A 57,671-nucleotide genomic window follows, 5' to 3' on the forward strand; every position below is an offset into this window, starting at 1 on the left:
CATCGCCTTCACCATGGGCGGCGAGACCCAGGCAACGCCCGGTATGCGGCTTGCCGACCTCGAGGTGCGGCGGCTCGACGGCGGGAAAGTCGATCCGACGCTCGCCGTTCTCCACGGTGTTCTCTTCTGGGCCTCGACCGCGATACTGACGCCGGCCGTCGTGCTGGTAGGCCTCTTCACACGTCGCAAGCAGCTCTTGCACGACGTCCTTCTCGGCACAGTCGTCTCCCGTAGACGCTGAAAAGAAACGATACGGGAAAGCCGTTCCTCCGTCGACCGCTTGAAGAGAACGGCTTTCCCCACGAAGCACTAACCAGCATCTGACTCCCGCCTTGCGTTGAGGCACCGCGCCCCCGATAACCGGAGGGTAAGGCAAGCAGCGCGGGTGGTCATGGATTCCCTCCATATTTGGGTGACATACGGGCTGATCGCCCTTAGCGTGATCGGCTACGCCATGGAGCGCTGGCCCATCGAGGCCGTCGCGGCAGCTTCGCTCAGCCTGTTTCTCGTCTTCTTTGCCGCATTTCCCTATGTGGCTCCGGATGGCAGCCGGCTGACCAGCGGCGACCTCCTGTCCGGCTTCGCCAATCCCGCGCTCATCACGGTCATGTGCCTGCTCATCGTCGGTCAGGGCCTGTTCGCCACCGATGCGATGGCCCATCCGGCGCACTTTCTGACAAAGGTTGGCGGGGCAGCCGGGCGATCAACGGTTCTGATCGTGCTAGCCGCAGCAGCGATCCTCTCGGCCTTTCTCAATAACACGCCGGTCGTTGTGATCTTCATTCCGATTCTAACGGTGATAGCGACCCAGCGCGCAGTTCCGGCAGCACACGTTTTTCTGCCGCTCTCCTATCTTTCGATCCTCGGCGGCATGACGACACTGATCGGTTCCTCGACCAATCTCCTGGTCGCGGGTGTTGCCCAGCGTTCCGGCATACAGATCGATTTCTTCGACATCACGATACCGGGTCTATGTCTTGCGCTTGTCGGCGGCTTTTATGTGCTGAAGATTATGCCGCGCCTCCTGACACCGCGAGAGACCGGCGACGGCCGTCCGATCGACGCGGGCGGCAAGCAGTTTCTCGGCGAGATCGACATCGACCTCGACCATCCCTACGTCGGCCTTACAGCGCGAGCCGGCCTGTTTCCCGGACTGAAGGAGCTGACGCCGCGCATGATTCTCAGGGGATCGGAAACGATCCTGCCGCCCTTCGACGACGTGACCCTGGCGCCGGGTGACCGCCTGATCGTCACGGCATCGCGCAAGGCGTTCTCCCGGGCGCTGTCGAAAGGCAATCTCGCCGTCCGCACGATCGATCCGACCTCCGGTGCCCAGAACCTCGAGCGCACCCGCAAGATCGGGCCGGACATGGTGATGGCGGAGGCTGTGGTTGCGCCCGGGTCGCGCTATGCCGGCCGAACCATGCAGTATTCCGGCCTCAGAACCCAGTTCGGAATCACCCTCTTCGGCTTGCAGCGCAAGAATCGGATGGCGCGCTCCGCGCTGTCGGATATCAGGCTCGAACCCGGCGATACGCTTCTTCTGTGCGGCCGTCAGTCGTCGATCAACGACCTTCGCGGCAATCACGACCTCTTACTGCTGGAATACTCCACCCAGTCGGTCCCGCAGTCTTCGAAGGCGGGCGTTGCCGGTGCGATCTTCTTTGCGATCGTTGCCATGTCTGCGGCCGGCGTCATGCCCATCGAAGTTCTTTCCTTCGCAGGCGCCGTCATGATGATGGTGACCGGCTGCCTCACGGTTGGGGAAGCGGCGCGATCCGTCGACCGATCGATCTTCATGCTGGTCGGTGCCTCGATCGCGGCCGCGACGGCACTGGAGGCTACCGGCGGAGCGCAGCTTCTCGCCGACGGCATGGTTTCGGCCCTTGCCGGCGCCCCAACCCTGGTGGTTCTCTCAGGGCTTTTCCTCGTCGTTGCGATCCTGACGAATTTTCTGTCGAACAATGCGACCGCCGTTCTCTTCACGCCGGTAGCGCTCGACATCGCGACCAACCTCGGCGCTTCGCCGATGGCATTCCTTGCCTGCGTCATCTTCGCAGCCAATGCGTCCTTTGCGACGCCGATCGGTTATCAGACCAATCTTCTTGTCATGGGGCCGGGTCGTTATCGCTTCATAGACTTCGTCAAAGCCGGCCTTCCCCTCGTCGTTCTGATATGGTTATGCTTCACCCTCGTCGCGCCCTTTTACTACGAGCTCTGAAGAGCGGTGATCAGTCTTGACGGTCCACCATCCGCAATCGCCGCAATTTTTTCTAACCTCACCCTCTCCATGCCCGTACTTGCCGGGCCGGGCGGAGCGGAAGGTTTTCACCCATCTCACCGGTGAGCGCGCCCCTGGTCTCCTCGACCTTCTGAGCCAGGGTGGTTTCCGCCGCAGCCAGAACATCGCCTATCGGCCGGCCTGCGAGCGGTGTCGGGCTTGCATCTCCGTGCGGATCATCACGGACGAGTTCCAGCCGTCTAAGAGCTTTCGCCGCATCCTGAAGCGGAACGAGGATCTCGTATCCTTCGAGCGCAAGGCGGAACCGACGAGCGAGCAATACTCGCTCTTCCGAAGCTATATCGACGACCGGCACCTGACCGGCGGCATGAGCGAGATGAGCGTTCTCGACTACGCCATGATGGTGGAGGACAGCCAGGTCGACACGCGGGTTATCGAATATCGCCGCCGCGTTCCGGGGGCCATCGGTGCCGAGGCCGAGAACGGCGAGCTCCTCGCGGTTGCCTTGAGCGACGTCATGGCCGACGGGCTCTCGATGGTCTACTCCTTCTTCGAGCCGGACGCCGCGGAGCGCAGCCTCGGTACCTATATGATCCTCGATCACATCCAGCGGGCCTTCGGAATGGGGTTGCCATACCTCTATCTGGGCTATTGGGTAGAGGGCTCGCCGAAGATGAACTACAAGATCCGCTTTCAGCCTCAGGAGCATCTGATGCCCAAGGGCTGGGAACGCTATCGCGGCTAGACATGCTCTTCCACACAGATCAACATTGCGGTGCCGGCGGCGCCGGTTCGGCTGAAGCTTTATGAGCGCTCCAGACAGTCCGGGCTCGCACCAAAAGAGCCTGCCGGGCGATCTCGGTGATTCGAGCCGCATCGGTCTGATGATCGTTGCGATCGGCGGTCTCATTCTCTCCTTCGATATCCCGTTGATCCGGCTATCGGAAAGCACCTACTGGTCGGTACTCCTGCTGCGCGGCTTCCTCATCAGCGGGGCGGCAATCGCCTACTGGGCATTCCGCCGCTTCGCGCTGCGGCACTCGACGAAGCTGATCGACGGCTGGAAGGGACTTCTCGTCACCTGCCTCTATGCTATCGGCGTGACGAGTTTTCTCGTCGCTGTCTTCAATACGACGGCCGCAAACACGGTTTTCATTCTCGCCTTCAATCCGGTCTTCGCGGCACTCTTCGGCTGGCTGATCGTCGGCGAGAAGCCGTCGCGGGTGACTCTGACGGTCATTCCTGCGACCATTCTCGGCGTCGGCCTCATCATGGGCTCAGGCTTTCAGAGCGACAACTGGATCGGCGATCTCGCTGCGCTCAACGCCGCCTTCTTCATCGCCATGGGTCTCGTCGTCTCGCGCCATTCGCGGCGGGACATGCGCTACGCCTCGGCGCTTGGTTCGATCGTCCCGGCGCTCGTGGCGATTCCCTTCGTCATGGGCGAAGGCTTCCAGTCCGAAGCGCCTCTCTGGCTTGTCCTCAACGGGGCCGTAGTCGTGCCGATAGCCCTCATCTGCCTCGCGGCCGGACCGATGTTCATCGCCGCACCCTTGGCCGCGCTCGGCTATCTCCTCGAAACGGTCTTCGCGCCCGTCTGGGTCTGGATGATCTTCGGCGAGGAGCCGACAAGCCTCGCCCTACTCGGCGGCGCGCTTATACTCGGCGCCCTCACCGTGCAGGCCGCCGACGAACTCCGGCGCGACAGCCGGCGGACGCGCGCCAGGAAGGCTTGCCTGCAACGATAGCGATGATGTCGCCAAGCCGGAACGGCATCACCGGCTTCGATGTCAGCGGCCCGCCGAACGAAAGATCGGAACGCGCGGCGCAGCAGACTCGTCGTAAAGCCCGATCAGTCGCGGATCGTCGGTCAGTTCGAGGAACTGTCGCTCGGGGCGGAAACCGAATCGCCGGTAGAACCGCATCGCGCGAGGATGATCGTTCGTGTTCGTATGCAGCCAGAGACGCTCGATTGGCTGGTCGAAGGCAAACGCGATCACCTGCTCCATCATGAAGCGCGCGGCGCCCTTGCCGATGTGATCTGGCATGACGCCGAAATAGACGATCTCGCATGATCCGGGCGTCGCGAGGTCGAGTTCCGCGAAACCCGCATCGTGCCCGTCGATCGACAGGACGAAGATGGCGGTCCTCCTGGATGAGATCGACGCAGCTATCTCTGCCTCTGGCAGGAGAAGCCGCGCATACCAGAGATGATCTCGCCCGACCGCACGGAACAACGAGAGATAGCGCTCAAGATCGAGATCCGGCACACGTTCGAATTGCCAACCGGGCAGCCCCTCGATTGGAGCGGGCGGCTGCCGGTCTTCAGCTCGCATCGCCATCACAGTGGCGATTGCGGCGAGCTTGCCGGGCGGGATTTCGGTGTTGCCGTCGGGAAGAGACAAGACGAGCCTTTAGCGAAAGGAACGGGGGCTTCTGGTCAGAAGCCGCTGTCCCCGGATAATCCGGTTTTACATCGACGAACAAGAGCCGCCCCTTTGCCGCAAGGACGGCTTCCCTGAAAAGCTCGCTCGCCCGTTCAGCTCGCCTTGATCGGATCGCGGCGGAGATAGACAAATTCCTGGCCGCCGCCCTGATTGAGAAGCGGGGCGAGGTTCAAAGGCTCGTAGATCGTGCTCGAACGCCGGTTGGAACTGTCGTCGTAAATGATCCCAACTTCTCGGCTCCAGCGCTTGATCAACGAGGGGTGGATCGATTCCCGGATGGTTCTGAGAGCAGTGCCTGTCTTATCGTCTTCGGGATAGACGACATCGGCCAGGAAAGGCGGATTGAAATGCTGCTCGCAGATGCGTCGGAGCGAGGGCGTCCAGCGGTCGGTATAGGAATAGGTGAAGCGCGATTCGTGCTGCGGCGACAGATGATCAAGCGTCGCCGGTGCCGGCAGAAGTCCCGCGATCTCATCGCTATCCAGATCGAGCCCACAATCCATCGCGCGGTCCGCCATCCACAGAAGCGGGATATCGGACAGGCTCCGCTGTTCGTAGCCACCGCCGACGTCGGAGTGAACGCCCGGGAACCAGACCTGATCGATCTGGCAGCCCTCGGGTTCTTCCGGCCCATCGGCCGGCCAGCTCGGATCACGCGTCCAGAGCGTCGGGACGAATTCGTCGCGGCACTCGTCGACGGCCAGCGCGTGGAAGGCATTCTTCACGATCGTCGAGGGATGGGTGTCGTGAAAGGTATGGTTCTGATCGATCTGGATGCCGAGAACGGTGGCGGGTATGCCGAGCTGTCCCACCGTATCCCACACGCCAAGAAACTGGATAGCCGGCCGATGGTGGCAATCCGCGCCGGACTTCTCGCAAAACGTCTCTGAGTCGCTGCGTTCCTTGTCCTCGGCGTAATAGCGCCAGGCCTCATTGAGCTTGTTCAGATATTGGCGCTTGAGGAGGCCGGAATATGAGATCAGGCCCACCAGACTGCGCGCCGCGAACGCGCCGCGGGAAAAGCCGAAAATATAGATTTCGTCCGCGGGAATCCTTTCGCCATCGACCTCACGCTCGGGCTGATAGTTCTGCGCGATGAACTGGTAGGCCGCCCGGATATTGTCTTCGACGCCGATTCCAAAGGCGCCTCCCAGCAGGCGTTGCGCCTTGGTGCCCGTCGTACCGACGCCACGCTGGTAAAGGACGATCTGCTGACGGTCTCCGCTGAGACCTTTCACAGCGCGGGCGATCCGCTCGACATTCGTCGCCTCCGCCCCGCTGTCGTCCGCGTTGTTCCATGTACCATCGAAACAAACGACAAGACGCTTCTGCAAACCCTTATGTGTGTGCATAATATAACCCGATATCGAAAAGCTGAATGTGAAGTGACGCCGACCGCGCAGCGTCACGAAGGCTATAAGAAGACAGACATGAAGTTAAATTTTCGAATACGTCATCTATCGAACAAAAGCCGCCGGCAACGCAGATAGGGCGCCCCTATCATCCGGCGAACTTGTTCGTCTTTGGAAATCCTTTTGGGACAAGCCGGCCAGCTTGGGCGCGGTCGCCCTTCCACTCCATCAGCTCTTGGTCGCTGCGCAGGAAGGCTCGGCCTGCGCTGTCGCTCCAGGTCAGTCCCTCAGCCAGCTTGAAGATCTTGGCGTCGGAGACGCCGCCATCTTTGTAGCGCTGTAGACGAACGCCCTTTCCACGGGCCATCTGAGGCACCTGGGAGAGTGGGAAGACGAGCAGTTTACGGTTCTCGCCGACGATCGCGACCATGTCACCCTCGCCAACCTCGCGTGCGAGCTCGACGGCCGATCCCTTGCCGACATTCATCAGCTGCTTGCCCTTGCGGGTGCCGGAAATCATGTCGCCTTCGGTCGCAACGAAACCGGTTCCCTCGCTGGAGACCATCAACCGCTTGCGGTCCGGCTCGGCAGTGAAGGCAGCGGCGATATCGTCCTTGTCGTCGAGATCGAAAGCGAGGCGGATCGGATCGCCCTGCCCTCGCCCGCCGGGCAGCTTGTCGGCCTGCATGGTGAAGACACGGCCATGCTTGGAGACGAAGAGGAGCTTGTCCGTCGTCATCGCATGGAAGGCGATGTTCAACCCATCGCCCTCGCGGAATGTGAGATTGGAAAAGTCCGCGAGATGGCCCTTCATCCCGCGCAGGAAGCCCTTGTTCGACAGGACGATCGTCACAGGCTCCTTCTCTATAAGGGCGGTGGTGATATCGCCGATATCGTGATCCGGAGCGTCGGCAAACCGAGTTCGCCGCTTGCCGAGCTTGGTCTTCTTGGAGAAGGTCTCGCGCACCGCGCGCACCTCGTCTGCGACAGCGGACCACTGCTTTTCGGTCGAACCGAGCAGCGCTTCCTTCTCGGCCTTTTCCTCGGTCAGCTGATCGAATTCACGCCGCAGCTCGAATTCTTCGAGCTTGCGCAGTGAGCGCAGGCGCATGTTGAGGACGGCTTCTGCCTGCACTTCGCTCAAGGTGAAGAAGCGCATCAGCTCCTGTTTCGGCTCGTCCTCCTCGCGAATGATGCGGATCACATCGTCGATGTTGAGGAAGACGATGAGATAGCCGGAGAGGATCTCCAAGCGCCGCTCGATCTGGGCCAACCGATGGCGGGCGCGCCGCTCCAGAACCTCGCGCTGATGGGCGAGCCACTCCGAGAGCACCTCTTTCAGCGAAAGCACCTTCGGTACTTTGCCGCCGGAAAGGACGTTCATGTTGAGCGGAATGCGCGATTCGAGATCGGTCAGCCGGAACAGCGACTCCATCAGGATCTCGGGATCGACGGTCTTCGACTTCGGCTCGAGAACGATGCGAATGTCTTCGGCGGACTCGTCGCGGATGTCGGCCAGAAGCGGCAACTTCCGGGCCTGCAGCAGTTCGGCGATCTTCTCGATCAGCCGTGACTTCTGCACCTGATAGGGAATTTCGTGGACCACGACGGACCATTGACCGCGCGTTGTGTCCTCGCGCTCCCAGCGCGCCCGAACGCGGAACGAGCCGCGGCCTGTCTCGTAGGCCTGGCGGATGGTCGCGCGGTTGTCGACGATGACACCGCCCGTCGGGAAATCCGGCCCCTCGATCGAGCGCAGGAGCTGATCGACGGTCGTTTCCGGATTTTCGATGATCTTCAGCGCCGCGTCGCAGAGCTCGGCGGCGTTGTGCGGCGGAATGTTCGTCGCCATGCCGACGGCGATGCCGGACGAGCCATTGGCGAGAAGGTTCGGGAAGGCGCCCGGCAGGACGACAGGCTCTTCGTCCTCCTCGTTATAGGTCGGGCGAAAATCGACCGCGTTCTCGTCTATGCCGCGCAGAAGGAGCGTCGCGACCTCGGTCATCCGGGCTTCGGTGTAGCGCATGGCAGCGGCGCTATCGCCGTCCACATTGCCGAAATTGCCCTGCCCGTCGACCAGCGGATAGCGGACCGAGAAATCCTGAGCGAGACGCACGAGCGCGTCATAGATCGCCGCATCGCCATGGGGGTGGAAGCGGCCCATCACGTCGCCGACGATGCGCGCGCACTTTTTATAGGCCTGCCCGGGATCAAGCCGCAGGACGCGCATGGCATGGACGATGCGCCGATGAACCGGCTTCAGCCCATCGCGGACGTCCGGCAGCGCCCGGCCCATAATGGTCGACAGGGCATAGGCGAGATAACGCTCTTCGAGCGCCTCGCGGAGATCGACTGGCTGAATCTCGCCGCCGCCTGAGGGTGGATCGACTGGCTTTCCCATAACTTTTGTTGTGAACGATCAGCCCCCGCCGAACAAGGGCGGCAAGGCATCACAGTCTGCCTAACAAGGGCGGTTTGAAAGTTTTCCCCATTCGTATCGGACTGGAAATGATTCCGCGTCGTCACCACCCTTTCGATTTCCATCAACCGCTCTAACATGGGCGGAGGGGTTTACAGCGGTTCATCGCGAAGCAACCGCTACAGGAAAAGGTATTGATCGATGCGTAGGATTTCCGCAGGACTCTCGGCCGCGGGGCTCGCCACATTGCTCGGAACCGGCACGGCACTTGCAGCCGATGCCGACGCTTTCGCCGAACGGCTCAAAGAGGCAATGTCCACCCAGGGCATCCCCATGTCCTACACCAGTGCCGCGTCGGAAGGCGATAACGTCGTTCTCAGCGGCGTGGTCTTCGGTACGGGCGAGGACGAAACCGATGTCGGCGACCTGACCTTCGAGAATGTCAGCGGATCGACAGAAGAAGGCTGGACCGCAGAGCGCCTTCCGATCGAGGACATCGAAGGGACGGACGAGAACGACACGACCGGCAAGACCGCGAATTACGCCGTCCGCGAGATGAGCATCGAGAACATCCAGATTGCCGGTACCTCTGCCTCTGCGGACCAGCCGGCGATTCTTCAGGCCTCTCCGCTCTTCTTCGACCGTGCGACCCTCGGATCGGTGAATGTAACGGTCGAAGGCGACGATGCCTTCACGCTCGAAGACGCCGTGCTGACGAACGCGATCGAGGACGATGGCGGATATTCGGGCGGTTTCGAGATCGCGAACTTCACCGCCTACGTCCCCGAAGAGTCGGAGGACGGCTCCGCCGAAACCGTGCGCTCGCTCGGTTACGAGGAGCTTTCGGGCTCGGCGAACGGCGAAATGTCCTGGAACCTGACCAGCGGCCGTCTGGCGATGGACGATCTCACCTTCGACGTCGAGGATGCTGGCAGCTTCAACATGTCCTTCGGCATCGGCGGTTATACCCAGGAGCTGGTTCAGTCTCTCCAGGAGATGAGCAAGCAGATGGAGCAGAATCCCGAAAGCGGCCAGAACGCCGGAATGGCGATGATGGGCGTTCTAGCCCAGCTGCAGATCCAGGGCATCTCGCTCTCCTTCGAGGACGATTCGCTGACCGAACGCCTTCTCGAATACTATGCCAAGCAGATGAATTCGACGCCACAGGACGTGATCGATCTCTCCGTACAGGTCGTTCAGGGCAATATCGCCCAGATCGGCGATGCAAATTTCCAGACCCAGGTTACGGACGCGATCCGCTCCTTCCTGGAAGACCCGGATTCCATCCGCGTTGCCAGCGAGCCGGCCCAGCCGATACCGGTGATGCAGCTCGTAGGCGCTGCGATGGGTGCACCGCAGTCCATCCCGAACGTTCTGAAGCTTCAGGTGCAGGCGAACGAAAGTGGGAGTTCCGAAAGCTCGCAGTAATCGAGACAACCAAGCCGGTCCGTCAGGGCCGGCTTTTTTCTTTCCCGCATCGGGTCCAGGGAGCCGATCGCCCATGACAGACGAAGCGCCGCTCATCCTGACCCTGCGCTTCGACGATGAAAGCTTCGATCGCTTTCAGAAGCTCAGGCAGGAGCACTTTCCGCCGTCCAGAAATCTCATTCCGGCGCATCTGACGCTGTTTCACCATCTGCCGGGCGACGAGCTGGAAATGGTGGCCGGACATCTCGACAAGACCATCAAGGAATGGCGGCCGATCAAGTGCCGTGTCTCCGGCTTGCGCTTTCTCGGAAAAGGCGTCGCCTACGAGGTCAACAGTCCGCAAGTGGAGCGGCTGCGCGCTGATCTCGCGGGGCATTTCTACGATCATCTGACAGCGCAGGATCGGCAGCGGATCAAGCCGCACATCACCATCCAGAACAAGGCCGAAGCCTCTGTCGCCCGCAAGCTCTATGACGAGCTCGACAGCGCGTTCGAGCCGTTCAACTTCGATGCAACAGGGCTTCTTCTCTGGTTCTACCGGGGTGGCCCCTGGGAGTCAGCCGGCGAATTCCTGTTCTGCCACGAAGGCCCGGAAATCGACAGCGAGATCGAAGCATGAGAGAGGGAACGAGACCGGCTTGAAGGTGCCGGTCTCGCGAGACGCTTATTCCTTCGCCTTCGGCGCCATGCGAAGACCAAGCTCTCTCAACTGAGCCGGGCTCGCTTCAGCCGGAGCACCCATTAACAGGTCGAAGGCCTGCTGGTTCATCGGGAAGAGAGCGATCTCGCGCAGGTTCCGCGCACCGCAGAGCAGCATGACGATGCGGTCGATGCCGGCCGCCATGCCACCATGGGGCGGTGCGCCATACTGGAAGGCCCGATAAAGCCCGCCGAACCGTTCCTCGACCGTCGCCTGATCATAGCCGGCCAGCTCGAAGGCCTTGACCATCGTCTCAGGCACCGAGTTACGGATACCGCCCGAAGCGATCTCGAAGCCGTTGCAGACGATGTCGTACTGGAACGCCTTGATCGACAGCGGCTCCTCGTTTTGGAGCGCATCCATGCCGCCCTGGGGCATGGAGAACGGATTGTGCGCGAAGTCGATCTTCTTCTCGTCTTCGTCGTATTCGTAGAAGGGGAAGTCGATGATCCAGGCGAGCTCGTAGCGGTCGCGGTCGACGAGGTTCAGCTCTTCGCCGACGCGCGTACGCGCCGAGCCGGCGAATGCCATGAACTTCTCTGGCCGGCCGGCGACGAAGAAGCACGCATCGCCCGCTTCGAGGCCGAGCCCTGTCCGAACCGCCTCGGTGCGTTCCGGACCGATGTTCTTGGCGAGCGGACCAGCGCCCGAAATCTCGCCGCCCTCTTCACGCCAGAAGATATAGCCGAGCCCCGGCTGCCCTTCGCCCTGCGCCCAGGAGTTCATCCGGTCGCAGAAGGCGCGCGAGCCGCCGGTCTTCGCCGGGATCGCCCAGACCTCGACCTTCTCGTCGTTCGCGATCATGTTCGCGAAGACCTTGAAGCCGGAACCGGCGAAATGCTCGGTCACCGCGCTCATCTCGATCGGGTTGCGAAGGTCCGGCTTGTCGGAGCCATATTTCCGCATGGACTCGGCATAGGGAATGCGCCGGAAGGTCTCCGATACGGGCTTGCCGTCGGCGAACGTCTTGAAGACGTCACGGATCACCGGCTCCATGGTCTGGAAGATGTCTTCCTGCTCGACGAAGCTCATCTCGACGTCGAGCTGATAGAATTCGCCATAGAAGCGGTCGGCGCGCGGGTCCTCATCACGGAAGCAGGGCGCGATCTGGAAATACCGGTCGAAGCCGGAGATCATCAGAAGCTGCTTGTACTGCTGCGGAGCCTGCGGCAGCGCATAGAACATGCCGTTATGAAGACGCGAGGGCACCAGGAAGTCGCGCGCGCCCTCCGGCGAGGAGGCCGTGAGGATCGGCGTCTGAAACTCGGTGAAGGCTGCGTCCTGCATCAGGGAGCGGATCTTCGCGATGATCTGCGTACGCCGCATGATGTTCTTGTGCAGCGTCTCGCGGCGCAGATCGAGGAAGCGGTATTTGAGGCGGATGTCCTCCGGGTAGTCCGGCTCGCCGAACACAGGCAGCGGCAGTTCCTTGGCCTGCGACAGCACCTCGATTTCGCGGGCGAAGACCTCGATTTCGCCGGTCGGCAGTTTCGCGTTCACGGTCTCGGCCGAACGCGCCTTCACCTCGCCGTCGATGCGCACGACCCATTCGCCGCGAACCGTCTCGGCCGTGCTGAAGGCTGGCGAGTCCGGATCGACCACCACCTGCGTCAGGCCATAATGGTCGCGCAGATCGATGAACAGCAGCCCGCCATGGTCGCGGATGCGGTGAGCCCAACCGGACAGACGGACGGTGTCGCCGACATTGGCGCTGCGCAGGTCGGCGCAGGAGTGGCTGCGATAGCGGTGCATGGAGGATTCGCTCTCTCAGATGTCTTGTGATCCGCGCTGACGGGCCGTGCCCCGGCGCTCGGTGACGGCGCGGAACGGGCGGCGGATCGGATTGGAAAATCGCGCCGGACAAGCGCATTTGTCGTCGACGATGTCAAGTTTTCCATGGCAAAGGCGAAGGATGCGCTTTTGTATCGGCGCGCGCCGTTCTAAGACCGGACACATGGAACCGATCAAGACGACCGAAGCCCTGACGCAAGCCTGCGACGCCCTTTCGCGATCGCAGTTTGTCACCGTGGATACCGAATTCATTCGCGAGACCACCTTCTGGCCCGAACTCTGCCTCATCCAGATGGCCTCGGACGATACAGAGGTGCTGGTCGATCCGTTGGCCAAGGGTTTGTCGCTCGATCCGTTCTTCAAGCTGATGGCCGACGAGAATGTCGTGAAGGTGTTTCACGCCGCGCGGCAGGACCTCGAGATTGTCTACAAGCTCGGCAACGTGATCCCGAAGCCGCTGTTCGACACGCAGATCGCCGCGATGGTCTGCGGCTTCGGCGAGTCGATCGCCTACGATCAACTGGTTGCCCGCCTCACCGAGGGGCGGATCGACAAGACCTCCCGTTTCACCGACTGGCGCAATCGCCCGCTCTCGGACAAGCAGCTGACTTACGCACTGGCGGACGTGACTCATCTGCGTGACGTCTACAAGGCGCTGAAGAAGCAGTTGGAAAAATCTGGCCGTCATTCCTGGCTGGACGAGGAGATGGCGATTCTCGCCGATCCGCAGACATACGACCTCCACCCGGACGATGCCTGGCGGCGCATGAAGATGCGGGTGAAGAAGCCGATCGAACTCCAGATCCTGAAAGAAGTCGCGGCCTGGCGCGAGCGTGAGGCGCGTTCCAACGACAAGCCGCGCGGCCGCATTCTGAAGGATGACGCAATCTACGAGATCGCGCAGCAGAAGCCGGCGAGCGAGGCCGATCTCGGCCGCCTGCGCGCGCTTCCGAAAGGATTCGAGCGATCGAGCGCCGCGCGCGGCATTCTCGAAGCGATCGAACGGGCCAAGGCCGTTCCGAAGGACGATCTTCCGACGGTTCCGAGACCGGCCGCCCTCCCCGAAGGCACCCAGGCGGCCGTCGAATTTTTGCGGGTTCTTTTGAAGATCGTCGTCGAGGAAGAAGGTGTCGCGGCCAAGCTGATCGCCAATTCGGACGATCTGGAAAAGATTGCAGTCCACGGCGAGGACGCCGATATCGCCGCGCTCACCGGTTGGCGTCGGGAAATATTCGGCGTACGCGCGCTGAATCTCCTCGAAGGTGAAAGCGCGCTGGTCTATCGGAACCGGAAGGTCGAGATCGTTTCCCTATAGGAAGCTCGCATCAGGCTTCCACAGGCGCGATTAATAAGGTAGCGTTATCTTGGGGCTTACTCGCTGAGGGTAATGCATCATGACCGACGACCAACGCCAGAAGGTGATCGAAGGGCTGCAAGCGGAACTGCGAACAGTCTTCGTCGCCTTGATTTTCGCGTGCGTATACACCTACATAACGGTGTGGACGATCCGCGACGAAGATTTCTTCACAGGATACCGGACGATCGTTTTGCCGTTTTTTGGCAACAGCGCACCGATCAATTTCTTTTTCCTCTTCGCTTCGATTCTGATTACATTCCTTTACATATTCTACTATTCTTTACTGGTCATGCTCGAAAAGCATTACTCGGAATTTCGCGGATCGCAGCCAGAATTCATCGTGGGAACGACGCCGCCATATGCATCATGGATCTTCGGAGACGATGACCAAAAGGCGATTTACGGTATTTTTCTCGCAAATTTCGCGGCAGGAGTTACCCTTACACTCGCTCCGTTAGTCATCGGCTTGCTTTGGTGGTCTTCACTCGTCAAGCACGATCTTTACTTCAGTTTACTAATCAGCCTTTTCCTATTGGGATGTCTATATATCAGCTTTAAACTACTGATTACACTGAAGCCAAAAATAAGCTCCTGGCTTGCGGCATACATTATTTACTCAAAAACTATGCTAATAGCAGTTTTCTTGATGGTTCCTCTCCTCACCTTGGTGAGAACGTCAGCAAACTACGACTTACCGGTCATTGGCCCTATTATCGCGAGGTCTGAACTCGAAAGTGTATTTTTTACGCGAATCGATACCGCCTACTCGGACCGACACGATTGGGCACGACAATTCGGAGCTAGCTTCAACGAACGAACCACCAAGCCGTTGCTACTAGATCACGAGCGCACGACATTCGATGACGAATTTGCCCGTCGCAGAAAACTCTACCTCTCTGCATTCGAGACTCCAAGCCTCGACCGAGGTCGTCTGAGTTTTGCGAATCTTAAGCACTCCGTGATCCTTGGCACGCGAGCACGCCATGCTCATTTCGACTATGCTCAAATGCAGTATATGCAAATCGAAGACGTAGATTTCCTTAATTCAAGCTTAGTCAGAGCGAACTTGGATCGCTCTCGTATCCTAAGTTCAGATTTCACGCTTGCCGATATGACCGGGGCTTTCGCGCGACACGCATCTCTCGATGAGTCTTATTTCGAAGGCACGCACATCAGGGGCGCTAATTTCAACGACTCCTCCCTTAAGTATTCATATCTTAAAAATATCGAATTTGAGAATGTGAAATTAAATAAAACAGATTTAAACGGAGCTTATATTATCGACTCTACATTTACGGCAATGGAGCTTAGGTCCGATCAATTTTCAGGAGCGTTCTTATCGAATGTTTTATTCGATAAGTCGGTAAAGCTCGATCGAGCTGTATTCCGTAATTCTAAACTGGATAGTAATACCATCGCTCATCTGCAAACGAGCCACGCACTCAATCTGAGCGATCAACGGGATGAATATTGTCTTCAAAACGCTCTTTCAGTGGAAGTACCTTTTCGTACGCCATGGTGGTCAAAACAAGCGATCTTCAAGGATCAATTCGCTTGTGCAGGTGGCCCAGACAGCACAACCGCACAAATCACCGCAGATTGAGGTATAAATTAGCCTAACCCCCGAGCGCGCTTGGGGTCCTCGACCGCTTGTCAGCGCGCCTCGATCCGCAGAGCCTGTCCTACGGTCTTTGCGAACTGCTGCAACCGCCCGTCCGGCCGAGCACCGGTCAGGGCTTCCAGGTCCTGCGGCAGGATCAGCGTAAAGCCGCCGCGCGGGTCCTGAACCCAGCGGAAGCGGTTTAGGATGCCCGGCATCGAAACCGTGAGCAGATAAGTGACGCGAAAGAGCGAGCCGAGCATGCGGGCCCGTTCCAGCAGCCTTGGCTCGACCAGCGTTTCGAGGTCCGGCAACTGACCTTGAGCAAACGTGCCCTCGTGGCGGAAATAGTTCGTCAGGCCGAGATAGGCGCGGCCCCGATGATCGATCGCCGGAAAGGCGGCATGGGCGATGATCGAAAGCGCCTGAAGGCCGCGATAGTCCGGATGCGCACGCCAGCCGATGTCCGCGAGGAGACAGGCCGCCGTCCGCAGGCGGGCCTCCTCTTCGGTTTCCTCGATGCCGAGGGCTTCAAAGGTCCGCGCGGTCCAGGCGACCAGCTCCTCGGCATGGTCCGGCGAACGCGAACGCAGGATCGCAAGCTCCCGTGCCGCCTCGACGAGCGGGTCCTTCGCACGCTCTTCGGCGGGAAGCAGCGAATGGAGATAACCCTCGCGCACACCGAGCGCAGAAATGACGATCTCCGACGGCTTTAGATATTTGAGAGTGCTCTTCAGCGTGATCGCGCCGAACGCGAGCAGCGACCTGCGCGACTTCGACACGGCTTCGATACCGCTGAGCTTTTCAGGTTCGCCCTTGATGACCGTATCGAGAAATTTATCGAGCTTGGCGACCGGCATTCTATAGCCGTGCATGACGTGCAGCGGATAACTGCTCTGCTGCATGTGGAGCCTGGCAAGGTTGCGCCAGGTACCGCCGACCGCGAAGAACGGCTTCCCCTCGGCACTGCCGACGAGTGAACAGGACTGGAAATGGCTGTCGGCGATCGCCTGGGCGGCCTTGAGATCGCCGTTTGCAAGGTCCTGAAGGCGCAGGCCGCCGAGCGGCATCGTCATTCCGCCGGAAAGCTCGTCACCTTGAACCCTAACGAGCTCAAGGCTGCCGCCACCGAGATCGCCAACGATCCCGTCCGGCTGGTGAAAGCCGCTCATCACACCTTCGGCGGCGTAGCGCGCCTCGTCCGTGCCCGAAAGGATCGCGATCGGTCGTCCGATTGCCGCTTCCGCCGCTTCCAAAAATTCCGGACCGTTAGTCGCTTCTCTGCTCGCGGCGGTTGCAAGCGGGTAGAGCTCGTCCACACGTGCCTGATCGGCAATCTTGCGGAAGCGTCGCAGGGCCGCGAGCGCGCTGTCGACGGCGCCTTGGTCGAGGCGGTTTGTCTGAGCGAGCCCCTTGCCGAGCCCGCTCAGGATCTTTTCATTGAAAAGCACGGTCAGAGAGCGCGAATGGCCCTCGTAGATTACGAGGCGCACCGAATTCGAGCCGATGTCGACGACGCCGACCGGCTTCCTTCCGATGAGGCGGCCCTGACCGAGCGCCTCACTCATCCCCTGCATGCTCCGCCCGCTGCCTCGCGATCAGCCGGGGCGCATCGGTTTTCAGCGCCTTGCCGCGCCCGGAGAGAGAAGGATTGGTCATGAAATATCGCTGCGCATTGAAGGGTTGTTCGCCATCGCTCGGCTTGATGTGGCGCGAAGACCCGTCCGCGGCAACCGACCAGCTCTGCTGATTGTCGAGGATGTTGCCCAGCATGATCTGCGAGAGCACCTGGCTGTGCACCGTCGGCGTCTCGATCGGCACCAAGGTTTCGACCCGGCGATCGAGATTGCGCGGCATGATGTCGGCCGAGCCCATGAGGACGATCGCCTCTTCCGAGGGCAGGCCCTGCCCGTTGCCGAAACAGTAGATGCGGCTATGCTCGAGAAAGCGCCCGACGATCGATTTCACGCGGATATTGTCGGAAAGGCCAGCCACGCGGGGTCGCAGGCAGCAGATGCCGCGCACGATGAGGTCGATTTCGACGCCGGCCTGGCTCGCCCGGTAGAGCGCATCGATCGTCTTGCCGTCGACGAGCGAATTCATCTTCATCCAGATCTGCGCCGGCCGCCCGGCCTTGGCATGCTCGATCTCCTGCTGAATGTGCTCGATGATCCGCTCGCGCATGAAGAGCGGCGAGACGGCGAGCTTGCGCACATCCGTCGGCTCGGCATAGCCGGTGATGTAGTTGAAAACGAGCTGGACGTCGTGCGCGATATCCGGATCGGCCGTGAAGTAGCTGAGATCGGTATAAATCTTCGCCGTGATCGGGTGATAATTGCCCGTGCCGATATGGCAGAAATTGACGAGCTTGCCCTCCTCGCGCCGCACCACGAGGGCGAGCTTGGCATGGGTCTTCTTTTCGATGAAACCGAAGACCACCTGAACGCCGGCCCGCTCCAGATCGCGCGCCCAGCGGATATTGGCCTCCTCATCGAAGCGCGCCTTCAATTCCACGAGCGCAGTGACGGATTTACCGGCCTCCGCCGCCTCGATCAGGGCGCGCACGATGGGTGAATCATTCGAGGTTCGGTAGAGAGTCTGCTTGATGGCGACGACGTTCGGATCGTTCGCCGCCTGCCGCACAAACTGCACCACCACATCGAAGGACTCATACGGGTGGTGGACGATGATGTCCTTCTCACGGATCGCGGCGAAACAGTCGCCATTGTGCTCGCGAATGCGCTCCGGGAATCGTGGGATATACGGCTTAAACTTCAGATCGTCCCGATCGATCTTGCAGATCTGCGAGAGGGCATCGAGCGCCAGCATCCCATCCATCACGGCGACGCGGGAGTCCGGCGTTCCAATTTCCGAGGCGACGAAGTTGCGAAGGCCGGCCGGCATCGACTTGTCGAATTCGGTCCGGATCACCGATCCACGACGGCGGCGCTTGAGGGCGCTTTCGTAGTAGCGGACGAGATCTTCTGCTTCTTCCTCGATCTCGATGTCGGAATCGCGAATGACGCGGAAGGTGCCGCCACCCTCGACTTTGTAGCCGGGGAAGAGCTTGCCGATGAAGCACTGGACGATGCTTTCGAGAGGTACGAAGCGATGGACCCCATCCTCCTTCAGCGGGGTCTGGACGAAGCGCTGGAGGGCGACCGGCAGGCGGATGAGTGCGTTCATCCTCTCCGAATCACGCTCGCGGCGCAGCTGCAGGCCGATCGAGAAACCGAGATTGGGGATGAAGGGGAACGGGTGAGCCGGATCGATCGACAGCGGCGTCAATGCCGGAAAGATCGTCTCCTCGAAATGCGTTGCGAGCCAGTGGCGGTCCTCGTCCGGAAGCTGGTCCGGCTTGAGGATGTGGACGTTCTCGGCATTCATCAGCTCGATGAGTTCGGCGAGCGAAGCCTGCTGCTCTCCCTGAAGGAGCTCCACTTCGGCGAGGATCTTATCGAGCTGCTCCTGGGCGGTGAGCCCGTCGAGCGAGCGAACGGTAATCTTCTCGCGGACTTGCCCTTCGAGACCGGCAACGCGCACCATGAAGAACTCGTCGAGATTGTCTGCCGAGATCGACAGGAATCGCAGTCGTTCCAGCAGCGGGTGATCGGGGTTCTGGGATTCCTCCAGAACGCGTCGGTTGAACTGCAGCCACGAGAGTTCGCGGTTCATGAAGCGGTCCTGCGGCAGTTCGGAGTGTTGGTTCTCCTCGCTCGCCTTCGCCTCGACCACCTGCGGTGGGGCGTGTTCGAGAATGACCTCGACCTCGCTCGCCACGGTCTCCTGATTGGGCGAGGATTGATCCGAAATAGCGGTGATCTCGACGCCTTCGGTTCCGCTCTTCTGCGCGCGCGACAACGCGGTGCGAGCGGTTTTAGGAGGCCGGCGCGGGGATGCCGGCTTTGCCGTGCGCCTTGCCGATGATTTCGTCGTGTCTTCGCTCATTGTCTGTCCACCAGATGGAGGGTCTCAGGTCTGCGACAGCGCTTCTATTGCAGTTCGATGGAAGTTTTGCGTCAGTTTTGTTCGCGATCCGCCACGGGCTCTTCCACCGCCATCCGCCGCTCGAGAACCCTGCGCACGAAGGGTTTCGTGACCCGGCTCTTTTCCGCGAGCGCCTGCCGATTGATCTCGTCCACAACCGCCTTCGCGGCAGACCCAGTGCGTTCGATCCTTGCAGAAAGATAGGTCAGTGTCGCGGGATCGACGACCAGTTGATGGTCCGAGAAATGCTTGGCGAGAATGCCTTCGAAGAGAAGATCGTCTGGCGCATCGAGCTCGGCCCGAGCTGCTGCGGAAAGACGCGAGACGAGATCTGGAAGCCTCCCGTCCATTGCCTGCGGCAGCACACGCGAGGTCGCAAGCACCCAGCCCTGACCGAGCCGAGCCGCGTTGACGGGCGCGAACAGTTCGCGATCGGGGACCGATGTCCTGTCGATATCGTCGATAACGACGCGGAATCCGTCGGAAAGCGCTCCGAACTCACCACGGTCGAGAGTTTCGGCCTCCGCCGCCTCCGCCCAGATCCGAGCCAGATGGGTCTTTCCAGAGCCCTCGGGACCGACGATCAGCAGAACATTGTGCTGCCAGTTCGGCCAGGCATCGATCGCCTCGGCCGCGACGGTGTTCGAACGCGAGACGATGAGGTCGTCGCGGCCAAGCTGCTCGATCGGCGGAAGTTCCAGCGGGAGCTGTCTGGTCATCAAGTGGCTGCTTAAGAATCCTGGTTTTCGATCCGGTTCGCCTGGCTTTCGCCTGCACCGACGAGCGCATCCCTCGGCTGGCCGCCGTCATCGAATCTCTTCGCCTCGGTAAGGCTCGTGTTCGGGCCATGATACATCTCGCTGTCGAGATATTTGGTTATCCCGAATCGGGCAAGAACGCCGACGGCCGCGGCAGCGGGCACAGCAATCAGGAGCCCTACGAAGCCAAAGAGCGCCCCGAAGGCAAAGAGCGCGAACATCAGCCAGACCGGATGAAGCCCGACGGAAGCGCCGACGAGCTTCGGCTGAAGGATATTCCCTTCGAAAAACTGCCCGATGAAGAAGACGGCCGCCACGGCCACGATCCACGGCCAGTCCGGCCAGAACTGAACGAGTGCGACGCCGATGGACAGGACGAGCCCGAGCAGAGAGCCGATATAGGGAACGAAGGAAATCAGCCCCGCAAAGAGGCCTATGAGCAGCCCGAAGTTCAGGCCGACAAGGGTCAAACCCACCGCATAGAAACTGCCTAGAATCAGGCAAACGCTGCCCTGTCCGCGCACGAAGCCGGCGACCGAAAGATCGATGTCGCGCACGATCCGCCGGATCGTGGACTGATGCTGTCGCGGCAGCCAGTTGTCGACCTTCAGCACCATCCGGTCCCAGTCGAGCAGGAGATAGAAGGCGACAACCGGCGTCACGACGAACAGCGACACGAAATTCACGAAGGCCAGCGAAGACGACCAGACCGACGACAGAAACGATGTAACGAAGCTCGTCGAGTCGGAGAGAAGCTGGGCGAAGTCCTGCTCGAGCGTCGACTCTTCGGAGGTAAATAGGAAGGCGAGCGGTCCGGACCGGGCGGCCACCGCGAATCCCTGCAGCCGATCGAGATATTCCGGCATGCGCTCGGCGAGGTTGATCACCTGGGAAGAGATCACCGGTACGATAATCAGAAGCGCAGCGATGAACGAGAAGACGAAGAGAACGAGAATCAGCGTCGTCGCCATCAGACGGGAAAAGCCCCGCCGCTCGAACCAGTCGGCCACAGGATCCAGCAGATAGGCGATCACCATGCCCAGAACGAAGGGCAGAAGGATTTCGGAGAACAGCCAGATGACCAGCACAAATAGGAACGCTGCGGCGCACCAAAAATAGACCTGTCTCCAGAAGACGGCGTTCTGATCGGGCATATTGAGCTTTGGTCCCCAGTCTCAGGTCGGCATCCATGCTACAACGCCTAAGCGCCGCTTGGCGAGAGATCGTCCGGGCGAACGGCAAATTTTGGACGCGAAGCCAACAGCCCGCCGGATATCCTCAGGCTTTTCGCGCGCGCATTATATGCTGCAACGCACATCGGCTTGCCCGGCCACGCGCTTCCGTGGCACTGGAGCGGCAAACGAGGACTACGACGATGGCCGACCAAACGCCCCTCACCTATCGCGATGCCGGTGTCGATATCGACGCGGGCAACGACCTGGTCCAACGGATCAAACCGCACGTGCGCTCCACACGACGCACCGGCGCAGACGGCGAGATCGGTGGTTTCGGCGGTCTCTTCGACCTGAAAGCGCTCGGCATGAGCGATCCGCTGTTGGTCGCGGCGAACGACGGCGTCGGCACCAAGCTTCGTGTCGCGATCGAAGCAAACAGGCACGACACGATCGGCGTCGATCTCGTGGCGATGTGCGTCAACGACCTCGTCGTCCAGGGCGCCGAGCCGCTCTTCTTCCTCGACTACTTTGCCACCGGCAAGCTGGACCCAGCCCAGGGCGAGGCGATCGTCAAAGGCATCGCCGAGGGCTGCCGGCAGGCCGGATGCGCGCTGATCGGCGGCGAGACGGCCGAGATGCCGGGTCTCTACGCGGGTGACGACTACGATCTCGCAGGCTTCTCGGTAGGCGCCGTGGAGCGCGACCGTCTGCTTCCATCGGGAGACATCGCGCAAGGCGACGTGATCCTCGGCCTAACCTCTTCCGGCGTTCATTCGAACGGCTATTCGCTCGTACGGCGTATCGTCGAGCGGGCCGGCGCCTCCTACGGCGATGCCGCGCCCTTCGATGGTGACAGATCGCTCGGCGATGCCCTGCTCGAACCGACGCGCATTTATGTAAAGCCGCTTCTCGAAGTCTTTGCCAAGACCCATGCGGTTAAAGCGCTGGCGCACATCACCGGCGGCGGCTTCGTCGAGAACATTCCGCGAGTCCTTCCGGATAATCTGCGCGCCGATCTCGATCTCAACCGGGTTCCCGTTCCCCCGGTCTTCGGCTGGCTTGCGAACGAAGGCAAGCTGGAAGCGGCCGAAATGCTGCGCACCTTCAATTGCGGGGTCGGCATGGCGCTCGTCGTCGCCGAAGGGGAAGCAGCGGCCGTCAGTGCCATGTTGCAATCAGTCGGTGAACAAGTGGTCCTGCTCGGTCGCGTGCTTCAGAACAAGGGCGAAGCCGTCACCTTCAACGGCGAGCTGGCGCTGTGAACGCCGCAAGCGATCTGAAACGCATTGTCGTACTCATCTCCGGGCGCGGCTCGAACATGAGTGCACTGATCGCCGCCTGCATGAACCCGAGCTATCCCGGCCGGATCGTGGGCGTGATTTCGAACAGGCCCGATGCTCAAGGGCTCGAAACCGCGAAGCGCTACGATATTCCCGCCCGCGCAATCGACCACAGGGACTTTCCCGACCGCGAAGCTCACGATGCGGCTGTGAAAGCAGAACTCGATACGCTGAAACCAGACATCATCTGTCTCGCCGGCTATATGCGGCTCCTGACGCCCGGCTTCGTGCGCCACTTTGCCGGCCGGATGATCAACATCCATCCCTCGCTACTGCCGCTTTTTCCCGGTCTCGATACCCACGCCCGTGCGCTGAACGCAGGCATGCGCGTCCATGGCTGCACGGTGCATTACGTGACCGAGGGAATGGATGAAGGCCCGATCATCGCGCAGGCCGCGATCGCAATCGAGCCGGATGACACGCCCGATACGCTTGCCGACCGGCTCCTGCGCGCCGAGCACCGGCTCTATCCCCACGCGTTGAGCCTCGTCCTGAACGGCCAAGTGCGCCTTTCAGGCGGGCGTGTGATCCACAAGGCTGTCGAGAACGCCGACGCTGATCCGACGCGCACGGCTGATGGCGCCGCTATCCTCGTTTCGCCAGACGCAAGGCGTGGTTGAGTTTCTTCGGCGCATTTTACCCGAAATGACCGATCCCGATCCGAAGGTGGCTTCGGCGCTGCCATGGCAGTTTGATGACGGTATTCTTGCGCAGTCTCGAAATTCGGGTCTAAGAACGGCCAAGCGCTGACGCTGCCGCTGCCGCAAGAAGAGCGGTCAATGAGTTCAGCTCAGTGGAAATCGCATTTTCCGACAATCCGCATCATCCCGCTCTGGTGGGTTGCTCCAATCGTTCTTTCGGCGGTCTGCATCCTTCTCGCTGTCGTCCTGAGCGCCCGCACCGGAACGCCGCTGAGCAATTTCTATCACGACGCGATGCGATCGCGGGCCATCCGCCCTCATACGGCTTCCTGGAATACGTCTTCAGCATCACCATGCTGGCTGACCGGCGCGATCGTGCTTTTCACCACACTGACGGAAGCCGGCATTACCGCCAAGACATCTGGGGCACCTATGCAGTGATCGCCCCAATCGACATCAAGCGGGGTATGCCGGAAGCCTGATCGCACTTATGAACCACGGCTGACAACGCAGCCTTCGGTTACGTCGTGCGGCATGTTTTCTGATGTGATCGGACGGTCCGTTCAGATCACGGATACTTGACCGGCGTAAGCCGATCCTTTTTGTCGAAACAGTCTGGGCCTTGCGACCGACACGGCGCGGAGGGGTACTGGCGTGAAGCCGAAAATACTGACGACCTTGCCCACCTATACGGGGCGCCTATTCCTCTCCGACCTGATCGCGGGCGGGACGGTGGCGATGGTCGCACTGCCGCTTTCGATCGCGATTGCGATCGCCTCCGGCGCGACGCCAGCGGTCGGTCTTGTGACGGCAGTGGTCGCGGGGTTCATCATCTCGCTTCTTGGCGGCAGCCGCGTCCAGATTGGGGGGCCGACCGGGGCCTTCATCGTCGTCGTCTTCGCGATTATCGCCGAGCACGGCTATGACGGGCTGGTTCTCGCCACGCTGATGGCAGGCGTCATCCTTCTCATCGCAGGTTTTCTACGGGCCGGATCGCTTGTCGCGCATGTACCTGAAGCAGTGATCGACGGCTTCACGGTCGGCATTGCCGTCATCATCGCCGCCAGTCAGCTAAAGGATTTTTTCGGTCTCGACGTCTCTTCACTGCCTGCCGATTTCGTGCCGAAGATGGCTGCCCTCTTCGCGGCAAGAGAGACGGCGAGCCTCGCTGCGGCCGGTGTTGGCGTCGCAACAGCTATCCTGATCGTCGTCATCCGACGCATCGCTCCTGCTTTTCCTGGCGCGATCGTCGCCGTGGCGCTGACGTCCGGCGCGGCAGCGTTCTTCAATCTCGATGTCGCGACGATCGCTTCGAGCTTCGGCGAGCTTCCATCGTCGCTACCGATGCCGCAACTCCCGTCCATCTCGGTCGATCGGCTCGTCGAACTCCTGCCCTCAGCCTTGGTCATCGCCTTTCTGGCGGGCGTCGAGTCGCTGCTCTCTGCCATGGTCGCAGACCGGATGATCGAAGACCACCACCGCCCGAATGCCGAAGTCATCGCCCAGGGTGCCGCCAATATCGGCTCGGCCCTCTTCGGGGGGCTTCCCGCGACGGGTGCGATCGCGCGGACTGCGACGAATATCCGGGCTGGTGGCAAGACGCCGGTGGCGGGCATCGTCCACGCTGTGGCGGTTCTCGCCGCAATGATGCTCTTCGCGCCGCTCGTCGGCCAGCTGGCTCTGCCCGCCCTGGCGGCTCTTTTGATCGTCACGGCCTGGAACATGAGCGAGCCCCATCGATGGGGAGCCCGTTTCGCCGCGCGGCCATCGGATCGCTACCTCATCGCGCAGACGCTTCTGCTAACAGTGTTTGCCGATCTTTCGATTGCGATCGGTGCGGGCGTCGCGATCGGGCTTGCGTTACGCCTCAAACAACGCAACGCGCCGCCCGCCGACTGGACTCCGCCTGACCGGTAAGTGTCGACCAGCGGCACCTACTCAGCCTGCCCGCAGCCACACCTTGGTATCGTGAAAAGCCACGCCGCCATAAGGCGCGACGGGATCGGCACCGGTGAGCGTGTTGATGCCCTCCCCGTCCAGGAAGTCCGAATTCGCCCAGAGCCCCTCGTGGACGAGGACGCCCGGCTTCACCGCATCGGCGATCTTGACAGCGAGCCGCACTTCGCCGCGCGGATTGCCAATCCTCACCACTGTGCCCTCTTCAAGACCTTCGCGCGCAGCGTCATCCGGGTGGACCATCAGCACTGGGCCGCCCTCGCGCTCTCGCGATCCTTTTGTCTCTGCGAAAGTGGAATTCAGGAACTGACGCGCGGGCGAAGTCGCGAGCTTATAGGGGTGTTCCGCGTCCCCGATTTCGATCAGCTCCACATGATCTGGGAAGGTCGGGAGCCGCCGATGTTCACCGAGAACGCCGATGGACTCCGGCGGGCGGTTCGGTGCGGGCGTTCCCGTCCAATCCGGACGGAAGCGGAACTTGCCGTCCCCGAAACCGAAGCCGTTCAGGAAATGCGCCTCATCGAAGGAGACCGCCTTATCGATCCACTTGTCGTCGGACAGATCGCTGAAATCCCGTTCGAGATTCGAACGCACCAGAAGATCGTCGATCAGATCGCGCTCTGTCAGGCCGAAGCCCGTCCGATCCGCGACACCGAGCCGCTTCGCGAGTTCTTCGACGACAAAATGGTTCGTCCGCACCGTCTCCGGCGGCTCTACGAGCTTTGGTCCAAGCACAATATGGCTCTGCCCGCCGCCCCGATAAATGTCGTCATGCTCCAGAAACATCGTCGCTGGGATGACAAGATCAGCGAGCTTTGCCGTGTCCGTCATGAACTGCTCGTGGACCGCAAGGAACAGGTCCTCACGCTTCAGGCCCGCAACCACCTTGCGCTGGTCGGGGCAGACATTGGCCGGATTGGTGTTCTGGACGAGCATCGCCGTCACCGGCGGCCCGCCGTGGAGCGCGTCTGCCTCCCCGGCAAGCACCGCGCCGAGGCGGCTCTGGTCGAGATGGCGGATGGAGGGATCGAGATGCTCGGCACCGGTCGCCAGCGAGGAGTCCACGCCGAAGATGCCGCTGTTGGAATGAAACGCGCCGCCGCCCTCGTATTGCCAGTGGCCGTAGACCGCCGGCACCGAAAGCGCGGCATGCATGGCAGCCGTACCGTTGCGCTGGCGGGTAAAGCCGTAGCCGAGCCGGAAGAAGGTCCGCTTCGTCGCGCCGATCAGTGTGGCGAAGGCCTCGATCTCGTCGACAGATAGCCCGGTGATCCCCGACGCCCAGTCCGGCCCTCGCGTCTTCAAATGGAATTCGAGGCCCGCTGGATCGTCGGTGTAGCGCTCCAGATAGGCGCGGTCGGCCGTCCCGTCACGAAAGGCGATATGCATCAGTGCGCAGGCAAGCGCGGCATCCGTGCCAGGCTTCAGCTTGAGGGCAAGATCAGCCTGTTGCATGGTCGCGTTGTCGTAGATGTCGATCACGACGATCTTCGCGCCGCGATCCTTCCGGGCTTTCGCGGCGTGAGTCATCACGTTGACCTGCGTCGCCACCGCATTTGTGCCCCAGATCACGACGCAATCCGACTTCGCGATCTCGCGCGGATCGGCACCGCGCAGCGCACCCGCTCCCATCGCCCAGCCGGTCCAGGCCATGTTGGTGCAGATGGACGAGAACTGATTGGAGTAGCGCTTGGCGTGGGTCAGGCGCTTAATGCCGTCGCGCTGGATAAGGCCCATCGTTCCGGCATAGAAATAGGGCCAGACGGTCTCGGACCCGAAGCGCTGCTCGGCGGAAACGAACCGCTCGGCGATGAGATCGAGCGCGTCCTCCCAGCAGATCGCCCGCCAATCACCGCCGCCCTTTTCGCCGACCCGCTGAAGGGGGTTCATCAAGCGGTGCGGATGATAGAGCCGCTCGGCATAGCGCGCGACCTTGGCGCAGATCACGCCCGCCGTATAGCTGTTCTCCCTTGCGCCGCGCACACGCCCGACGCGGCCATCCACGCCGATTTCGACATCGAGCGCGCAGGTGGACGGACAGTCATGCGGACATGCGGAATGCCCAAGGGAGGCAGGAAGCGGCTTGTTCATATGAACAGGTTTATCGGCCCAACCCGCCGATTGCGAGTGCGCAGCTGGCGCGCAAGCTGAAAATCGATGTCGAAACGCGTTCGCAGCTCGAGGCTCGAGGGCTTCCTGATTGCCGAGCTATGAAACTGCGGCCCTACAGCATTCCAAGCAGACCACCGCCACCACCGCCTCCGCCGGAATTGAAGAGGGCAAGCGCAGGATTGGCCGCGCCACCGCCGCCATTTTCGGTGTCATACATCGCCAGGAAACGATTGATGAAACGTGAGAGGTGCTCTGGGTCCTTCAGAGTCTTGACATCGAGGCGTTTCTCAATCGTGCGCTTCTGGATTTCGAGATCAGCCTGTCCGGACTCCGCAGGCAACCCGATTGCGGTCTGAACGACCTTGATGAGCCTGGGATCGGCCAGAATTTCATAGGTGTTCTTGATGTCCCCAGCCATGCGCTTGAAATAGAGTGCGAGACGTACACCGTCGTTCTGGGAACCGGCCTCTTCTTCCAGCATCTGCCGAAGATAATTGTCCTCGATCTTCAGGAGATTACGCTTCGACTGCACCGCCGTTTCCGGTTCGCGCAAGCCGCCGTTCGTGTTGAATGCAAAAGCAAATCTCAATTCGCGCAGCCGTTCGTCGTCGCGAACGTTCACAGCGCTTTCCGGATCATCGATATCGCTCGTCAGGATCGCGGTGAGTTCCTCTTTTGTGAGTTTGAGGTCCTCGATGTCAAAGGCCCGCGTAACATACGAAACGAGAGTCTTGTTCGAGACGAAATCCTCGACCGAGGCGACATCGTTTATAGCGAAGCGATAGTCACTGGTTTCGTTCGCAATGAGTAGTTTGTCTAGTTCGCTCTTTTTGCCGTCAAAGCCAAAGCTGTCGGCATAACGATCGATCGTGTCCTTCACTTCGCTCGACTCTTGCGCGACGCGGCGCGTCATGATCTTGCCGTCGGTGCCGAAGTTAAACGCCTTCGCAAGCTCCAGGAAACGCGGATCCTTGCTCTTGACCGCGAAGGAATTCGGGTCACCCGGATCGCTACGCAGAACCTTGACGATATCCGTCTTGGAAACGCTCTGCGGATCGATGCCGAATGCTTTCAGCGCGTACTCGAAGACGCGCGGATCGCGGATGAATTGAGCGGTTGTACGAACGTCACTGATGGCAACCTTGTAGTCGATTGTCGCCATACGGTTCCTGGAGCCGGTCCGCGCGCTGTTTTTCTCCACAAAGTCATTGAGCATGCTGTGTTCCGCCGCTTCAGTCTGCATCGACGTCGCACCGGAAGCGAGAGAACCGTCTGCAGCAAACTGAAATGCATTGCGGAAGGCCGCGTATTGCTGTTTGATCGTCTTTTGAAGCTCTGTTCCTTCAGGCATCTTGTTCAGTTTGCTGTCCGGATCGGCAGGATCGCTCGTCAATATTTGGTAGACGAAGGTCGACGACTGGATATCCGCATCGATTCCGAAGGACCGCAAGGCGACCTGCAGCATGCGGGGATCCTGAGTGAGCTGATCGGCTGTCGTGATGCTGTCGGCGCGCAAATTCCAATATTCGATGTCGTTATTGGTCGAAGCAAGTGTTCCCAGAAGTCCCTTGTTTTCATACAGGGAATTGATCGTGTCGTTGACTTCCAGTTCTGACTGCAGCCCCGATGCGCCCACCGAACCGTCGGCCTCGAAATTGAACATTCCCTGAAGTTCCGCGAGCGCCCGCTTCATCCCAAAGGTGCCCGGACTCTTTTTCCAATCCTCCAGCGTGCCAAGATCGACCTCGCCGACAAGAACCGAGCGAATATAGCTCTTCAGAAAAAGTGACTCGTCCAGACCGGCAGCGGACATCGCGGTCTTGTATAGAACGTCCGACTTCAGAAACTCGTCGACATTTGAAACTTCGTTGAGCTTGGTTCGGTAGTTGTCGATCTGAGATTTGAGAGCGTTCGCAGCTGAAACGCTAGAGGTGCTGTATGCATCGACCGTTCGGTCGAGCTGAGACACCATCTGCGCCGACGGCTCTTTCGCCTCTTCCGTGGGCTGAAAGTTGAAGGCCTTCGCAAGATCGCGATAGCGCTCGTCGGCGAGCTTGTTCGCAAGGCTTTTCGGATCGGAAAGATCGCTCTCCAGAACCTTCCTGATAAGACCGCGCGAATCGATCTGATCGGCCATTCCGAACGCCGTCATGGCGTAGGAATAGAGCCGGTAGTCGTCCATGAACTCGTCGAGCGTCGTGACGTTTCCGATATTCGCCCGGTAATACTCCGCTTCCCGTTTGTTGACCGGATCGGCCGCGATCCGCTCCATCGTCCGCGCGGAATCGCGCGTATAAAGCTGATAGGTGCTGAAAGTCGTTAACATGACATGCTCGCGAGACGCTCGACGCGGAACCGGACCGCGTCCTGACCGCGCAAGAGTAGACCGAGACACTTTCGCCCAACTTACCGGCACCCATGCAATTCGGCCCATTCACGGAATTGTTCAGCCAGATCGCGAAAAAGGCACCACGACGGTCGTCGCGATGCCTTTTCCTGTGCTGGCGCCAGAGCGACACCCACATCATTTTTGGTCGAACGATGGCCGACGCCGCGATCAGGCGGCGTTTGCGAACCGCGCCTTTTCCTCATCGCTCAGCGCAGGATAGTCGATATATCCCTTCTCGTCGCCGCCGTAGAAGGTGCTCTCGTCCCATTCGTTCAGCGGTGCACCAAGCTTCAGCCGGGTCACGAAATCGGGGTTCGAGATGAACGGACGACCGAAGCAGACGAGGTCGATCTTGCCCGATTCCAGGCGGTCGGATGCGATGTTTTCGTCATATCCATTATTGCCCATGTAGATGCCGCCGAACACGTCCTTCAACGTATCCGTGTCGAAGGGTCCGACATCGCGATCGGCACGAAGCTGCCCTTCAACAGCATGGAGATAGGCCAGCTTTCGCTCCCCCAGTGCCTGAGCATAAGCCGTGAACAGGCTTTCGGGATCTGAATCCTCGATATCGTTTGCTCCGCTGACCGGCGAAATGCGGATACCAACGCGTTCCGGTCCCCAGACCTTCACGATTGCATCGACGACCTCCAGCGGGAATCGCATACGGTTTTCGATCGAGCCGCCATATTCGTCCTCGCGCTTGTTCGTGCTGTCGCGCAGGAACTGGTCGAGCAGGTACCCATTGGCCGAATGGACCTCCACGCCGTCGAAGCCGGCAGCCTTGGCATTCTCGGCGGCCTTCACATAGTCCTCGATGACGCGCGGCAGCTCGTCCTTTTCAAGAGCGCGCGGCGTCGGGATGTCCTTGAAGCCATCCTCCGTGAAGGCTTTGCCCTCGGGTTTCACCGCCGACGGCGCGACGGGGAGCGCACCACCGTCCTGCAGGTCGGGATGCGAAATTCGCCCGACATGCCAGAGCTGCATGAAGATCTTGCCGCCCTCAGCATGCACCGCATCGGTGACGCGCTTCCAGGCGCGGACATGGGCGTCCGCGTAGATGCCGGGCGTCCAGGCATAGCCCTTGCCTTCCTTGGAAATCTGCGTCGCCTCGGAAATGATGAGCCCCGCTCCCGCACGCTCGCGGTAATAGGTTACGTGCATGTCCTTTGGCGTATCGACATCGTCGGCGCGCGAGCGGGTCAGCGGCGCCATGACAACGCGGTTGGCGAGCCGGTTCGGCCCGAGATCGAAAGGTTCAAAGAGTTTCGGAGTAGCCATTTCAAGCCTCCACTTGGTTTGATTGTGCAGTGCACGGTTCTGTTTGAAAAGGATGTGGTCTGCCTCGCCCCCTCTGCCAGGGCCTTGAACGCAGCGTAGCCATCCGTGCAAAAGCGGGAACCACTCGTCTTGAGGCGCTAAGGTTTGCGGGACGGTTTCCCGACATTCGGAGCATTTGCTTGAACTATCGCCACGCCTTTCACGCCGGAAACTTCGCGGATGTGGTCAAACACGCCCTGCTGACGCGGCTGATTGCCTATATGAAGCGTAAGGATAAGCCTTTCCGCGTGTTCGATACCCATGCTGGCCGTGGCCGCTACGACCTCAATTCCAGCGAAGCGTCCCGGACCGGCGAGTCGCAAGCGGGCATCCTGAAGATCACGGCAAACGCAGAGCTAAGAAACGTACCGCTGCTCGCCGACTACTTCGACGCAATCGAGCCTGATCTGGTGAATGGCTTTTATCCCGGCTCACCGCTCATCGCGCGCCGCTGCCTTCGCGAGACCGATCGATTGTCAGCCTACGAGCTTCACCCCGAGGATGGCATCGCGCTCCGCGAGCTCTTCGCCGGCGACGTTCAGGTGAAGGCAATCGCACTCGACGGCTGGCTCGCCCTCGGTGCCCACTTGCCACCGAAGGAAAAGCGCGGCCTCGTTCTGATCGATCCGCCTTTCGAGAAGACGAGCGAAGTGGACGATATCCTTACAGGACTGGAAAAGGCCCTCGCCCGCTGGCGCGGCGGCATCTACGCAGTCTGGTATCCGATCAAGCGCAAAGCGCTCGTGGAAAAGCTGCTTTCGGGCATCGCAGCCATGGCACCGGACGAAGCATTGTCGGTCGAGGCCCGGATCTCCGCAGAGGAAGCTGAGACCGAAAGTTTTCTGGGAACGGGTCTCGCCGTCATCAATCCTCCATTCGTATTTGCAGACGAAGCACAGACGATCGTCGATCGGCTCCTTCCGGCTCTCGAGCGAGACGGATCAGCAACAGGCCGAGTTTTTAAGCTCAAGTAAGCCAGTTCGACGCCGCATGACGCCCCTCACGCATGCTATCGTCTTCAGAAGATTGCGGATCAGCGAATGGACGGACCGATGCGTCAGATCACCACCGGATTTCTTGCAGCAGCGATGGCTCTGAGCGCACTGGCCGGCAGCGCAGCTGCCGCCGACCTTCAGATGGCTCCTGCTCCACGGGTCGAAGCGCTCGTACCTTATTGCGACAATCCGGATGTTCTCGCCGAGGTCGAGGATCAGTTCGAGTATGGCGCCCCGCGGGTGCTGGAGGCCAAGCTCGAAATCCTCGAATTCTCGAACATGCACGAGAAGGCTTACGCGCCGCAGATTTTGGCGGACCAGATCCCCTCGCCCCAGCCGATCGAGCGTCGCTGGTGCCAGGGCACGGCGCTGATCTCCGACCATCAACGCCGCACGATCTACTACATCATCGAGCATCCGATGGGGTATGCGGCCGCAGGCGGCTGGGTCGGCATGTTCTCGCCGGTCAAATCCTGGCGAGCCGAAGGATGTGTCCTCGGTCTCGACGAATGGCATGTCTACGGCGCGAACTGCCAGTCGCTGCGCCGCTTCCCGCCGGAAGCTCGCACCGGATACGGTTACGTTTCGAAATAGGCCGATCGGACTTTCCGCTTTACGCTCCGGTCCCGCTCCCTATCCTCTCTCCCCGAAAGGCGAGCGCGAGAGGGATGCCGTCGCTCGCTCCTAATCAGTGAACACGCGCCGGCGATTGCCCGGCCTGGAGGAGATCGACCATGCGGCTCTTGGGTGCACCTGCTTCGCCATTCGTTGCCAAGGTTCGGATGGCCGGCGTCGTCGCCGGCATCGACCTGGACATCGAGACTGTCGATTTCATCGACAATTCGGACCTTCTCAACGCCAACAATCCGCTCGGCAAAGTCCCGGCCCTGATCCTCGATAATGGAGAGGCCGTCTTCGACAGCTCGGTTATCTGCGAGGTCCTCGACCGCATGACCGGCAATCAGTTGATCCCGCAAACCGTCGAGGGCTTCCGGAAGATCAGAACCTTCGATGCCGCGGTCACCGGCGTGACCGATGCATTGGCCCTCTGCGTCTACGAGGTCCGCTATCGTCCCGAAGAAAAGCGCCATTCCGCCTGGACCGACCGCCAGATGGGTAAGGCGGACCGTGGACTGAAATGGCTCGAAGAGCATCTGGAGGACCTCGGCGAGGATGTTGGCCTCGGCCACTGCGCCCTCGCCGCCCTCGTCAGCTGGATGGACCTGCGCTTCGAAGGCAAGGCCGCGAAGGACGCACCCAAGCTCGTCGGCTGGGCGAACCGCTTCTTCGAAGAGCATCCCGACATTGCGGCGAAGAAGCCGCGTCTACCGCAGGGATAAGAAGGCCCTGTTTATCGCAACATTCGCAGAACGATCTCAGCCGCCGCCTCGCCGGGCGCGCGGTCGATCGTCATCTTGTCGCGGATGTCCTTGAAGCCCTCGATCTGCGCGCGGCGCTCCGGCGTGTCGGTGAGCAGGCGCTCCATCCGCCGCGCCAGATGCTCGGGCCGCACGATCTCGTGGAAGTGCTCCGGCACGAGTGGATGGCCGGCAATGAAATTCGGCAGTGCCGCCGTCCAGGCCGTGATCAGATGGCGGAAGCGGTAGCCGATCGGATCGAGGCGATAGGCGAGTGCCATCGGAATGCCCGCAAGCGCCAGTTCCAGCGACACCGTTCCTGAAGCTGCAAGCGCGGCGTCCGCCGAAGCGAAGGCAGCCCACCGCTCGTCATGGCCGGTGACGATCTTCGGCTGATGCTTCCACTTGAAAACTTCGGTCTCGATTCGCGCCCGATGGCGCGGCAATGTCGGGATGGCGCCTTCGATGCCGGGCAGCATCTCGTTCAGCCGCTGGAAGGTCTTGCCGAAATCATCGAGCAGCCGATCGATTTCCCCGCGTCGCGATCCTGGCAGAATGATCAAACGCGGCGGATTGTTCGGCGGCCTTGTCCCGAGCGGCATATCCAGAAGCGGCGCTAGATGCGGCTCCGTCAGAATCGGATGGCCGACATAAGTCGCCGGCGGGCCATTCAGCCGCTTGTAGAAATCCGGCTCGAACGGGAAGGTGCAGATCGCGTAATCGATGTAACCACGCATTTTCTCAGCGCGCTCCTCGCGCCACGCCCAGACCGTCGGCGGAATGTAGTTGATGATGGGGATGTGCGGTTTCGCCTTGCGCAGCCTCTTGGCGATCCGATGCGAAAACGTCGGGCTGTCAATCACGACAAGCGCGTCCGGCTCCGCGTCGATCACCGCCTTCGCTGTCTGTGAAACCCGGCGCATCAACTGCGGCAGACGCGCTACGATGGCGCCGATGCCGATGATCGAGAGTTCCTCGATGTCGAAGAGGCTTTGAAGCCCCTCCGCTTCCATCGCTTCACCGCCGAGACCGAAGACTTCCAACCGGTCGTCGAGCTTCGTTCTGAGATGAGCGATGAGATCGGCGCCGATCCGGTCGCCGGAGGGTTCGCCCACGATGAAGGCGATCTTAGTCATGGCGTCTCACCATCCGCTATATGCTGGCCGACCAACCCCTTGATCGCGAGCCCGGCGTGGTTCGCCCGGTCGAGTACGTCGTCCAGACCGAGGATCAGGCTTTCCCGAGCCGACACACCAATCGCGGTGATACCGGCGGCTTCCGCATCGTCAATCGTCTGGACGCCGATGCTCGGCAGGTCAAAACGCCGATCCTGCTCCGGCTTCACAGCCTTGACCAGCGCGAGCCGCTCGCCACGCCCGATCTTTCGAGCGGCCCGATATTCGGCGACCCGACGCATCATCGCACGCGTTCCCTCGATCCCCTCCATGGCGATGATCCGTTCGTTCGACGCTATCACTGCCTGCCCCGCGTCGAGGACGCCGAGCGCCGTCGCAGCCCGATGTGCAAGTGAAAGGGCCGCTTCCTCTTCGGCATTCGGTGCTCGTACGGTCATCACACCTTCAGGCGCAAGCAGTTCCGGCGCGATCGCCTGGACTGGCAAAAGATCGAAGCCTTCGCTTTCGAGATAGCGAGAAAGATTTCGGAGCAGCCTGTCGTCCCCGCCCTTCACGATCCTGAAGGCGCGCGGCAGACGTTTCAGTGTCTTGAGAGACGGCAGGATCGACCGGAAATCCGGACGGCTCGAAATCGTCCCGCAGAAGACCAGCTTTCGGGCACCCTCGGCCTTCAGCCATTCAATCGCATCGCCCGTTCGTCCCCATGAGAAAGAGCGGGAATGGCCCTCGATGGAAGCATTCGTCAGGCCATCGGAGAAAAGCGCGAATATCGGCTCCATGCCCTTTTCGATCGCGGCATTGGCGACGATCATCGGCAATCCACCACCGCCCGCAACGATCCCCAGACGCTCGCGCGGGCCCTCGTCCATCTTTCCGTCAGGCACTCGGCGCGTGACGCGGCGTACAGAGCGAACGGTCGCCGCCGGAGCGGATGAAGCCGAGAACGTCATTGACCAGCGGGTCTTCCGGGAACTCCTGGGTCACCTCGTCGAGGTTCTCCTTGAAGGTCTGGTCGAAGGAGAAAAGCATACGATAGGCGCGCCGCACATTGCGCACAGCATCGCGGTTGAAGCCGGCGCGTTTCATGCCGATCACGTTGAGACCCGAGAGATAGGCGCGGTTTCCGAGCACCATGCCGAACGGAATCACGTCGCCCTCAACCGCGGCGAGACCGCCGATATAGGCATGATGACCGACACGGGTGAACTGGTGAATACCTGAACCACCGGCAATGGTCGCGAAGTCCCCAACGGTGCAATGGCCGGCCAGCATCACATTGTTGATCAGCGTGACATTGTTCCCGACAATGCAGTCGTGCGCGACATGCGCGCCCGTGAAAAACGAGCAGTTGTCACCGATCCGCGTTTCCGAATGGCCCTGAATCGTGCCAGGATTCATCGTGACATGCTCGCGGATCAGCGCATTCTTGCCGATGATCAGCCGGGTGTCCTCGCCGCGATATTTCAGATGCTGCGGCGCGTGGCCGATGGAGGCAAATGGCCAGATCTGCGCGTTCTCGCCGATCTCGGTATTGCCCCAGAGGATGACATGGGACCGCAGACGCGAGCCTGCACCCAGCCGCACCTGAGGCCCGACATGGCAGAACGGGCCGATTTCGCAGCCGGGTCCGATATCCGCCCCGTCCTCAATGACCGATGTCGGGTGAATCGACGTCTCGCCGATCTCGCTCTGCTGGGTCATGCGACCTCTTCGTGTGGTACGAGCATCGCGCTGACCGTCGCCTCGGCAACTTTCGCACCGTCCACCTTCGCGATGCAATCGAATTTCCAGATATTGCCGCGCTTCTTCGACTGGACGCAGTGATATTCGAGGCGGTCGCCTGGAACCACGGGCTTGCGGAACTTGGCGTTGTCGATCGTCATGAAATAGACGACGGCCGGCTTCGTCTCACCCTTGCTCATGGTGCAGATCGCGCCTGCCGTCTGAGCCATGCCTTCGATGATCAGGACGCCCGGCATCACCGGATTACCGGGGAAATGCCCCATGAAATGCGGCTCGTTCGCGGTCACGTTCTTGATGCCGATCGCCGACCGGTCGCCATCGATCTCGATGATCCGGTCGACCATCAGGAACGGGTAGCGGTGCGGCAGCACCTCCATGATTTTCATAACATCGGCGCTTTCCAGCACCTTGGGCGCGTCACTCATCTCTGTTTCCTGCGGATCGTCTCTTCTTCGCCAATTCCGTGACCGTCATGATCTCACGGAACCATTCCTTCACGGGTTTTGCCGGCACACCGCCCCATCGCGCGCCGGGAGGCACATCGCCCTGAACGGTGGACACAGCTGCAATCTGGGCTCCCCGCCCAACCGTGACGTGGCCGTTGACGCCGGACTGACCGCCGATCATCACGCCGTCCTCCAGCGTGCAGCTGCCTGAAAGCCCGACCTGGCCGACAATAACGCAATGCCGTCCGATGACGACGTTGTGGGCGACCTGAACTTGATTGTCGATCTTCGTACCCTCGCCGATGATCGTGTCGCGAATCGCGCCACGGTCGATCGTCGTATTGGCGCCGATTTCCACCTCATCCTGAATGACGACGCGGCCGATCTGGACCGTCTTTTCCAGCCCTCGCCGCCCAGCCACATAGCCGAAACCGTCCTGACCGGACCGCACGCCCGGATGGATAATGACCCGATTGCCGATCAGCGTATGAGACAGGGAAACATTCGCGCCGATGCGGCAGTCTCGCCCGATCCGGCATCCTGACGCAACGGTGGTATTGGCCCCGATAATCGTGCCGGACCCGATCTCTACATCGGGCCCGATTACCGCGAACGGCTCGACGATGACGCCAGCCTCAAGCCGTGCCGACGCATCGACGGAGGCGCGGTCGGAAACGCTCGTTTCGCCGGAAATCGCTTGAGGAGCGAGCGCAGAGGGAAACAGGATGCGTCCGATGCTCGCGAAAGCCTGGTCTGCCCGCTTCGTTACAAGGGCAGCGGTTCCTTCCGGAACGCCTCGGGAACCGTAGCGCTCGGAGAGGATGACGCATCCAGCCCGCGTCGAATGCAGGTTATCGGCATATCGGACATTGTCGAAGAACGCGATGTCGTCGGGGCCTGCCTCGTCCAGCGAAGCAATTCCTGTAATACGCCGGTCCCAGTGGGGAGCGTTGCGAATCTCGGCGCCTAGAAATTCCGCGATCTCAGCGATCGTCTTTCCATCACCGCGAGGGAAGAATTCGGCTGCAGCCATGACGCCTTCCCAACCTCAATCATCTGTTCCACCAAACGTAAGCGGCCGCTTCGCAAAGCGAAACGGCCGCGTTCGCATGATGTGTCCTTAGCGCTTTAGAAGCGCGAGGAGAAGCCGAAGGAGAATTCTTCCGTTTCGTCGAAGTCTTCCTTCGCGAGCGGCTCGGCGTAATTGACGCGAAGCGGACCGAAGGGCGAATCCCAGATCAGGCCGACACCAACCGATGCGCGAAGCGATGCATCTGTACCGACGACACCGGCGACGTTCTCGAACTGGCTACCCCAGAGCGTGCCGGCATCCGCAAAGAGCGCACCGCGGAAGCCAAGATCGCGAGACAGGAGGGGCAGCGGGAACGTCGCCTCTGCCTGCGCTCCGGCATATTGCGTACCACCAATCGAGACGCCGTTCTGGCGCGGACCGAGACCCTTCGATTCAAAGCCTCGGACAAGATCCTTGCCCTTGAAGAAGTTGTCGAAGACACGCAGGTCGTCGCCACCGATCGTGGTCACATGACCACCGGTTGCTGAGACCGAACCGATCAGATCGTATTCTTCGCTGATCAGCGTGAACGCGCTCGCCTTACCGGTCGTCTTCAGGAACTCAGCGTCGCCGCCGAGACCCGCATATTCCTGCCCTGCCTGGAGGAAGAAGCCTTCCCGCGGCTGCTGGGAATTGTCCAGCGTGTTGTAGACAAGCGAGTACGATACCGAAGACGTCGAGTACGGGCTGTCGCAGATCGCCTCGTTGATGATCGGCGAATCGGTGAAGTTCGGAGCGCGCGCGACATCGTTGTTGTCGTCTACGACGTTGACGCCGAAGGCGTTAACGAAGGCCGCCGGATTCGGATTTCCGCAGGTGCTGCGGATCGGATCGCCATCGGCATCTTCAAAACGGTTGCCATTGTCGGGCTGGGGAAGATCGAGACCGATATCGTCGCCGAACTCTTCTTCCTTGTAGTTATAGGCGACCTGAGCAGTCAGATTCTCGGTGATCGGCGCCGCAACGCGAATATCACCGCCGGTGCGCATCGTATCGTAATCGCCGGCGGTCGATTCGGAACGATAGATGTCAAAGCCGACGGCAAGGCGCTGACCGAGGAAGTACGGTTCGGTGAAGGACAGATTGTAGCTGCGCGATTCGGCACCGAAACCGGCCGAAACCTTGATGAACTGACCACGCCCGAGGAAATTGCGCTCGGTTACGCCGATCTCGGCAACCGGCCCCTCGCTGTCGCCGCCGGTCGTATAACCACCACCGATGGAGAGCTCGCCCGTCGGCTTCTCGACGACGTCGATGATAACGATCACACGGTCGGGCTCAGCGCCCGGCGCGGTGGAGACGTTGACCGTTTCGAAATAACCGAGATCTTCCAGACGCTGCTTGGCGCGCTGGATCAGGACCTGATTGAAGGCGTCACCTTCGGAAACATCGAACTCACGACGGATGACGTAGTCGCGGGTTTTCTCGTTACCACGGATCTCGATGCGATCGACATAGGCGCGCGGCCCCTGGTCGATCACGTAATTGACGCCGATCGTGCGGCTCGCGAAGTCGCGATTGCCGCGCGGCGTAACCTGCGCGAAAGCAAAGCCCGAACCGGCGAGACGATCGGTGAGATTGACGATGGATTCTTCGACGTCTTCGGCGCTGTAAACCTCGCCGGCATCGGTTTCGAGTTCGCTGTAGAGTGCTTCGGAGTCAACCTCGGCGATCGTCGAGTCGATCGTGATGTTGCCGAAGGTGTAGCGCTCACCCTCGTCGACCGTGAAGGTGACGAAATAAGCGTTGCGCTCCGGGTCGAGCTGGGCATTCGCGGAGATGATCCGGAAATCGGCGAAACCGCGGTTATAGTAGAAGCGGCGCAGCTTCTCTTCGTCGGAGCGCAGTCCCTCTTCGGAATAGACATCGTTGCGCTGGAGCCAGCTCAGAATGCCGCTCTCGCGAAGCGCGATCACCTGCTTGAGGCGCGAATCGCCGTAGAAGTTATTGCCGACGAAGTTGATCTGCGCGACCTTCGTGCGGTCACCTTCCTGCATCGTATAGATGACGTTGACGCGGCCCTGACCAAGTCGCTGGACCTGCGCGTTCACGAGGGCGTCGCTGCGGCCGATATTGGCATAGGCCTCGCGAATGCGCTGCACATCGGCATCGACCTGGCTCTGCGAAAAGGCGCTGCTCGGATTGGTCTGAACGAGGGTGTCGAGCTGCTCGTCCTTCAGCTTGGAATTGCCCTGGAAAAGAACCTGATTGACGACGGCGTTCTCGGAAACGTCGATGATCAGAGTACCGCCGGACTGGCTGACGCGCACATCCGAGAACATGCCGGTCGAGAAGAGCCGCTGGACGATCGCGTCCTGATCGGCTTCGGTCACGTTCGTGCCTGTCTGGATCTGGCTGAAGCTGCGGATCGTCGAGGCTTCGACTCGGGAATTGCCGCGCACGTCGATTCGGTTGACGACGGCGGCTTCGGCGAGACTGATCGAAGCTGCCTGCAAACCGACAACGGCCAGCGCCAAAGCTGCCGTCGAACATGCAGCCGAGAGCGAGGCTCGCAGTTTGTTTTGTCCAGCCTTCATAGACTCACATACCTTCCCGTCATTGACCATTGGTCATCACTCGCGGACATCGGGCCTTTTGTATCCACTTCGTCATGCCACGCAAGCAAACTCGCCCAAGTCCGTTGACGTTTTGGAAACGGCGTTGCTCTCACAACACGGGTGCTTTGGTCATGGTGAACCAATGCTTAAGCCCCTCGTCGCAGGGAGTCCGTCAAGTCAGCCCTGAGAGATCGTTCCAGAAAGCAAACACCATCAACATCATGACGAGGCCGAGACCGATCCGGAACCCGACTTCCTGAACGCCCTCGCTTAGTGGGCGCCCGCGGATCGCTTCGAAGGCATAGAACAGGAGATGGCCACCATCGAGCATGGGAATCGGCAACAGGTTCAACAATCCGATCGAGACCGAAAGCAGAGCGGCCAGATTGAGCAGCGCGCCAAGGCCTAGATTGGAAACCTCGCCCGAAACCTGCGCGATGCGGATCGGACCGCCGATCTGATCGGCATTCTGCCCACCCGTAATCACCTGTCCGATGAAGTGTACGGTCCGCGTGGTGACGAACCATGTCTGCTCCACGCCATAACCGACCGCCTGGATAGGTCCCAATTCCTCGGTGCGGAAGGCCGACGCTTCGCCGCTCGCGATCAGCCCGATGACCGGTATGTTGTAGGTCTTGCCGAAACCGTCGTCGCGTTCCTCGATCTTCGGGGTCACATCGAGCTGCAACGAACGGCCGTCGCGATCGACCGTGACGACGATCGGATTTTCGCCGTGTCCGCTGACATAATTCTGGAGATCCGAGAAATACGTAACTGTTTGACCGTCGATCGCCTTGATCAGATCACCGGCCTCGAAACCCGCAGCCTCAGCAGGCGAGTCGGCGACGACATCCGCGACGATCGGATCGGCGACCGTCCGACCGTTTACGAAGGCAACGCCGGCAAAGATCACGATCGCCAGGATAAAGTTGGCGATGGGTCCCGCCGCGACGGTCGCGGCACGCCGGCCGACCGATGCGGTCGGGAAGGCCTCGCGTCGCTCTGCGTCCGTCATCGCATCGACCGCCTCGCGGTCTGGCGTCGACGCCGCACTCTCATCACCGAAAAACTTGACATAGCCGCCGAGCGGAATGGCCGAAAGCTTCCACCGGGTGCCACGCCTGTCAGTCACCCCGAATAGCTCCGGTCCGAAACCGACGGAAAAAGCGAGGGAGCGAATTCCGCTCCAGCGTCCGACGAGATAATGGCCGAGTTCGTGGAAGAAGACGATGATCGTCAGGACGAACAGGAACGGAATGATATAGATGAGACCGCCATTCCAGAGCGCTCCCAGACCGATCCCGTTTTCCATCGAAGACTCCTCATGATCCCGTGTGAGCCGAGGCTCGAAGGATTGTCGCCGTAGCGTCATACCCTTATGGCTCAGTTTTAATGCCCGAAACTAGCCACCATCATGACCATGCCTGCCAGGTCATGGCGCTTTCGGACGGAAGACACGCGAAGGCCGGCTGAAACGCGTGGCGTGCGTCGACGCTTACATCATCGTCACGTAAAATTCGATTGCGCCGATGAGCCGCTTTCTAGCGATCCTGGAATAACTTCGAAAGCGTCATTGGCCGAAAAGGCCGAGAGCGGGCTCAAAGAAGTCGCCATTGAGTGCTCCGACCAGAAATGCGGCGGCCGCGGCGAAGATCAGCGCGTCGATCCGGTCCATGACACCGCCATGGCCCGGGATGATCCGGCCGGCATCCTTCACGCCGAAACGCCGCTTTATCCAGGATTCGAAGAGATCGCCGCACTGTCCTAGGAACGAGAGCCCCGACGCCAGCGCCAGGAGTGCGAAATTCACCTCGGGGGCGACGATGGCGAGATAGATTGCGGCAAAGATCACGCCGGCTGCCAGCCCGCCGAGTGCACCGGAAATCGTCTTGTTGGGCGAGATCGAGCGCATGAGTTTCGGCCCGCCGATACTGCGGCCGGTGAAATAGGCGAAGATATCCGTCGCCCATACGATGATCGCGACAAATCCGATCGCTATCAGTCCGGTCAGATCGTCCGATCGCAGAAAGCCGAGAGGCAGTGAGGCAAGCGCTGCATAAAGTAGGCCTCCGAGTGTCCAGACCGCTCGCCGCTCGTTGCGGTCTACGAAGGCGATGAAGGCCATGCCCGCGCCGAGAACGGCGAGCGCGATTCCGTTGAGTCCGAAGAGAAACAAGAGCAGGGTCAGATAAAGACAGCGCTTCGCGAACGGATGGATCGGCCCCGCCCGCCGAGACGATCTCGTGATCCGTGACCACTCGTCGAAGACGATGACGCCAATGACGGCGCACAGAATCCGGAATGGGAAGCCGCCGATCACCGTCAGGACGACAACCAGAATGATAAGAAGGATCGCCGACAGAACGCGCGATTTGAGGTCGCCCCAGGTCTTGATCGCCTTGAGGCGGTTGATCAGCTCTGCCATCCAGGATCAATTAGGATGCGATTTCGCGGGACAATCCCCCGAACCGACGGTCGCGCGAGGCGTATTCCCCGATTGCTGCTTCCAGAGCATCTCTGTCGAATTCCGGCCAGTTCATCGGCATGAAGACGAATTCGGAATAGGCCGCCTGCCAGAGTAGGAAATTCGAGAGCCGAATCTCGCCGCTGGTGCGGATAATGAGATCGGGATCGGGAATGCCTACCGTATCGAGATGCGCAGTCACCGCTTCATCGTCGACTGTATTCGCGTCTAGTTCGCCGGCGGCGACTTTGTGAGCGATCGCCTTCACCGCGCGGGCGATCTCGTCGCGCGCACCATAGTTGAACGCGACAACAAGAGTCTGACGGTCGTTGTGCTGCGTGAGGTTTTCTGCCTCTTCGAGAAGCGACAGGATATCCGGCTGGAGATTTTCGCGGGCCCCGACGATCCTGACCCGGACGCCTTCTTTGTGAAGATCGGCGAGATCGCGTCGAATGAACATCTTCAACAGGCCAAGAAGCTCATCGACCTCTTCGGGTGGACGGCTCCAGTTCTCGGATGAAAAGGCGAACAGTGTCAGGTATTGGATACCGAGTTCGCCGGCCGCTCTCACCGTCGCCCGAACGGCCTCCACACCACGGCGATGGCCGACGCTGCGCGGCAGCCCTCGAGCCCGCGCCCAGCGTCCATTGCCGTCCATGATGATGGCGACGTGTCGGGGATGTCGCACGGGGCTCGATCCTTCTCGATTCGGTTCAGGTCTCATTCGATCCCGGACAAAACCGGCTAGACCTGCATGATCTCTTGTTCCTTCGCGGCGAGTGTCTTGTCGATCTCGCTCACCGCGTCGTCCGTCATCTTCTGGACCTGTTCGGACATCTGCCGGTTGTCGTCCTGGCCGATGTCGCCGTCCTTTTCCATTTTCTTCAGGCTGTCCATGCCATCGCGGCGAACGTGACGGACGGCAACCTTTGCCTGTTCGGCATATTGCTGGGCAACCTTCACCAGTTCCTTACGCCGCTGCTCGTTGAGCTCCGGCAGCGGGATACGGAGCGTCGTCCCGTCGGTCACCGGATTGAGGCCAAGATTGCTCTCGCGAATTGCACGCTCGACCTTACCAACCATTTGCTTGTCCCAAACCGTCACGCTCACGAGGCGCGCTTCGGGAACCGAGATATTGGCGACCTGATTGATCGGCATCTGCGTGCCATAGGCATCGACCATGACCGGATCGAGCAGGTTCGGCGAGGCGCGCCCGGTCCGCAGACCGGCCAGATCGCCCTTGAAGGACTGGATCGCCCCGTCCATGCGTCGTTTCATATCGTCGAAGTCAAAATCGGCCATCGCGCCGCTCCCATATTCATTCTAGTTCGGAGTTTCCTCGCCGCCATGTCAGTCATTGACGATGGTCGAGCGCCCTCCCCCTGACAATATACGCGCCAGTTCGCCCTTCTCGTGGATGGAGAAGACGACGATAGGAATTTTATTCTCCCGCGTCAGCGCCACCGCGGCTACATCCATGACGGCGAGTCCCTGGTTCAGCACGTCGTCATGGGTGAGATGGTCGTAGCGAACCGCATCCGGGTTCTTCTTCGGATCGGCGGAATAGATGCCGTCGACCTGCGTCGCCTTGAAGAGCGCCGCCGCACCCATTTCAGCCGCGCGCAACGCGCCGGCGGAATCAGTAGTAAAGAACGGATTACCTGTGCCGCCGGCGAAGATCACGACGCGGCCAGCTGCCTGGTGCGCAAGCGCCTTCAGCTGCGAGAAGCTCTCGCAGATCTCCGGCATCGCGATTGCGGAAAGCACCACCGCATCGACACCCATCTTAACGAGAGAGGTTCTCAGCGCCAGCGCGTTGATGACGGTCGCCAGCATACCCATGTGATCGCCGGTCACGCGGTCGCCGCCCTTCGAGGCCACGGCGACACCGCGGAAGATGTTGCCGCCACCGATGACGATCGAGATATCGACGCCAAGCTCGCGGGCTTCGCGAATGTCAGCGGCAATGCGGTCCGCCACGGAAACGTCGATTCCGAACCCCTGATCGCCCATCAACGCCTCGCCGGACACCTTTAAGAGGATCCGCCGATATTTGATGCCTGACGCCATGGTTCACTCGCTCGCGCTGGCGGCGGCCGCTTCGCACCGGCTTTTCGCATCCGGATGAAACGCCGCGCCCTGCAATGGAAGCCGCATTGAATTTCTCGTTCCGCACGGTCGCGCCGCGGGAAGCGGCCCTTGCGATACAGGAAGGGCGCCCGCTTGTGAAGCGGACGCCCTTCAGGATTTCATCGATTTTAGCGGGGGTCTCAGCGACCTGCTGCTGCCGCCACTTCAGCAGCGAAGTCGCTCTCTTCGCGCTCGATGCCTTCACCGAGGGCAAAGCGGACATAACCGGTGATCTTCGCGGTGCCGCCAGCGGACTTCGCCGCTTCTTCGAGCGCCTTCTCGACCGTGAGGTCGGGATTGATGACGAAGTTCTGCTTCAGGAGTGCGACCTCCTCATAGAACTTGCGCATCCGGCCTTCCACCATCTTTTCGATGATGTTCTCCGGCTTGCCGGAAGCGCGCGCCTGATCGGAGAAGATAGCCTTCTCACGCTCGGCGACGTCGGCATCGACCTGATCCGGCGAAAGCGCAAGCGGATTGGTCGCCGCGACGTGCATCGCGACCTGACGACCGAAAGCCGCCATCTTCTCCTTGTCCGCATCGGTCTCGATCGCGACCAGAACACCCAGCTTGCCGACGCCGTCAGCCACCTGATTATGGATGTAGGTCGCAACAGCTCCGTCCGCGACGGTGAGCTGAGCCGCACGGCGGAGCTGCATGTTCTCGCCGATCGTGCCGATCAGGTCCTTGATCGTGTCGCCGACAGCCTTGTCGGAGCCGGGGTAGCCAGCATTCGAGACAGCTTCAACCGTGCCATCAGTCGACAGGGCGACCTCGGCGACATTGCGGACGAGCGCCTGGAACGCATCGTTGCGGGCGACGAAGTCGGTCTCGGAATTCACCTCGACGACCACAGCCGTGCCGCCCTCGGAAGCCACACCGATCAGGCCTTCAGCGGCCGTGCGGGAAGACTTCTTGTCAGCCTTCGCAATACCCTTCGTGCGCAGCCAGTCGATCGCTGCTTCCATGTCGCCGTTGTTTTCGTTCAACGCGGTCTTGCAGTCCATCATGCCTGCGCCGGTCTTCTCGCGCAGTTCTTTCACCATGCCAGCGGTGATAGCCATCTCATCGTCCTTTTTGGATATGAATGGCGCACCACGTTTCGCTAAACGGGTGCGCCGCAATGTTTGCGGGGCGGGCCGATCTGTTCAAAAATCAGCCGCGCGCCTCAAAGAATCATCGAATGCCCGCTTGGGCCTTCGAGTTCAGCCTGCCGGCGTTGCGGCGGTCTGGGCAGCCTGCCCAACCGGCTGTTCCTCGACCGGAGCTTCGCCCGGCTGGTCAGCCGGAACCTCGGCTTCCGACTTGGCTTCCTCGATGACTTCCGCCGGAGCGTCTTCCATCTCGCCGATATCCATGCCCGAGTCGCCCTGCTGGCGGGCAATGCCGTCGACGGCTGCGCGGGCGATCAGATCGCAGTAAAGCGCGATGGCGCGGGAAGCATCGTCATTGCCCGGGATCGGGTAGTCGACGCGGGCTGGATCGCAGTTCGAATCGACGACAGCGACGACCGGAATGCCGAGGCGGCGCGCCTCGTCGATCGCGATCGACTCTTTGTTGGTGTCGATGATGAACATCATGTCCGGCACACCGCCCATGTCGCGGATGCCACCGAGTGCGGTCTCGAGCTTGTCGCGCTCGCGGGTGAGCGTCAGGCGCTCCTTCTTGGTGAAGCCTTGGGCTTCGCCGGCAAGAAGTTCGTCGAGCGTGCGCAGGCGCTTGATCGAGTGCGAGATCGTCTTCCAGTTCGTCATCATGCCGCCGAGCCAGCGGGCATTGACGTAGTACTGGGCCGAGCGCTGGGCAGCGTCGGCGATGATGTCCGAGGCCTGGCGCTTGGTGCCGACGAAGAGCACGCGACCACCGCGGGCGACCGTGTCCGACACGGCCTGCAGGGCGCGGTGCAGAAGCGGAACCGTCTGCGCCAGATCAAGAATGTGAATGTTGTTGCGCGCGCCGAATATGTACGGCGACATTTTCGGGTTCCAGCGGTGAGTCTGGTGACCGAAGTGAACGCCGGCTTCGAGAAGCTGGCGCATGGAATACTCTGGAAGTGCCATTTATCCTGCCTTTTCCGGTTTGACCTGGCACGGGAGAAGCGAAAATCGCCACCGGTGGAGCTTCACGGCTCTGTCAGAAGCACGCAAAAATCCGTTCCCGTGTGTGGAATGAGCGCGCCGGTACCCCATCTCGGCCAAGAAGGCAAGACGCGAAGCTATCGGCACGCCGTTGCTATATGAAGTGTGGCCGTCTATTTTTCAACCGGCTCGCCGGAGCAGTCGGCCGCCTGCAGCGGCGTGAATTCGCTGATCGAACCGGTCAGGCTATAGCCGTCGAAATTCATCGTCAGCGCGTCGGAAACGCCGTTCTCGTAAAGTGTGTAGCTGGTCGAAAAATCGGGTTCGGAATCCGTATTATCCGTTTCATCGTAATAAGCTTCGCTGATCCGCCAGCGGTCGAGGCCTGCCAGCACTTCGCTGCCCGTCTTGTCCTCGGCCGCCTTGCCGTCTTCGCTATCCTTGCTCGCGACCTCCGGCTCGTCGGGCATATCCGAGATAATCGATGTCGAACGGGTCTGCTTTTCGGCTTCGGGATCGCCGTCGAATATCTGCGCCTCGTAGACGAACTCACCCTTCTTCGCCGCCTCGATAAGATTGCGCGTGTGCGAGATCGGGAAGGATGCCGCTCCGATCTCCACCGTCTTGTCCGATGGCTGATCGTAGCGCACCTCGGTCTTGCCGCCGCCCGTCGTCGCCTTGCCGATCGAGGCCTGATCGCGCAGGCCGTCCACCGTCGATACGTTGGAGAATTCCAGCGTCTTGCCGTCGATCGCCTCGTCGAGTTCGATCTGTTGGTCGACGACGATCAGCTCCTGATTGCCGACAAACCGGGCGACGAACCGATATTCCAGTTCGTAGGCATCGCAGCTGTCGTGCTTGACCTCAACCACGATACGCCCGTCGATCGAGTCGAAATCCGAACTCGGCTGGCCGCTGGATACGAGATCGTAGACCGCACGGTGAGGAAACAGCTCCATAGCGGACGCCCCATGGGGCGCTGCAAAAAGGGCGGCCAAAGCCGCGAGGGTTACCGAAGACGGTCGCAATCTCAGTCGTGTCATTCGTCTTGGCTCTTTCGTGTATTGCGCCATTCGGCTAGGCCTTCGGAACTATCGCCGATCTTCCGGAGATCTCTTTCATACAGGCCAAGCCTCCGGGACAACAGATGGATGCATCAGGAATGACTCACAATATCGAAACGCAGTTGGCGCAAGCCGGGATCACTCTGCCACAGGCCGCAGCTCCTGCCGCGAACTACGTACCCTTCGTCACATTCGGCTCCCTCCTCCAGACCTCCGGTCAGCTTCCGCTGGAAGGCGGCTCGCTGCCGATGACCGGCAAGCTCGGCGCCCAGGTTTCGCTGGAAGACGGCCAGAAGGCTGCCAAGCTCTGCGCCATCAACATCCTCGCCCAGGCGAAAGCGGCTGTCGACGGCGACTGGGACCGGATCGGCCGCCTCCTGAAGCTGACTGTCTTCGTCGCCAGCGACCCCACTTTCGTCGAGCAGCACAAGGTCGCCAACGGCGCCTCCGACTTCATGGTCGAGATCCTCGGCGATATCGGACGTCATTCACGCTCGGCCGTCGGCGTTCCTTCCCTGCCGATGGATGCGCCGGTCGAGATCGAAGCGCTGTTCGAGCTGAAGTGAGCAGCGCCAAAACGGGCGCGCCCACCTGGTTGTCGGCGCGTCCCTATGCCCATCGCGGCCTCCATGACGGCAATCGCGCGGTGCCGGAAAACTCACTCGCAGCCGCGAAGCTCGCGATAGACCAAGGTTTCGGCATCGAATGCGATCTCCAGCTCTCACGCGACGGCGTGCCGGTCGTCTTCCATGACGATGACCTGAAACGGCTGACGGGACGCAACGGCGACGTCGTCTCTTTGGATGCAGCGGACCTGACCCGGCTCAAGCTCTGCGAAACGGCGGAGACCATTCCAACCTTCGCCGAGCTTCTCGATCTCGTCGCGGGCCGCGTCCCATTGCTCATCGAATTGAAAAGCAGCGGCACGACCGATCGAGAAACCTTTGTCTCAGTAGTGGCCAAGTGTCTCGCAACCTATGACGCGCATGCCGCGCTGATGAGTTTCGATCCCGAATTGGTCGCGTCATGCCGCCGGACGGTCAACGACCGGCCCGTCGGACTGACTGCGGAAGGCGCCGATGCGCAGGCGCTTCACCAACACGAGACAGTCGCGAGCCGAGGCTTCGCTTTTGTCTCCTACAACCATCGACACCTTCCCAATCGCTTCACCGAGGACCTGCGGAGACGCGGCATTCCGGTTCTCTGCTGGACCATCCGTTCCGAGGACGAGGCCCGCAACGCCCTCGCCCACTCCGACCAGATCACGTTCGAGAGCTTCCTGCCCAAGGCCGACACTCCCGGATAAGTGAGGCCGAGGCCATATGAAGCGGTTGCCGCAGTGCAAACACCCGCATATTTCAACCCCATGACCGAAGCCGCACGCCAAGAAGCCGTCTCCTTGAGCCTTCGGGTCGTGGACGACATCCACGCGATCGACAGCGCCATCTGGGACAAGCTGGCGGAAAACGACGCCGGCCTTGCGGATGCGGCGCGCGGGCCCTCCAACCCGTTTCTCTCCCACGCCTTCCTTTCAGCTCTCGAAGACTCGGGCTGCGTGGGCGAGCGAACCGGGTGGTTTCCCCAGCATCTGATCCTTGAGGACGAGACCGGCGGAATTCGCGGCATCGCTCCCGCCTATGCCAAGACGCACAGCCAGGGCGAATATGTCTTCGACTACGGCTGGGCCGACGCCTTTCAGCGGGCCGGCGGACGGTATTATCCGAAGCTTCAGCTTTCAGTGCCGTTCACGCCGGCCGGCGGACCGCGGCTCCTCGTCGGCCATGGCGAGAACGCGAACGTCTTCCGTGCCGGGCTGATCCAGGGCATCGAAGCCTATTGCGATCAGACCAACGTTTCCTCGGCCCATGCGACCTTCCTCCGTGACGAGGATCGCGTCCTGATGGAAAACGCCGACTGGCTCCACCGCACGGATCAGCAGTTCCATTTCTACAATCGCGGCTTCTCGACCTATCAGGATTTTCTCGACACGCTTTCCTCGCGCAAACGCAAGGATCTGCGGAAGGAACGGGCAAAGGCGCTGGAAAACGATATCGAGATCGTCTGGCTGACCGGCGACGATCTCACCGAAGACGCTTGGGATGCATTCTACGAGTTCTACATGGACACCGGCGCGCGCAAATGGGGCCGGCCCTATCTCAACCGCCGTTTCTTTTCGCTCGTCACCGAGCGCATGGCGGACCGCACTCTCCTGATCATGGCAAGGCGCAAGGGCCGCTATATCGCCGGCGCGCTGAACTTCATCGGCGCCGACCGGCTCTACGGCCGCAACTGGGGTTGCATCGAGGACCACCCCTTCCTGCATTTCGAGGTCTGCTACCATCAGGCGATCGATTTCGCGATCGAACAAGGCCTGACGGTCGTCGAGGCCGGCGCCCAGGGCCAGCACAAACTCGCCCGCGGCTACGAGCCGGTGACGACCCACTCGGCCCATTACATCCGCCATGCGGGCCTTCGCGCCGCGATCGCCGACTATCTCGAAGCCGAGCGGGAAGAGGTGGAGCACATGAGCGAACTCTTGGGCGGGCATACACCGTTCCGGAAGGGATGAGCCGGAGTAGGCGCGCATTGTTTATGGCAGTGGCGGGGTGAAAGCCGCCGTTACGAGATAGTGCCGGGAACGGCGGCTATGTGAGCAAAAATACACATGACGGCGGTTTCACCGCTTCGACAAATTTTATCTTACTTTTTGAGTCATCGAACGATGAAGGTCTTGAGATGGAATATTTAACAATCGGAATTTCGGTTCTTGCTTTGATTGTTTCGGGCGCAACTTTGTGGCTGACCCACCTTCGGCAGGGGGCGTTGAAGATGACCCGGCCAACGGTCGTTTTCTTCGGCCCAGACAGTAGCGAAGGCGGAATATCGAAAGTTTTCTTGCGAACGCTTCTGTATACGACAGGAAAGCGCGGAATTGTTCTTGAGAATTTGTTTATTCGTTTGCGCCGAGGCGAAACGCAACAAAACTTCAACGTCTGGGTCTACGGAGAAAAGGACTTGGCACGGGGAAGCGGCTTGTTTGTTGGCCAACAGGGCATTGCGACCAACCATCACTTTCTTACGCCAACCGACATACGGGGCTTCCACTTCGCGGCAGGTGACTACGAACTAGACGTTTTTGGGAAGCTTGTCGGCAAGGATTCAACGCTTCTTCTCTCTACCATCCGGCTTTCGATCGACGCTCATGAAGCGGAACAACTACGAAAAGATAACCACGGCATCTATTTCGATTGGGGGCCGGATGCAGGTCGCTATCAGAAGAAGATCGAGGGCCGCCGGTCAAAGGAAATTGACCCTTTGAAGTTTCTTGAGGCGCTACAGGACGGGGAAGCTCTATCTCTAAAAAAGCCCCATGAGAATGCGACAACGAAGCCCTCATAAAGTGAGCGTTTCTAATGACCGCTGGTGGCTCGAAAGTGGGCAATCATATCAATCCTGTGTAGGCGCTATTTCCGCCCTTCATCTCCTATGGAAAACGCAGTCCTGGCCGCTACTCTCTCGTCGATCACTGGACACGGGGGAGCCCACACATGACCGCCTATGACGACAGCAATATCTTCGCCAAGATGATCCGGGGCGAGATCCCGGCGATCAAGGTCCATGAGGACGGCGAGACCATGGTCATCATGGACATCATGCCGGAATCGAAGGGCCACTGCCTGATCATCCCGAAGGCGCCGAGCCGTAATATTCTCGATGCTTCGGACGATGCGCTTGCCAAGACGATACCGGTCGTCGCGAAGATCGCGCGCGCGGCGAAACAGGCGTTCAGCGCCGATGGCGTGCAGATTATCCAGTTCAACGAGGAAGCGGCGGGCCAGACGGTCTTCCATCTGCATTTCCATGTGATCCCGGTCTATAACGGCGTCGAACGCAAGAAGCATGCGGCCGGCGAGGTCGATCAGGAGACGCTGAAAGCGCACGGCGAGGCAATCAAGGCTGCGCTCGAATAGAGCTCAACCGATCGCGACCCATCCAAGGATCACCAGTTCTGCCGCGAGAATCGCCGGCCAGAGCCGGTTGCTCCCCGCGAGATAGACTGCGAAGGCCGTTGCCAATGCCCCGGCGCGGATCGCAAGGGGAATATCGGCCAGCGAGCCCGACGGATAGAAGACCAGCTGCCCGATGACGGCCGAAACCAGCGCCGTCGCGACGGTCCGCGAGATCGAAGCGACGGGCGAGGTTTCGTCGAGCTTGCCGGACGACAGCACCCCGAGAAACCGCCAGACATAGGTCGGCAGTGCTCCCGCCAGCACGATGAAGGCGAAGGGCCACCAGTTGGCGGCGATGCCGTAATAGCTCCAGTCACCGCTCATCGTAGACGGCGCCCCTCGACCGCACGGCCGATCACATAAGCCGCAGCACCCCCGCCGATGCCGGCAAACAGGATCTCGAACCCCGGCGCCAGCATGTGGCCGAACGGCAGAGCCGCCATTCCGGCAAAGAGAGCGATCCGGCCGGACACCTCCCGCGCCGACCCATAGAGCGAACAGAGGAAGTAGGCCGGCGTCAGGAAGGCGAGCGCGCCGGTTGCCAGCGCCGGCAATTCGTCCATGAGGTTGAAGACGACCGCGACCAGAACCGTGTTGATCACCGTCAGCGGCACGGCGAACCCGGCGAAGAAGGCCGTTCGGCAGGAGCGCGGCACGTCTTTCAATCGTTCCATGGCGAAGACCCAGCCGGTCACCGCCACGAAATGCGAGAGGATCAGCAGCGTCACCGTCCGCGTCTTCGGCCCCTTCATCTCAGGCGACCAAGCGACGATCATCGGCATCAAACGGGCCGAGGACAGTGTCACGGCAAAGGCCGTCGCCAAAAGAGACGTGCCGGCCGTGCTTGCGCCGAGGATGATGATCTGAGCTGGCAGAGCCCAGACCGTCGCAGTCATGAAAGCCGACTGGAGCCAAGTGATTCCGGCCTCTCGACAGAGCCCGGCAAAGCCGAGAAACGCACCGAACAGGATGAACGCTGGTGGCGTCAGCAGCCCTCTCATACCCTGGCGAAACCAATAGAGATTGCCCTCGCCTGCGGTCAGCTCGTCCGCATCCGCCGTCATTCCATCGTCTTTCTCATGGCTCCCACGCGCCCGATCTTTCGTCGGTCTACGCGGCTCAACGCACTTTCATCAAACCCACTCATGAAAAAGGGGCCGCCATTCGGCAGCCCCTTGATCGATTGCCTAAAGTTCGCCAGCCGGTCAGGATGACTTCGGCGGAACCTTAGGCAGACCGCTTCGGCCCCCGCTGCGCGCTGAAGACGAGGCGCTGTCGTCCTCGGCTTCGTCCACCGCGGCGGTCTCGCCGTCATCGTCGTCCTCATACTCGTCTTCGTCGTCGAGATCGTCGACATTGGACCCATCGGCCGCGACGAGGTCACGCTTGCGCTTGGACTTCTTTGGCTTGGGCGGCGTTTCGTCCGGAATCGATTCGAGTGCGATCGACTTCGCGCCGTTTTCGTCCTCGGTAATCGATACCTTCACCGTGCCGCCGCGCTTCAGCTTGCCGAACAGCACCTCGTCCGCCAGCGGCTTCTTGATGTGCTCCTGGATAACGCGGCCAAGCGGACGCGCGCCCATCTGTTCGTCGTAGCCCTTCTCGGCGAGCCACGAGATGGCCTCCGGCGAGAGCTCGAAGATGACGTTGCGCTCGGAGAGCTGAGCTTCGAGCTGCATCACGAACTTTTCGACGACCCGATGGATGACCGGGGTCGGAAGCGCACCAAACGGGATCACTGAATCGAGACGGTTGCGGAACTCCGGCGTGAACATCCGGTTGATCGCTTCCTCGTCGGCGCCCGTGCGCTTGGAGGAACCGAACCCGATAGCCGACTTCTGCATTTCGGCAGCGCCCGCATTGGTCGTCATGATCAGGATCACGTTCCGGAAATCGATCTGCTTGCCGTTGTGATCCGTCAGCTTTCCGTGATCCATGACCTGGAGGAGAATATTGAAGAGGTCCGGATGGGCCTTTTCGATCTCGTCCAGCAGGAGGACACAATGCGGGTGCTGATCGACGCCATCGGTCAACAGACCACCCTGATCGAAGCCGACATAGCCCGGAGGCGCACCGATGAGCCGTGAGACCGTGTGCCGCTCCATGTATTCGGACATGTCGAAGCGCAGCATCTCGACGCCCAGGGTGGACGCGAGCTGCTTGGCAACCTCGGTCTTGCCGACGCCCGTCGGGCCGGAGAACAGGTAGGAGCCGATCGGCTTGTCCGGCTCTCGCAGGCCGGCACGAGCCAGCTTGATCGCGGAGGCCAGCGCCTCGATCGCCTGATCCTGACCGTAGACGACCCGCTTGAGCTGGGTGTCCAGATTTGACAGCACTTCCTCGTCGTCCTTCGAGACCGATTTCGGCGGAATCCGCGCCATGGTCGCGACGGTCGCCTCGATCTCCTTCACGCCGATCGACTTCTTGCGCTTGGATTCCGCTAGCAGCATCTGCGATGCGCCGGTCTCGTCGATCACGTCGATCGCCTTGTCAGGCAGCTTGCGGTCGTTGATGTAGCGCGAGGAGAGTTCGACCGCCGACTTGATGGCATCATTGGTGAACTTCACCTTGTGGAAGTCCTCGAAGTAGGGCTTCAGCCCCTTCAGGATCGAGATCGCATCCTCGACCGAAGGCTCGTTGACGTCGATCTTCTGGAAACGGCGGACAAGCGCACGATCCTTCTCGAAGAACTGGCGATATTCCTTGTATGTGGTCGATCCGATGCAGCGGATCGCACCGGAGGACAGCGCCGGCTTCAGAAGGTTCGAGGCGTCCATTGCCCCACCCGAGGTCGCGCCCGCACCGATAACGGTGTGGATCTCGTCTATGAAGAGCACCGCACCCGGATACTCCTCGAGCTCCTTCACGACCTGCTTCAACCGCTCCTCGAAGTCGCCGCGATAGCGGGTTCCGGCGAGCAGCGTTCCCATGTCGAGGGAGAAGATGGTCGCGTCCTGCAGGACCTCCGGCACATCGCCGTCGATGATCCGCTTGGCGAGACCTTCCGCGATCGCCGTCTTACCGACGCCGGGATCGCCCACGTAGAGCGGATTGTTCTTCGATCGACGGCAGAGAACCTGGATCGTTCGATTGATCTCGTCGGCACGGCCGATCAGCGGGTCGATCTTCCCGCCCCGCGCCTTCTCGTTGAGATTGACGCAATAGGCGGTCAGGGCATCCTGGCCCTTGCGCTTGCCATCTTCCTCCTGGCCCACCGTCTGCTGATCCTCTTCGGCACCGCGCACGGGCCTGCTTTCGGAACCGCCGGGCCGCTTCGCGATCCCGTGCGAGATGAAATTCACGGCATCGTAGCGGGTCATTTCCTGCTCCTGCAGGAAGTAGGCCGCGTGGCTTTCCCGCTCGGCGAAGATCGCGACGAGCACGTTGGCGCCTGTCACCTCTTCGCGTCCCGAGGACTGGACATGAATCACAGCTCGCTGGATCACGCGGTGGAATCCAGCCGTCGGCTTGGACTCTTCACCATGACCTGTCACGAGGTTGGAGAGTTCGTTATCGATGTAACTGAGCAGATTGCCCTTCAGTGCGGTGAGGTCGACATTGCAGCCGCGCATCACGGCCGCCGCGTCGCTGTCCTCGACCAGCGCGAGCAGCAAATGTTCGAGAGTGGCAAATTCCTGATGGCGTTCGTTCGCAAGCGTCAACGCTTGATGAAGCGACTTCTCAAGGCTTTCAGAAAATGTCGGCAAGCTTCACCTCAATTCTTTTCCATCACGCATTGCAGCGGATGTTGATGCTGACGAGCGAAATCCATCACCTGGGTAACCTTGGTCTCCGCGACCTCGTAGGTGAAGATACCGCATTCCCCGACCCCGTGCCGATGCACATGCAACATGATCTGCGTTGCTGCCTCGCGATCCTTCTGGAAAAATCTCTCCAGCACATGGATCACGAACTCCATCGGAGTGTAATCGTCGTTCAGAAGGAGGACTCTGTAAAGGCTCGGCTTCTGTAATTTCGGTTTCGATCGCGTGATGACCGAGGTACCGGGACCGCGAATATCCTCGTCATCGTCGCCTTGCATGACGATGGCAAAAGGAAGCGCCGTTTCCGGGGCGAGTACAATGGGTTTGTGCGATTTCCTCATCGACCCGTATGTATGCATTGGATAGCTCGTTTGAAGTCTGACCCGGTGCACGGTTTATTCCCTCGCAGCACGACATAATGGCGGGTGGAACGCAAGTGCGAAGCGCGGCGCTCCGGCACCGATGCTGCCGATATTAAAGGCGGTCGGCCCGGCTCAAGATATGTCTCGGGTGCCGACAGATCATCGGGACGCCATAAAAAGTTTGGCGATCGGTGATGCGCAACGCGCTGGTATGACGCGGTCTCGGTGCTGACGCCGCCGCGATATGAAGCAGCACAACAAAAAAGCCCGGCGCGAGCGCCAGGCTTTCGTATCGTCTCGATGCTACGTTTGGCGCAGCGGCCGGGTATCAGTTGGCCTTGGTGTTGGCCGTCGCCTTTTCGGCGGTCGCCTCGGCCTTTTTCACCGTTTTCTCGGCAAGGTCCTTGCTGGTCGCGACCGCGTTGCTGGCTGTCGCCTCGAGCGGCTTGTAGGCTTCCTTGGCGGTATCCGAATATATTTCACCCATCTTGGTCGCCTGAGCAACGAAGTCCTGATAGGCGGACTTGGCATATTCGGTCTGAAGCTCGATAGTCTTGTCGAGCGTCTTCGCCTGCATCAGGTTTTCGAAGAACGAAGCCTGGTGCTCGTAGGAACGCTTGGTAAAATCGGTTGTCTCCGCAGCCATCTGCTGGAAACCCTTGGTCATGGCGGCAAAGGACTTCAGCGAGTTGTCCATTGCTTCCTTGGTCATCTTGGTAGCGTCATCGTACATATTCATATCGAAGAGCCCTTTCTTTGTTTCGGCAATGGGTTGAACCCATCAAATGGTTTGTGCAATGAGTAGAGGCAAAATCGATACCTGATTACCTCTGCTGCCTGCTTGACCACTAAACTATGTTGCACTGCACAAAAAATCAAGGGTGAGGGAGGGAAATCTGGAAAATTTCCCTGCGATCAAACACATGGGGGAGATGCAGCGACCCGAGCAATGTTCACGATGTTGGGAAGGCTTCGGCAACCATAAACGGATTGGTAAGCTCGAAATTCTAATCTCGGTGACAACAGCGGGCCATTCCGCCGCGTGAAAATGTCGGTCATTTTCATGAGCGCGCGTCGGATCCGCCCCGTTCATCGAGACCAAGGGTTTCCCCGTGAGAGTATTTTCGAGTGTGCGTCAGGTCTGGACCAAGACCAGGATTGTGGGCATTGCAGCAGTTGGAGCTGTAGCCATCCTTGCGGTGCCGATGGAGGCAAACGCAAATTCCCGATATGCCGGCTTCGTGATCGATGCCAACAATGGCCAGGTTCTCTACGAGGATCAGGCGGACGAATACCGCTATCCGGCCTCGCTGACGAAGATGATGACGCTTTATCTCACCTTCGACGCGCTTTCCAAGAAACGCATCTCGCTGCACGACAAGATGCCGGTCTCTCGCTATGCGGCGGGCCGTCCGCCGACGAAGATCGGCGTCCCCGCCGGCGGCACCCTCGAGGTTGAGGAAGCCATCTATTCGCT

51 protein-coding genes (2 of these 51 only partly in view) are annotated in these 57,671 nt (G+C 60.5%); 21 read left to right on the forward strand and 30 right to left on the reverse strand.

Translation table 11 applies throughout. The features are described 5' to 3' along the window. The 4 genes from ABRA89_RS08495 to ABRA89_RS08510 all read left to right on the forward strand — a co-directional run. Window positions 1-241, forward strand: the 3' portion of a protein-coding gene (locus ABRA89_RS08495) for an RDD family protein (RefSeq protein ID WP_349941029.1). Its footprint begins 233 nt before the window's first position; 241 of the gene's 474 nt are visible here — the last part of the coding sequence; its start codon lies off the left edge, out of view; it ends in the stop codon at window positions 239-241. Window positions 242-391: 150 nt separating this feature from the next. Next, window positions 392-2,221: an SLC13 family permease gene (locus ABRA89_RS08500; RefSeq protein WP_349941030.1), complete on the forward strand. Its 1,830-nt coding sequence runs from the start codon at window positions 392-394 to the stop codon at window positions 2,219-2,221. Window positions 2,222-2,237: 16 nt separating this feature from the next. Further along, on the forward strand, window positions 2,238-2,987 hold the full coding sequence (locus tag ABRA89_RS08505) for an arginyltransferase (RefSeq protein WP_349941031.1): 750 nt from the start codon (window positions 2,238-2,240) through the stop codon (window positions 2,985-2,987). 61 nt (window positions 2,988-3,048) lie between these two features. Next, entirely contained in the window at window positions 3,049-3,990 is a 942-nt protein-coding gene (locus ABRA89_RS08510; RefSeq protein WP_349941032.1) for a DMT family transporter, read from the forward strand. A gap of 42 nt (window positions 3,991-4,032) precedes the next feature. Here ABRA89_RS08510 and ABRA89_RS08515 read toward each other — a convergent pair whose 3' ends face one another. The 3 genes from ABRA89_RS08515 to parC form a co-directional block, all read right to left on the reverse strand. Next, window positions 4,033-4,647 carry a GNAT family N-acetyltransferase gene (locus tag ABRA89_RS08515; RefSeq protein WP_349941033.1) on the reverse strand — a complete coding sequence of 205 codons (615 nt, stop codon included), beginning with the start codon at window positions 4,645-4,647 and terminating at the stop codon, window positions 4,033-4,035. Window positions 4,648-4,781: 134 nt separating this feature from the next. Next, window positions 4,782-6,041 carry a DUF2235 domain-containing protein gene (locus tag ABRA89_RS08520; protein WP_349941034.1) on the reverse strand — a complete coding sequence of 420 codons (1,260 nt, stop codon included), beginning with the start codon at window positions 6,039-6,041 and terminating at the stop codon, window positions 4,782-4,784. Between the two features lie 148 nt (window positions 6,042-6,189). Continuing rightward, window positions 6,190-8,442 (reverse strand): DNA topoisomerase IV subunit A, encoded by a 2,253-nt coding sequence (gene parC / locus ABRA89_RS08525; protein WP_349941035.1) that lies wholly within the window; start codon window positions 8,440-8,442, stop codon window positions 6,190-6,192. Window positions 8,443-8,661: 219 nt separating this feature from the next. On the opposite strand from parC, the gene ABRA89_RS08530 reads away from it, so the two are divergent. Next, a complete protein-coding gene (locus ABRA89_RS08530; protein ID WP_349941036.1) occupies window positions 8,662-9,888 on the forward strand; it encodes a hypothetical protein in 1,227 nt (408 codons plus the stop codon). Between the two features lie 73 nt (window positions 9,889-9,961). Then, the gene (locus tag ABRA89_RS08535; RefSeq protein ID WP_349941037.1) at window positions 9,962-10,507 is read left to right on the forward strand and encodes a 2'-5' RNA ligase family protein; all 546 of its coding nucleotides are present in this window, start codon (window positions 9,962-9,964) and stop codon (window positions 10,505-10,507) included. A 45-nt stretch (window positions 10,508-10,552) separates the two neighbouring features. Here the strand turns inward: ABRA89_RS08535 and aspS are convergent, their stop codons facing one another. Further along, window positions 10,553-12,340: an aspartate--tRNA ligase gene (gene aspS / locus ABRA89_RS08540; RefSeq protein WP_349941038.1), complete on the reverse strand. Its 1,788-nt coding sequence runs from the start codon at window positions 12,338-12,340 to the stop codon at window positions 10,553-10,555. Between the two features lie 202 nt (window positions 12,341-12,542). Here aspS and rnd point away from each other — a divergent pair, with 202 nt between their 5' ends. After that, the gene (gene rnd, locus ABRA89_RS08545) at window positions 12,543-13,694 is read left to right on the forward strand and encodes a ribonuclease D (protein ID WP_349941039.1); all 1,152 of its coding nucleotides are present in this window, start codon (window positions 12,543-12,545) and stop codon (window positions 13,692-13,694) included. Window positions 13,695-13,773: 79 nt separating this feature from the next. Beyond that, window positions 13,774-15,339, forward strand: coding sequence for a pentapeptide repeat-containing protein (locus ABRA89_RS08550; protein WP_349941040.1), 1,566 nt, complete (start codon window positions 13,774-13,776; stop codon window positions 15,337-15,339). A gap of 50 nt (window positions 15,340-15,389) precedes the next feature. Here the strand turns inward: ABRA89_RS08550 and ppx are convergent, their stop codons facing one another. From ppx to ABRA89_RS08570, 4 genes are all read right to left on the reverse strand, one after another. Further along, on the reverse strand, window positions 15,390-16,904 hold the full coding sequence (gene ppx, locus ABRA89_RS08555) for an exopolyphosphatase (RefSeq protein ID WP_349941041.1): 1,515 nt from the start codon (window positions 16,902-16,904) through the stop codon (window positions 15,390-15,392). Then, entirely contained in the window at window positions 16,897-19,284 is a 2,388-nt protein-coding gene (locus tag ABRA89_RS08560) for an RNA degradosome polyphosphate kinase (RefSeq protein WP_349941042.1), read from the reverse strand. The genes ppx and ABRA89_RS08560 overlap by 8 nt, the downstream gene beginning before the upstream one ends. Before the next feature lie 71 nt (window positions 19,285-19,355). Continuing rightward, a complete protein-coding gene (locus tag ABRA89_RS08565; RefSeq protein ID WP_349941043.1) occupies window positions 19,356-20,042 on the reverse strand; it encodes a P-loop NTPase family protein in 687 nt (228 codons plus the stop codon). Between the two features lie 11 nt (window positions 20,043-20,053). Next, window positions 20,054-21,235, reverse strand: a complete 1,182-nt coding sequence (locus ABRA89_RS08570; protein WP_349941044.1) for an AI-2E family transporter — start codon at window positions 21,233-21,235, stop codon at window positions 20,054-20,056. Window positions 21,236-21,456: 221 nt separating this feature from the next. Here ABRA89_RS08570 and purM point away from each other — a divergent pair, with 221 nt between their 5' ends. The 4 genes from purM to ABRA89_RS08590 all read left to right on the forward strand — a co-directional run bounded on the left by purM (window position 21,457) and on the right by ABRA89_RS08590 (window position 25,154). Further along, the gene (gene purM, locus ABRA89_RS08575) at window positions 21,457-22,518 is read left to right on the forward strand and encodes a phosphoribosylformylglycinamidine cyclo-ligase (protein ID WP_349941045.1); all 1,062 of its coding nucleotides are present in this window, start codon (window positions 21,457-21,459) and stop codon (window positions 22,516-22,518) included. Window positions 22,519-22,574: 56 nt separating this feature from the next. Continuing rightward, a complete protein-coding gene (gene purN / locus ABRA89_RS08580) occupies window positions 22,575-23,216 on the forward strand; it encodes a phosphoribosylglycinamide formyltransferase (protein ID WP_463671267.1) in 642 nt (213 codons plus the stop codon). A 159-nt stretch (window positions 23,217-23,375) separates the two neighbouring features. After that, a complete protein-coding gene (locus ABRA89_RS08585; protein ID WP_349941047.1) occupies window positions 23,376-23,678 on the forward strand; it encodes a hypothetical protein in 303 nt (100 codons plus the stop codon). Between the two features lie 213 nt (window positions 23,679-23,891). Further along, window positions 23,892-25,154 (forward strand): SulP family inorganic anion transporter, encoded by a 1,263-nt coding sequence (locus tag ABRA89_RS08590; RefSeq protein WP_349941048.1) that lies wholly within the window; start codon window positions 23,892-23,894, stop codon window positions 25,152-25,154. 21 nt (window positions 25,155-25,175) lie between these two features. Here ABRA89_RS08590 and ABRA89_RS08595 read toward each other — a convergent pair whose 3' ends face one another. The 3 genes from ABRA89_RS08595 to ABRA89_RS08605 all read right to left on the reverse strand — a co-directional run bounded on the left by ABRA89_RS08595 (window position 25,176) and on the right by ABRA89_RS08605 (window position 30,975). Next, window positions 25,176-27,284: a molybdopterin oxidoreductase family protein gene (locus tag ABRA89_RS08595; protein ID WP_349941049.1), complete on the reverse strand. Its 2,109-nt coding sequence runs from the start codon at window positions 27,282-27,284 to the stop codon at window positions 25,176-25,178. A 133-nt stretch (window positions 27,285-27,417) separates the two neighbouring features. After that, on the reverse strand, window positions 27,418-29,631 hold the full coding sequence (locus tag ABRA89_RS08600) for a DUF1217 domain-containing protein (RefSeq protein WP_349941050.1): 2,214 nt from the start codon (window positions 29,629-29,631) through the stop codon (window positions 27,418-27,420). 231 nt (window positions 29,632-29,862) lie between these two features. Further along, window positions 29,863-30,975, reverse strand: a complete 1,113-nt coding sequence (locus ABRA89_RS08605) for an alkene reductase (protein WP_349941051.1) — start codon at window positions 30,973-30,975, stop codon at window positions 29,863-29,865. A 179-nt stretch (window positions 30,976-31,154) separates the two neighbouring features. Between ABRA89_RS08605 and ABRA89_RS08610 the strand changes: the two genes are divergently transcribed. The 3 genes from ABRA89_RS08610 (at window position 31,155) to ABRA89_RS08620 (ending at window position 33,349) form a co-directional block, all read left to right on the forward strand. Next, on the forward strand, window positions 31,155-31,988 hold the full coding sequence (locus tag ABRA89_RS08610) for a 23S rRNA (adenine(2030)-N(6))-methyltransferase RlmJ (protein ID WP_349941052.1): 834 nt from the start codon (window positions 31,155-31,157) through the stop codon (window positions 31,986-31,988). Window positions 31,989-32,066: 78 nt separating this feature from the next. Then, window positions 32,067-32,603: a hypothetical protein gene (locus tag ABRA89_RS08615; RefSeq protein WP_349941053.1), complete on the forward strand. Its 537-nt coding sequence runs from the start codon at window positions 32,067-32,069 to the stop codon at window positions 32,601-32,603. A 140-nt stretch (window positions 32,604-32,743) separates the two neighbouring features. Continuing rightward, window positions 32,744-33,349 carry a glutathione S-transferase family protein gene (locus ABRA89_RS08620; RefSeq protein ID WP_349941054.1) on the forward strand — a complete coding sequence of 202 codons (606 nt, stop codon included), beginning with the start codon at window positions 32,744-32,746 and terminating at the stop codon, window positions 33,347-33,349. Window positions 33,350-33,360: 11 nt separating this feature from the next. Here ABRA89_RS08620 and lpxB read toward each other — a convergent pair whose 3' ends face one another. From lpxB to ABRA89_RS08690, 14 genes are all read right to left on the reverse strand, one after another. Continuing rightward, window positions 33,361-34,503, reverse strand: a complete 1,143-nt coding sequence (gene lpxB / locus ABRA89_RS08625; RefSeq protein ID WP_349941055.1) for a lipid-A-disaccharide synthase — start codon at window positions 34,501-34,503, stop codon at window positions 33,361-33,363. Then, window positions 34,500-35,372, reverse strand: a complete 873-nt coding sequence (locus tag ABRA89_RS08630) for an LpxI family protein (protein WP_349941056.1) — start codon at window positions 35,370-35,372, stop codon at window positions 34,500-34,502. The genes lpxB and ABRA89_RS08630 overlap by 4 nt, the downstream gene beginning before the upstream one ends. Before the next feature lie 7 nt (window positions 35,373-35,379). Then, window positions 35,380-36,204 (reverse strand): acyl-ACP--UDP-N-acetylglucosamine O-acyltransferase, encoded by an 825-nt coding sequence (gene lpxA / locus ABRA89_RS08635; RefSeq protein ID WP_349941057.1) that lies wholly within the window; start codon window positions 36,202-36,204, stop codon window positions 35,380-35,382. Continuing rightward, window positions 36,201-36,671, reverse strand: coding sequence for a 3-hydroxyacyl-ACP dehydratase FabZ (fabZ, locus tag ABRA89_RS08640; protein WP_349941058.1), 471 nt, complete (start codon window positions 36,669-36,671; stop codon window positions 36,201-36,203). The genes lpxA and fabZ overlap by 4 nt, the downstream gene beginning before the upstream one ends. Beyond that, window positions 36,664-37,725: a UDP-3-O-(3-hydroxymyristoyl)glucosamine N-acyltransferase gene (gene lpxD, locus ABRA89_RS08645; RefSeq protein WP_349941059.1), complete on the reverse strand. Its 1,062-nt coding sequence runs from the start codon at window positions 37,723-37,725 to the stop codon at window positions 36,664-36,666. Before lpxD ends, fabZ begins: the two co-directional genes overlap by 8 nt. A 95-nt stretch (window positions 37,726-37,820) precedes the next feature. Then, window positions 37,821-40,301 carry an outer membrane protein assembly factor BamA gene (gene bamA / locus ABRA89_RS08650; RefSeq protein WP_349941060.1) on the reverse strand — a complete coding sequence of 827 codons (2,481 nt, stop codon included), beginning with the start codon at window positions 40,299-40,301 and terminating at the stop codon, window positions 37,821-37,823. A gap of 193 nt (window positions 40,302-40,494) precedes the next feature. Continuing rightward, window positions 40,495-41,634 carry an RIP metalloprotease RseP gene (rseP, locus tag ABRA89_RS08655; protein ID WP_349941061.1) on the reverse strand — a complete coding sequence of 380 codons (1,140 nt, stop codon included), beginning with the start codon at window positions 41,632-41,634 and terminating at the stop codon, window positions 40,495-40,497. A 258-nt stretch (window positions 41,635-41,892) separates the two neighbouring features. Beyond that, window positions 41,893-42,747 carry a phosphatidate cytidylyltransferase gene (locus ABRA89_RS08660; RefSeq protein ID WP_349941062.1) on the reverse strand — a complete coding sequence of 285 codons (855 nt, stop codon included), beginning with the start codon at window positions 42,745-42,747 and terminating at the stop codon, window positions 41,893-41,895. A gap of 10 nt (window positions 42,748-42,757) precedes the next feature. After that, window positions 42,758-43,510, reverse strand: a complete 753-nt coding sequence (locus tag ABRA89_RS08665) for an isoprenyl transferase (protein WP_349941063.1) — start codon at window positions 43,508-43,510, stop codon at window positions 42,758-42,760. Between the two features lie 20 nt (window positions 43,511-43,530). Further along, window positions 43,531-44,088 (reverse strand): ribosome recycling factor, encoded by a 558-nt coding sequence (frr, locus tag ABRA89_RS08670; protein WP_349941064.1) that lies wholly within the window; start codon window positions 44,086-44,088, stop codon window positions 43,531-43,533. A gap of 48 nt (window positions 44,089-44,136) precedes the next feature. After that, window positions 44,137-44,856, reverse strand: a complete 720-nt coding sequence (gene pyrH / locus ABRA89_RS08675; RefSeq protein ID WP_349941065.1) for a UMP kinase — start codon at window positions 44,854-44,856, stop codon at window positions 44,137-44,139. Window positions 44,857-45,056: 200 nt separating this feature from the next. Next, window positions 45,057-45,980 carry a translation elongation factor Ts gene (tsf, locus tag ABRA89_RS08680; protein WP_349941066.1) on the reverse strand — a complete coding sequence of 308 codons (924 nt, stop codon included), beginning with the start codon at window positions 45,978-45,980 and terminating at the stop codon, window positions 45,057-45,059. A 141-nt stretch (window positions 45,981-46,121) separates the two neighbouring features. Then, complete coding sequence (gene rpsB, locus ABRA89_RS08685) at window positions 46,122-46,976, reverse strand: 30S ribosomal protein S2 (RefSeq protein WP_349941067.1); 855 nt, start codon at window positions 46,974-46,976, stop codon at window positions 46,122-46,124. A 191-nt stretch (window positions 46,977-47,167) separates the two neighbouring features. Beyond that, window positions 47,168-48,037: an EipB family protein gene (locus tag ABRA89_RS08690; protein ID WP_349941068.1), complete on the reverse strand. Its 870-nt coding sequence runs from the start codon at window positions 48,035-48,037 to the stop codon at window positions 47,168-47,170. Between the two features lie 119 nt (window positions 48,038-48,156). Between ABRA89_RS08690 and ABRA89_RS08695 the strand changes: the two genes are divergently transcribed. The 5 genes from ABRA89_RS08695 to ABRA89_RS08715 all read left to right on the forward strand — a co-directional run bounded on the left by ABRA89_RS08695 (window position 48,157) and on the right by ABRA89_RS08715 (window position 52,029). Then, window positions 48,157-48,624, forward strand: coding sequence for a RidA family protein (locus ABRA89_RS08695; protein ID WP_349941069.1), 468 nt, complete (start codon window positions 48,157-48,159; stop codon window positions 48,622-48,624). Continuing rightward, a complete protein-coding gene (locus ABRA89_RS08700; RefSeq protein ID WP_349941070.1) occupies window positions 48,621-49,364 on the forward strand; it encodes a glycerophosphodiester phosphodiesterase family protein in 744 nt (247 codons plus the stop codon). The genes ABRA89_RS08695 and ABRA89_RS08700 overlap by 4 nt, the downstream gene beginning before the upstream one ends. A 60-nt stretch (window positions 49,365-49,424) precedes the next feature. Beyond that, entirely contained in the window at window positions 49,425-50,627 is a 1,203-nt protein-coding gene (locus tag ABRA89_RS08705; protein ID WP_349941212.1) for a GNAT family N-acetyltransferase, read from the forward strand. 80 nt (window positions 50,628-50,707) lie between these two features. Continuing rightward, the gene (locus tag ABRA89_RS08710) at window positions 50,708-51,457 is read left to right on the forward strand and encodes a hypothetical protein (protein ID WP_349941071.1); all 750 of its coding nucleotides are present in this window, start codon (window positions 50,708-50,710) and stop codon (window positions 51,455-51,457) included. A gap of 149 nt (window positions 51,458-51,606) precedes the next feature. Then, a complete protein-coding gene (locus tag ABRA89_RS08715) occupies window positions 51,607-52,029 on the forward strand; it encodes an HIT family protein (RefSeq protein WP_349941072.1) in 423 nt (140 codons plus the stop codon). Window positions 52,030-52,032: 3 nt separating this feature from the next. On the opposite strand, the gene ABRA89_RS08720 is transcribed toward ABRA89_RS08715, so the two are convergent. The 5 genes from ABRA89_RS08720 to ABRA89_RS08740 all read right to left on the reverse strand — a co-directional run bounded on the left by ABRA89_RS08720 (window position 52,033) and on the right by ABRA89_RS08740 (window position 56,933). Continuing rightward, window positions 52,033-52,392: an AzlD domain-containing protein gene (locus ABRA89_RS08720; protein WP_349941073.1), complete on the reverse strand. Its 360-nt coding sequence runs from the start codon at window positions 52,390-52,392 to the stop codon at window positions 52,033-52,035. After that, a complete protein-coding gene (locus ABRA89_RS08725; protein WP_349941074.1) occupies window positions 52,389-53,132 on the reverse strand; it encodes an AzlC family ABC transporter permease in 744 nt (247 codons plus the stop codon). The genes ABRA89_RS08720 and ABRA89_RS08725 overlap by 4 nt, the downstream gene beginning before the upstream one ends. 141 nt (window positions 53,133-53,273) lie before the next feature. After that, window positions 53,274-55,775, reverse strand: coding sequence for an ATP-dependent Clp protease ATP-binding subunit ClpA (gene clpA, locus ABRA89_RS08730; protein ID WP_349941075.1), 2,502 nt, complete (start codon window positions 55,773-55,775; stop codon window positions 53,274-53,276). 8 nt (window positions 55,776-55,783) lie between these two features. Beyond that, window positions 55,784-56,110: an ATP-dependent Clp protease adapter ClpS gene (clpS, locus tag ABRA89_RS08735; RefSeq protein WP_349941213.1), complete on the reverse strand. Its 327-nt coding sequence runs from the start codon at window positions 56,108-56,110 to the stop codon at window positions 55,784-55,786. Window positions 56,111-56,522: 412 nt separating this feature from the next. Further along, window positions 56,523-56,933 carry a phasin family protein gene (locus ABRA89_RS08740; RefSeq protein ID WP_349941076.1) on the reverse strand — a complete coding sequence of 137 codons (411 nt, stop codon included), beginning with the start codon at window positions 56,931-56,933 and terminating at the stop codon, window positions 56,523-56,525. A 466-nt stretch (window positions 56,934-57,399) separates the two neighbouring features. On the opposite strand from ABRA89_RS08740, the gene ABRA89_RS08745 reads away from it, so the two are divergent. Then, a protein-coding gene (locus ABRA89_RS08745; protein ID WP_463671270.1) for a D-alanyl-D-alanine carboxypeptidase crosses the window boundary here: on the forward strand, window positions 57,400-57,671 show its 5' portion. The gene runs 1,105 nt beyond the window's last position; only the first 272 of its 1,377 coding nucleotides appear in the window; it begins with the start codon at window positions 57,400-57,402; the stop codon falls past the right edge of the window.

Origin of the sequence: Fulvimarina thalattae (assembly GCF_040239565.1) — a bacterium.
Lineage (GTDB): Bacteria > Pseudomonadota > Alphaproteobacteria > Rhizobiales > Rhizobiaceae > Fulvimarina.

Excerpts from the sequence above, each read along its gene's own strand:
- ABRA89_RS08500 (WP_349941030.1), top strand. The coding sequence starts at position 392 with ATGGATTCCCTCCATATTTGGGTGACATACGGGCTGATCGCCCTTAGC.
- ABRA89_RS08510 (WP_349941032.1), top strand. The coding sequence starts at position 3,049 with ATGAGCGCTCCAGACAGTCCGGGCTCGCACCAAAAGAGCCTGCCGGGC.
- ABRA89_RS08520 (WP_349941034.1), bottom strand. The coding sequence starts at position 6,041 with ATGCACACACATAAGGGTTTGCAGAAGCGTCTTGTCGTTTGTTTCGAT.
- parC (WP_349941035.1), bottom strand. The coding sequence starts at position 8,442 with ATGGGAAAGCCAGTCGATCCACCCTCAGGCGGCGGCGAGATTCAGCCA.
- ABRA89_RS08530 (WP_349941036.1), top strand. The coding sequence starts at position 8,662 with ATGCGTAGGATTTCCGCAGGACTCTCGGCCGCGGGGCTCGCCACATTG.
- ABRA89_RS08535 (WP_349941037.1), top strand. The coding sequence starts at position 9,962 with ATGACAGACGAAGCGCCGCTCATCCTGACCCTGCGCTTCGACGATGAA.
- aspS (WP_349941038.1), bottom strand. The coding sequence starts at position 12,340 with ATGCACCGCTATCGCAGCCACTCCTGCGCCGACCTGCGCAGCGCCAAT.
- rnd (WP_349941039.1), top strand. The coding sequence starts at position 12,543 with ATGGAACCGATCAAGACGACCGAAGCCCTGACGCAAGCCTGCGACGCC.
- ABRA89_RS08550 (WP_349941040.1), top strand. The coding sequence starts at position 13,774 with ATGACCGACGACCAACGCCAGAAGGTGATCGAAGGGCTGCAAGCGGAA.
- ppx (WP_349941041.1), bottom strand. The coding sequence starts at position 16,904 with ATGAGTGAGGCGCTCGGTCAGGGCCGCCTCATCGGAAGGAAGCCGGTC.
- ABRA89_RS08560 (WP_349941042.1), bottom strand. The coding sequence starts at position 19,284 with ATGAGCGAAGACACGACGAAATCATCGGCAAGGCGCACGGCAAAGCCG.
- ABRA89_RS08565 (WP_349941043.1), bottom strand. The coding sequence starts at position 20,042 with ATGACCAGACAGCTCCCGCTGGAACTTCCGCCGATCGAGCAGCTTGGC.
- ABRA89_RS08570 (WP_349941044.1), bottom strand. The coding sequence starts at position 21,235 with ATGCCCGATCAGAACGCCGTCTTCTGGAGACAGGTCTATTTTTGGTGC.
- purM (WP_349941045.1), top strand. The coding sequence starts at position 21,457 with ATGGCCGACCAAACGCCCCTCACCTATCGCGATGCCGGTGTCGATATC.
- purN (WP_463671267.1), top strand. The coding sequence starts at position 22,575 with ATGAGTGCACTGATCGCCGCCTGCATGAACCCGAGCTATCCCGGCCGG.
- ABRA89_RS08585 (WP_349941047.1), top strand. The coding sequence starts at position 23,376 with ATGAGTTCAGCTCAGTGGAAATCGCATTTTCCGACAATCCGCATCATC.
- ABRA89_RS08595 (WP_349941049.1), bottom strand. The coding sequence starts at position 27,284 with ATGAACAAGCCGCTTCCTGCCTCCCTTGGGCATTCCGCATGTCCGCAT.
- ABRA89_RS08600 (WP_349941050.1), bottom strand. The coding sequence starts at position 29,631 with ATGTTAACGACTTTCAGCACCTATCAGCTTTATACGCGCGATTCCGCG.
- ABRA89_RS08605 (WP_349941051.1), bottom strand. The coding sequence starts at position 30,975 with ATGGCTACTCCGAAACTCTTTGAACCTTTCGATCTCGGGCCGAACCGG.
- ABRA89_RS08615 (WP_349941053.1), top strand. The coding sequence starts at position 32,067 with ATGCGTCAGATCACCACCGGATTTCTTGCAGCAGCGATGGCTCTGAGC.
- ABRA89_RS08620 (WP_349941054.1), top strand. The coding sequence starts at position 32,744 with ATGCGGCTCTTGGGTGCACCTGCTTCGCCATTCGTTGCCAAGGTTCGG.
- lpxB (WP_349941055.1), bottom strand. The coding sequence starts at position 34,503 with ATGACTAAGATCGCCTTCATCGTGGGCGAACCCTCCGGCGACCGGATC.
- ABRA89_RS08630 (WP_349941056.1), bottom strand. The coding sequence starts at position 35,372 with ATGGACGAGGGCCCGCGCGAGCGTCTGGGGATCGTTGCGGGCGGTGGT.
- lpxA (WP_349941057.1), bottom strand. The coding sequence starts at position 36,204 with ATGACCCAGCAGAGCGAGATCGGCGAGACGTCGATTCACCCGACATCG.
- fabZ (WP_349941058.1), bottom strand. The coding sequence starts at position 36,671 with ATGAGTGACGCGCCCAAGGTGCTGGAAAGCGCCGATGTTATGAAAATC.
- lpxD (WP_349941059.1), bottom strand. The coding sequence starts at position 37,725 with ATGGCTGCAGCCGAATTCTTCCCTCGCGGTGATGGAAAGACGATCGCT.
- bamA (WP_349941060.1), bottom strand. The coding sequence starts at position 40,301 with ATGAAGGCTGGACAAAACAAACTGCGAGCCTCGCTCTCGGCTGCATGT.
- rseP (WP_349941061.1), bottom strand. The coding sequence starts at position 41,634 with ATGGAAAACGGGATCGGTCTGGGAGCGCTCTGGAATGGCGGTCTCATC.
- ABRA89_RS08660 (WP_349941062.1), bottom strand. The coding sequence starts at position 42,747 with ATGGCAGAGCTGATCAACCGCCTCAAGGCGATCAAGACCTGGGGCGAC.
- ABRA89_RS08665 (WP_349941063.1), bottom strand. The coding sequence starts at position 43,510 with ATGAGACCTGAACCGAATCGAGAAGGATCGAGCCCCGTGCGACATCCC.
- frr (WP_349941064.1), bottom strand. The coding sequence starts at position 44,088 with ATGGCCGATTTTGACTTCGACGATATGAAACGACGCATGGACGGGGCG.
- pyrH (WP_349941065.1), bottom strand. The coding sequence starts at position 44,856 with ATGGCGTCAGGCATCAAATATCGGCGGATCCTCTTAAAGGTGTCCGGC.
- tsf (WP_349941066.1), bottom strand. The coding sequence starts at position 45,980 with ATGGCTATCACCGCTGGCATGGTGAAAGAACTGCGCGAGAAGACCGGC.
- rpsB (WP_349941067.1), bottom strand. The coding sequence starts at position 46,976 with ATGGCACTTCCAGAGTATTCCATGCGCCAGCTTCTCGAAGCCGGCGTT.
- ABRA89_RS08690 (WP_349941068.1), bottom strand. The coding sequence starts at position 48,037 with ATGACACGACTGAGATTGCGACCGTCTTCGGTAACCCTCGCGGCTTTG.
- ABRA89_RS08695 (WP_349941069.1), top strand. The coding sequence starts at position 48,157 with ATGACTCACAATATCGAAACGCAGTTGGCGCAAGCCGGGATCACTCTG.
- ABRA89_RS08705 (WP_349941212.1), top strand. The coding sequence starts at position 49,425 with ATGACCGAAGCCGCACGCCAAGAAGCCGTCTCCTTGAGCCTTCGGGTC.
- ABRA89_RS08715 (WP_349941072.1), top strand. The coding sequence starts at position 51,607 with ATGACCGCCTATGACGACAGCAATATCTTCGCCAAGATGATCCGGGGC.
- ABRA89_RS08720 (WP_349941073.1), bottom strand. The coding sequence starts at position 52,392 with ATGAGCGGTGACTGGAGCTATTACGGCATCGCCGCCAACTGGTGGCCC.
- ABRA89_RS08725 (WP_349941074.1), bottom strand. The coding sequence starts at position 53,132 with ATGACGGCGGATGCGGACGAGCTGACCGCAGGCGAGGGCAATCTCTAT.
- clpS (WP_349941213.1), bottom strand. The coding sequence starts at position 56,110 with ATGCAAGGCGACGATGACGAGGATATTCGCGGTCCCGGTACCTCGGTC.
- ABRA89_RS08740 (WP_349941076.1), bottom strand. The coding sequence starts at position 56,933 with ATGAATATGTACGATGACGCTACCAAGATGACCAAGGAAGCAATGGAC.